Here is a 57,671-nt window from a genome sequence, read left to right as displayed (position 1 = left end):
CGTTGCGCAATATGACCAGCGATAAATTTCGCTAAATCCTAAACATTTATCGTCTTTCAGGGCAGGAATCCGGCGGTAAATTTGGCTTAAATCAACATTATCGGCCTAATTCGGATGCATATGCACTCGGGATTTGGTGATGGATGTTAGGAAGCCGTAAACTTCGCATTGCAACTGCGATTTTCGTGCTGGTGGCCGTTTTCCAACTTCTATGGCCAAGCGCCACAGGGTTCGTATCGACGTTCGCGGTCGTCAATGCACCGGTGGTCACCGTGCGCGCACCAATCAATGGCCGCATCGTCATGGCCACCAACGGTATTTCGTCGCCGGTGACTCGTCAGAAGGTTCTTTTGGATATCGAAAAGACATTCGATGCCGCCCCGGACATTGCCCGGCTGGATGGTCAAATCCTATCAACACAAGTCAAAATCGCCGCGCTTCAGGCCGAGGAGGCGGCGTTGGAAACGACCATCTCAACCCTGCGCGCCCGCGCCGATATCGAACGTGGCATAGAAGTTCGGTTCTTGAATGCCAAACTGGATGAAGCGCGGGCATTACGTCGAATGCGCGTGAACCAGCGGCAGCGCTCCGAAAGCGAAAAAGCGCGGCTGGAAACCTTGGCAGAACGCGGCGCAGTGACCCGCGAAAAACTGGTAACCGCAACCTTCGCGCTTGAAAGTTTAGCAGCACAAGTTGCAGTGCAGGACGCAACAATTTCCGCCCTCGAGATCGAGCTTGAGGCTATCTCAAACAGCTTTCCTTCACCCGCTGGCACCGGTCGCCGTGCCGAGGGGTTTGACCGCATCGATGATATGTTGCGCACTTTAGCCGATGTCCGCACCCGCCGCCGTTCGGCGCAGGGCGATCTATCGGGTTGGCAAACCCATCGGGAAATTCTTGTTTCGGATCAACAGAATACCGACAGGTTTCGCCCGGTTTCCCGCACCAACGGCGTGGTTTGGACTGCCTCCGCCGCCGCTGGCAGTAGCATAACACTTGGCTCTGACATCATGCAGGTGCTGGATTGCGAACGCCGCTTTCTCGAGGTGGTGTTTTCCGAGCGCGCCTTTGAAAGCATCCCGGCAGGCACATTGGCCGAGGTTCAATTGCGCGGCAGCACCGACGTTTTTCATGCCCGCGTCATTTCTCGTCATGCCGAAGCACTGGGATCGGCACAATCCGCTGTCGACGCCGCTGTGCTGGAACCTCATGAAAACGGTGGCGTGAAGGTCTTCGTTGCACTGGACCCCACCGACACGACCGATCCTGCGGTCAGCGCCGCTTTTTGCGATGTCGGCCGCACGGCAGAAGTGCAAATTAGCGATCCCCGTGTATCTGACTTTTTGGCACCCCTGGAAAACTGGATCAGTCGCCTGCGCAAAGCCAGCGGTATTGATGTTGCTTTTGCAAAGCTGTCGGGCGGCCCGGGCTAACCCATGGACCAGTCACTTGTTCCGGCGCTTTTGCTGTTCTTTCTGGCGCTGGTCATGCCCAAGTGGTCGCCAAATGCGCCGTTGCGCACGGCCATAATGGTGCTTGGATTTACCACCCTTTTGGTCATCTACCTACATTGGCGCATTCTCGAAACCGTGCTTCCGGCAAATGACATTTCACTTCGCAGCGCCTTTGTCTGGATCGTCTTCCTTGCCGAACTGTGGCTCTGGTATGAAACCCTGCAACTGGATCTCATCCTTCTGAAACGCACAAATCGATCCGCCGAAGCTGATGTCCACGAAGCGCGCTTGCGCCGCACACCACCCCAGGTATTGCCAACCGTCGATGTCTTCATTGCCACCTACAACGAACCCGAAGACGTGCTGGAAAAAACCATTGCCGGCGCATTGGCGCTCGATTGGCCAAAGGACAAACTTTTCATCCACGTCCTCGACGATGGTCGCCGCGATTGGCTTGCCAAATACTGCACCAATCGCGGGGTAAATCATCTACTACGCAGCGATAATTCCCATGCCAAAGCCGGAAATATCAATGCCGCCGTAAAGAAGACGCATGCCGACTTCATTCTCATCCTGGATGCCGATTTTGTGCCCCAAAACCAGATGCTTATGCGGGCGATGGGGTTTTTCAGCAACCCCAAGATCGGCATCGTCCAGATGCCGCACCACTTCTTCAACAGCACACCGCTTCAAACCAATATGGATATGCGCTCAACGCTACCAGACGAGCAGCGGTTTTTCTTTGATGTGATCCAACCCGGTCGCGACGGGTGGGATTGCGCGTTTTGCTGCGGGTCCAACGGCATCATTCGTCGCACTGCACTTGAAGAAATAGGCGGTGCGATGCCTACTGACTCCATCACCGAAGACATGTTGCTGACGCTCGCATTCCTGCGCCTTGGATACATTACCCGCTATTTGGGTGAGCGTTTGGCAATCGGTCTGGCCCCCGAAACGCTGGACGCCTACTTCGTCCAGCGCGCCCGTTGGGCCCAGGGCGGCGTCCAGCTGCTCTATGTCAAAAACGGCCCCTTCGGTCCGGGGATGACACCGCTCCAACGGCTGTTTTTCAATCCCAGTCACTGGCTCAGCCAATCCCTCTGCCAACCCATTGCCATGGCGACACCGGCGATCTTCCTGCTCACCGGATATCCGCCTTTGATAGACGCTTCGTTGTCGGAAATATTGTCGCTGCAAATTCCAGCCGTCATGGCGGCACTAATCTTCATGAATTTCCTGGCCCCCGAGAATTTTCGCCCATCGCTTCGACCGTCGAAGCGGTCTTGCAATCGTTCCGCCTGATGCCTGTCGTTTTGCTGACGCTCGTGAAACCCAAGGGCCACAGCTTCAAAGTCACTCCAAAAGGCAGCGACGCTGGCCTGACCCACGAAGATCGCTTCACCATCCTTGTAGCTCTCGGCCTGATTTTCGCGACCGGGATCGGTATTTTCCTCAACACAAACTTCGCCACACGCATCGTCACCGAAGCCAGCCTGCTACCAGTTGTAGCTTTCTGGTCGATCTTCAACATGTTGATATTACTGATCGTTGTCACAATTTCCGTGCCCAGGCCGGTGTCGCGCGCAGAAGAACGCTTCGCCATTTGCGAACCCTGTCGCATTGTAACCTAAACCGGGGAAATAACTGGCGAAACGGTCAATATCTCGCTCTCTGGTGTATTGGTCGAGATTGATCAGATGCACAGCGACACCAACTTGGACCAGTTGAATTGGGTCGGCGTCGAATTGCCGTTTGTGGGCATCATCCCCGCCTATCGCCGACGCACTTTCTCAGTTGGCGGTCGCCTGCGCACCGGTTTTTCCCTGCATATCCAGTCCGGTCCAACGCGGGATCGCCTTATTCAACGACTGTTTTCAACCGGCCAGCAAAACGAACTGCCACCGGCGGATGAAACCAACACATTCATAACTATGCTAACCCGCGTCTTTGGACGCTCTGCGAAAGTGTTCAAAGCACCCAAAGTCGCCCCTCCGCCACCCCCACCGGACTGGCTCATCAAACGCATCGGCACATTCACCGCGCCTGATGCGCCAGACGGCCCGCCGAATGAGGGTTTGCGCCGCCATACCCTCGCGATATGATCTTTTAAACCCAGCGACGAGAAACGGCTGAACCATACGGAAATGCCCCACAAGCACCCTTCCCTCCTGATCGTCGCCCAATCCGGCCGCTTAACGTATGAAGCCGTGCTCCTGGCGGCTTCGCTGCGGCACTCGGCACCGAACTTCCAAGGGAAATTGATTGTTGCTGAACCAGAGGCTGGCAATCGCTGGCCGGAAAACCCCGGCATCGCCGATCCTGACGCGCGAGGATTCCTGACCAATCTGGGTGCCGAGATCCGACAGTTTGAATCTCGCCATTTCGGGGCGCAGTATCCCATCGGCAATAAAATCGAAGCCCTGCAAACATTAGATAAAGACGAACCGTTCCTGTTTCTGGACAGCGACACCCTGATCACCGGACCCCTGGATCAGATCCAATTTGATTTTGATCGTCCTGCCGCGTCGATGGCGCGCTCCAATACATGGCCCGAACCTCAACTTTATGGTCCGGGCTACTCCGAGATCTGGCAATGCCTTTATGATAGGTTCAACGTCGCTTTCGAGCCGACTTTGGACCTGACCCAACCCGACGAACATTGGGAGCGTTATTTATATTTCAACGCCGGTTGGTTTTACTACAAAGACCCTCTCGTGTTTCACGACTTAATGATTGAAGTAATGACCAGTATCCGTGACGAACCTCCGATCGAACTTGCCTGCCAGTCTCTATTCCCCTGGCTCGATCATATCGCCCTTCCCATTGTCATTTCCAAGCTCAATGGCGGGCGACCGGGGCCCGAACTTGATGGTCTCGACGGTGCATTGACGTGGCATTGGCGTGCGCTACCATTACTTTATGCTAAAGCTACACCACTGCAACTGCGCGAGTTCCAGGCAATTACCGCCCCAAATCGCGTTAAGAAAGTTTTAAAGCAATACGAACCGTTTCGCCGTATGATATACCAAAATCGCGGTGACCGAGTAAGCGCCCTTTTTGATCGGGGCGGGTTACCCAAGAAAGAGCGTGCTATTAGAGCGCGCATAAAGCGCAAGAACCTTTGGATGCGATAGCGCGCAATACTCTGCAATGCTTCAATTCCCGTCACTGCAATCGACTGCGGCCGCAAATTGCCGATGAAAGGAAGTAACTACATGGGCAAATACGGGAACGCTGATGACGTAATCGACTTGATTGCGGCAAGCCTTGTGCCAGGCCGCCCGGACGTCACGCGACATTTGTTCAACGCAGTGGGCGCAAGGGCCCCCGATGTTGTCTGGTCGCCAAACGATGCTGAACTTCGCAATCCACTTCTTCGCCAATTTGCCGAGATCTGCAGTAAGTATCACGATGAAAACGGAAATATATCTGCCAATGCAATCCGGCTGGAAGATTTCGGCGGCCTGACCGATTGGATCATGCTCATCGATGTCTTGGATCAGGGTCAGGATTTCCGATACACTTTCTATGGGCCCGAAATTGCTGACTACTACGGCCAGGACATGACCGGGCAGCGAACTTCCGAATTCGGCGGACACATCTCGACATTCTTCGGTGGCCTATACAAGGCCATCATGCGACGGGGCGAAACGGCCTATTCAGAACATGAACCGCCACAGAATGTGTTTGTCCGGGTTTGGCAACGTTTGATCATCCCGCTCGTTGACGAAAATGACAGCGTAATTCGCTTCATCGCCCTGAATGTTCCGGAAAATGAACTGCGTACAGGCCTGGAATTTATGGTCGATCCGGTCATGGTTCTGACAGACTCACGCAAAATCGTTTACACCAATCGCGCCGCCATGGTGCTCTTTTCAATGACACGACCGCCCCGTGGTGCGCAGTTCGAAGAAGTCACGGACATTGGCTTTGAAACTGAACTTTCTCTAACCGAAATGCTAAGCCAACATCGCGTCGATGACACGGTGCAATTGGTAGTTCGTGGTGCCATGGTCGAGCGACTGGTTATGACAGTCAGCGCGGCGCAGCACCGAAACGCTGCATTCTACGTGGTTGTGCTGCGAATAATTGGCAGCTAACGCGGCAATCTCTGTATTTGCAGTAGCTTGACAGGCCGACTAATGTCCCCCTGACAATTAAGGGAGGGACAAGAATGTCCGACAAGCCACAAGGTTTTGATACGCTACAAATTCACGCCGGCGCGAACCCGGATCCAGCGACCGGTGCACGTCAAATACCGATCTATCAAACAACCGCTTACGTTTTCAAAGACGCTGACCACGCTGCGCGACTCTTCAATCTTCAGGAAGTCGGTTACATCTACTCCCGCCTGACCAACCCGACCGTTGGGACGCTGGCTGAGCGGATCACACATCTCGAAGGTGGCGCGGGTGGTATCTGCTGTTCCTCGGGTCACGCTGCGCAACTGATGGCGCTGTTCCCGCTCATGATGCCCGGATGCAACATCATCGCGTCTACACGCCTTTATGGCGGCACCTACACGCAGTTCACACAGACCATCAAACGCTTCGGCTGGTCCTGCAAATTTGTTGACTTCGACGATCTTGATGCTGTCCGCGCCGCTGTTGATGACGACACACGCGCCATCTTCTGCGAATCTATCGCCAATCCGGGCGGCTATATCACTGACCTGGACGCCATCGGCGCCATTGCAAATGATGTTGGCCTGCCACTGATCGTAGATAATACCTCTGCTTCGCCTTATCTCTGCAACCCGATCAAACATGGCGCAACACTGGTCGTCCATTCCACCACCAAATACCTGACCGGCAACGGCACTGTCACGGGTGGTGCCGTCATTGATAGTGGTCAATTTGATTGGTCGGCATCCGGCAAATTCCCCTCTCTGTCTGAACCGGAGCCCGCCTATCATGGCCTGAACTTCCACGGTGCACTGGGCGCAATGGCCTTTACGTTCCATTCCATCGCCGTCGGACTCCGCGATCTCGGTATGACGATGAACCCGCAAGGCGCGCACTACACGCTGATGGGCATCGAAACCTTAAGCCTTCGCATGCAGAAACACGTTGAAAACGCTGAAAAAGTCGCAACATGGCTGGAGAACGATCCTCGGGTGGGAAAAGTCACCTATGCCGGTCTGGAAAGCTCGCCGTACTACGGCCGCAAGGATAGTATCTGCCCGAAAGGTGCAGGCGCTTTATTCACCTTTGCGATTAAGGGTGGCTACGACGCCTGCGTGAAGCTCGTCGACTCGGTCGAGCTGTTCAGCCACGTCGCCAACCTCGGCGATGCACGGTCGCTGATTATCCACTCGGCCTCGACGACGCACCGCCAGCTTAGCGATGAACAACGCGCGGCGGCGGGAGCAGACCCGAACGTCGTTCGTCTGTCCATCGGCATCGAAGACCCGGCAGATATCATCGCTGATCTGGATCAGGCGCTGGCAAAAGCCACCGCATAATCTCTTGCGGCGGGGCCAGATCGGTCCCGCCGCCCCTCGTCGTAAGCGAAAGTATGTTCAATGGTTGATATCGCCACACGCGTCTGGAACCATAAGTGGAAAATCGATCCGATCGTGCGGTCGCTGATCGACGATGACTTCTACAAATTGCTGATGTGCCAGTCGGTTTTCCGCAATCATCCCGATACCCGCGTCACCTTCAGCCTGATCAATCGCGCCAAACATATCCGCCTGGCCGACATGGTCGACGAAGGTGAATTGCGCGAACATCTTGATCACATCCGTTCGCTTACACTCAGCCGCGGCGAAAGCACTTGGCTGCGCGGCAACACCTTCTACGGCAAACGCCAGATGTTCCGCCCCGATTTCATGGAGTGGTTCGAAAATCTGCGTCTACCTCCCTATCACCTTGAAATCATTGACGGACAGTTCGAACTGACCTTCGAAGGCACCTGGGCCGAAGTTATGCTTTGGGAAATTCCCGCACTTGCGACATTGATGGAATTGCGTGGCCGCGCCGTCCTGAAAGAGCTGGATAAGTTCGAACTGCAGGTCCTTTATGCCCGCGCCATGACCCGCGTTTGGGAAAAGGTCGAAAGCCTGCGCGATGTGCCCGACCTTCTACTGGCCGATTTCGGCACCCGCCGCCGCCATTCCTTCCTTTGGCAAGACTGGTGCGTGCAGGCGTTGTCTGAAGGTCTGGGCCAGTCCTTTGTCGGCACATCCAATTGTCTGATTGCGAAAAGCCGCGATCTCGAGGCAATCGGCACAAATGCCCATGAACTCCCCATGGTCTATTCGGCACTCGCCGAAACCGAAGAAGCCCTGGCCGACGCGCCCTATCGCGTCTTAGCTGATTGGCAAGAGGAACACGACGGCAACCTGCGCATTATTCTGCCCGATACCTACGGCACCGAACAGTTCCTGGCCAACGCCCCCGATTGGCTGGCCGGTTGGACAGGTATCCGCATCGATTCAGGCGATCCCGCAACTGGCGCAGAGATTGCAATCCGCTGGTGGAAGGAACGCGGCGAAGACCCATCGGAAAAGCTGATCATCTTTTCCGATGGCCTCGACGTCGACAAAATCGTCGATCTTAATCGCCAGTTCGCCGGGCGCACGCGCGTCAGTTTTGGTTGGGGCACGATGCTGACAAATGATTTCCGCAACCTTGTCCCTGGCGATGGCCTTGCTCCGTTTTCGCTTGTCTGCAAAGCCGTCAAAGCCAACGGCAACCCGACCGTCAAACTCAGCGACAACCCCAACAAAGCCATGGGCCCCGCAGACCAAATCGCGCGCTACAAGCGCGTTTTCGGGGTAGGCGAACAGGCCAAACAAGACGTCGTCGTTTAATTCCCGCCCACCTAAGCGGCCACCGAAACCGTCGCCGTGATCGGCAAATGGTCTGACGCGATCCGCGTGGTTTTCGTTTCGATAACCGACGCGCTGTCCAACGCGGCCCCATGTCCAACTGCAACCCGATCCAGCGCCGCAACCGGGCGGGCGCTGTGGAAGGTTCGCCCCGGTGCTTCAACGCGAAAATCCCCCAAGCCCGAAAAATCCGCCTTCGCCGACCATTCGTTAAAGTCTCCGATTACCACGGTCGGGCGCGGCTCCTTGTTCTTTAGGAGCGAACCAATCTCTAAAAGCTGCTGCTGCCGCGACTTGCGAAGCAACCCAAGATGCACAGCCACAATCCGCAGTGACATGCCTCTGCCGGATACATCCGCCAGCAAAGCCCCACGCGGTTCAAGCCCGGAAAGTTGCAGCCTATGCACGTCTTCGCACCGCATTTCCGGCCCCAACAGAACAGCATTTCCATGCCACCCCAAACTCACATTATTGCTGACGGCATCGATCGGTTCATACGGCGTTTCCGCCTTCACCAGCCAATGTGGCAACGCCGCAGGACGCCGCCCAAGACGGCGATCTGCTTCCTGTAACACGACAATGTCTGCCTCAAGATCAGACAAAACGCGCGCAATGCGCCTTGGGTCGCGGCGGCGATCCAGTCCAACACATTTGCGAATGTTCCAGCTTGCCAACTGAACTTGCATCATGAGCCTTCTCTCAATAATCCTCTGTTAAACTCCAACTCAAAACACCACATTGGCTTCATGAAGTTCGACAACGTGCCATATCTGACCTGGGCTGTTTGGATCATTCTGACGGCTGCCACGATCTTTGCTATCACAACCAAACACTGGTCGAATGTCTTCGTCATCGTCACCGCACTGTTCCTGACACTCCTGCCATCACTTTTTTCGCAACGTTTCAAAATCACCCTGCCGCTTAGCTTTCTGGCGGCAATCTCGGCGTTTGTCTTTGCCACCTTATTCCTTGGCGAGGTCTTCGATTTCTACAACCGATATTGGTGGTGGGATGTGCTATTGCACGGGGCGTCTGCCGTAGGCTTTGGAATCATTGGATTTCTTTTCGTTTTCTACCTGTTCCAAGGTGACAAATACGCCGCCCCACCCTGGGCACTGGCCGTCATTGCCTTCTGCTTTGCCCTCGCTATCGGTGCCATTTGGGAGATTTTCGAATTTCTCGCCGATCAGATTTTTGGCATGAACATGCAAAAAAGCGGCCTCGTGGACACCATGTGGGATCTCATGGTCGATACAGTCGGCGCCAGCATCGGCGCACTTTCCGGTTTCCTGTGGATGAAAGGCCAGCATTCCGGCTTGTCCGGTATGATCGATGAATTCATCAACCTGAACCGCTCGGGCTATCAGAAACTGCGAGATCGCGCGCGGGCGCGCAACAAATCCGACGAAACGCCGCCGGACACCTGATCGGAAATCTGGGATTATGTGACGGGACCACCACGACCGTGGAGGTGCTTAAAATTCCCGAGGACCTGATTTAACAGGTGGGCGCCAGGTAAACGGACCAGGATCCGGACAGAGCCAGCTCCCTCGGAATTGAGTAAGGCCACCGGAATTTGACCCCGGCACAAGAAGGGCAGTGCCCGTCACCGTTCACAAATAGGGTGCACCCAAGACCACGGCAAGGGGCGAAACGCGCCCAACGGCAAGATGTTGCGTCGTCAACATGTTGCATCGACTTGCAAAATGTTTCCGTTTTGTTCACAATTCGACATATGCCCGACGATCACCCCATCAAAACTCTACAACCCGGCCAACTCCTGGCCCGTGGAGTATGCCGCCACCTCGTCGGTCATGATTTTGTGACTGTTGAAGAACTTATTCCAACGTCAGGTCTCCGGGTTGATGTCATGGCCATGGGTCCAAAGGGCGAGGTTTGGATCATCGAATGCAAATCCAGTCGCGCGGATTTCCAGACCGACAATAAGTGGCAAGGTTATCTGGAATGGTGCGATCGTTTCTTTTGGGCCGTCGACGAACACTTCCCAACCGATTTATTGCCCGAAGACACCGGTCTGATCATCGCCGATGCCTACGATGCTGAAATTCTGCGCATGGGACCGGAAGATAAACTTGCCGGGGCCCGCCGCAAGGTCATGTTGCAAAAGTTTGCACGCCACGCCGCACGGCGTTGGCACGCCGCTCGCGATCCCGGTATCAGCTCTTCCTGGGGCCCTTAGCGCCTTTGCTGGCAACAGCCCGCGCCCGCGCAGCGGCGGCGCGAATTTCTTCCGCTATCTCTTCGGCCTCTTCTGGCTCGAAATCCATGGGAATTTCCAGCCCGGCCCCTTCGACATAGATCCGAACCATCCCAACCGACGTTGGTCCAATCTGAATATTGGCTTCAATATCGCTTTCTTTGTCGATGCCCATGGCGCTTTCCTGACGTTCTGACCTGCGCGACCTAACGCGCAACCGCAAACAGGGCAAGACGCCGTCACTTGACTCAGTCAAGTAAATACCCGGATACTGATCCCATGTCTGATCAAACAGAAACACTCGACGCCATCCGCTCTTTCAACCGCAGCTTCACGCAGCGCCTGAGTCTCCTTTCGCGCAACTACTTGGACAGTGACCTCTCAGTGACCGAAGCCCGGGTGTTGTTTGAGATCTGCACCGGCCCACCAGCCACCGCGCGCGAATTCGCCATCCGTCTGGATATAGACGAGGGATACCTCAGCCGCCTCCTGAACGGCTTCGACAACCACGGCTGGATCACCCGCCGACGCTCACAGTCAGATGCCCGCAAGCAAGACATCTCCGCCACCGAAGCCGGTCAGAACGCGCTTGCCCCTTTGCACGACAAGTCGCGCGCAGATATCACGCGACGCCTTGCCGGTCGCGATCTGAAGGGCATCGCCCGAAGTATGAATGCGCTCAATGTCCAAATCAGCGGGATCGACCTCGCGGCCGTCCAGCTTCGCGGTCTCGGACCAGGAGACGCCGGCTGGCTCATACAACACCACGCAGAGCACTACGCAGCCAGCGATGGTTTCGATGCGTCCTTCGAAGCCCTTGTGGCCGAAGTCCTCGCCGAATTCCTGCGCTCACCCAATCAAATGGACCGCGCCTGGATCGCCCATTCTGACTCCCTGCGGCTGGGTTCGATATTCTGTGTCCAGACCGACACCCCCAAAGTCGCGCAACTACGTCTTTTCTATCTCACTCCACCTGCCCGGGGCCTTGGTCTTGGCCAACGTTTGCTCAACGCCTGCATCAACCACGCGCGCAATCACGGCAACCATACCCTGAAGCTCTGGACCCACGAAACCCATCGCGCCGCAACGCAATTATACAAACGCAGCGGCTTCAGGATGATCGCCTCAGAACCGGTCCACCATTTCGGTCAGGACTGCATCCAACAGAATTGGGAACTGCCGCTAAATTAGCATCTCAACACTTGCAATCGCCCGGATCGGACGCTAAATCGCCCCTAGCGTGCCGCCTTAGCTCAGTTGGTTAGAGCACTGGTTTGTGGAACCAGGGGTCCCCCGTTCAAGCCGGGGAGGCGGTACCATCACCCCCAAATTTTCGTCAGAAATTCCATAATACCGCCATGTTCATGGTTCAGTTTGCCCCGAGTATTTTGGCAAACAATTTTTTTGGAATTTATGATGAAACACTCCATCACAGCACTCATTACACCGGCAATTCTCGCTGGATGCATCGGCATTGAAGATCAGGACTGGACGCATTCGGGTATACAAACCGCAACAGCATCCGGCATCCCAGTCACCTTATCCAACGAACGCAATGCAACTGTCACTGGCGCGGTCGGCACGGTGCATTTCGTTACCGGCACCGACACATCGTTGGGCGCCGTTGCCTACGCAGGCCTCGACCCCTTCGTCGACGTGGGCGCAAACCTCACCACCAACGCGTCATTCTTCGGCGATTGGGAAGTTCTGGCAATTGAGGGCATCACGGTAACGTCCACTGGCTATACCTCCGGCTATATCTCCGGCCTCCAAACCAGCGAAACAGGTGTTATTACACTCGATGCAGACTTCGCCGCCGGCACCCTTACAGGCACCTCGGGTAACCTTGACGTTGCCGGCACGTTCACCGGCAGCGACATCGACGGCTCTGTCAGCTACAAAGGGCTTTCAGGCGACCTTGATGGGATGATTGGCGCAAATGGCGCAGCAGGAGCATTTCACGGCAATTCCAGCACGATGGTCTATTCTGGCGGCTTTGCCGTGGACTAAACCCACAAGATACCGGACAACGGCGGGATGAGCGATGCATTTTCCCCTCTCGCCGTTATCAGCGATATCCATTCCAACATCGCCGCACTCAATGCCGTTTTGTCAGACATCGAACAGCGCGGCATTACACGGATTGCCAACCTCGGCGACAGCCTCAGCGGCCCATTCGATGGTGCCGCAACCGCCCAGCGCCTCATGCCGCTAAACCTGCCCACGGTCGGCGGCAACCACGACCGCCAGCTCATCGACAGGCCAAAATCGGAAATGGGCCTCTGGGAATGCTGGGTGATCGACACGCTGACCAACGACATGCTGAATTGGATCCGCGCCACGCCCGCAACCCTCGAACTCGGCGACATCTTCCTGTGCCACGCAACACCCGACAGTGACGAAGAAAACTGGCTCGACTATCGCGGCCCCCAACACCGCCTCGTCGCGCGCGATCTACCCGATGTCGTTCTGCGTGCGGGAAACGTCTCCGCTCCCGTCATCTGCTGCGGCCACACCCATGCGCCGCGCCTCGTGCACCTGCCGACCGGCCAACTTGTTGTAAATCCCGGCAGCGTCGGCTGCCCGGCCTATCTCGACTCGCGGATGGATCCAAATTTCATCCACCAAACCGGCTCGCCCGACGCGCGTTATGCCATTGTCACCAAATCCAATACCGGCTGGTCAGCCGACCTGATCGCAGTCCCCTATGATGCCAGCGAAATGGCCGCCCTCGCCCGCCAAAAAGACGCCGAAAGCTGGGCTCAGGCGGTAGAAACCGGCTGGATCGCCTGAGCTTCTTCTGTCTTTAAATACTTCGGGGTGAGGGGGCAAAGCCCCCGAGGGGCAGCGCCCCTAAACCCCTCTACTCGGCTTCGATCTGAATACGCTGCCGCAGGTTTCCGGTCACCCGGCTGTAGATTAAAATCTCATCTTCCGCCGTTACAATCGCAAACCATCCCTCGCCGCGTGTAAACGCAACCGCCTCTGCGCCCTCAGGCAAAACCACCTCATCAGGCAACGCCACTGAATTCATTTCCGAGAACCGCATGACAAAAAGCGCGACAATGGTTAGAAACCCGCCGATCATAGTCAACGTCAGTATCGTCACCAACCACTTGAGATATCTGAGGTGCTTCACCTCACCGCCCGAAGAGCCCGTATCATCCATGCCAGTCACAACCCATCACATCGTCATCGGCGCCTCGCCGCCGTCGCGCCTTGATAAGGCGCTGGCGCGCGATGTGCCAGAGCAGGCGCATCTTTCCCGGTCGCGCATTGCGAAATTGCTGACCGAAGGCGCGGTCTCAAAAGATGGCCAGATCATCACCGACGCAAAGGCCAAGGTGATCGAAGGCGAAACCTTCGAAATTGCAGTGCAGGAAGCGACCGACGTCGAAACCCTGCCCGAAGACATCCCTCTGACCGTGATCCATGAAGACGACGACCTGATCGTTGTCGATAAACCTGCCGGCATGGTGGTTCACCCTGCCCCCGGCTCTTATTCCGGCACCCTGGTCAACGCCCTTCTCCATCACTTCGGCGGCAATCTTTCTGGCGTTGGCGGTGAAAAACGCCCGGGCATCGTGCACCGCATCGACAAGGACACGTCCGGCCTTCTCGTTGTCGCCAAATCCGATGCGGCCCATCATGGATTGGCAGACCAATTCGCCGCCCACACCGTTCAGCGCCAATACCGGGCCATTTGTTTTGGCCTACCCAGCATGGGCGATCCACGTCTGCGTGGTGTGCCGGGCGTCAGTTTCGAGCCCGGAAACACAATCAAGATCACGACTCACCTCGCGCGCCACAAAACTGACCGTCAAAAACAGTCAGTTTTATTTCAGGGCGGCCGCCATGCAGTGACCCGCTTTAAGGTGAATGAAACATTCGGCACCTCCGCGGCCGAGGTTTTATGTCAGTTGGAAACTGGCCGCACGCATCAGATACGCGTTCACATGGCTCATATCGGACACGCGTTGATCGGTGATCAAACCTACGGCGGACGACGAAAAATGTCCTCGGACACTCCGGGTGCCGAAACGGCAAAAACCTTTCCTCGTCAGGCGCTTCACGCCGAAACTTTAGGTTTCCTGCACCCCGTAAACGGTCAGCAAACTAGCTTCAGTTCACCCCTGCCACAGGATATTTCGGCCCTCCGAAAAGCGCTGAACCCCTTGTGAATTTCTGCACATCTTCTGCGACTTGGCACGGTATCTCTGCACACATATGTGAAGTAAACCGGCAAATGCTGGAAATTGCGCCCAAGCGTGGTCATCTATTTTTCATTGAAAGATGACAGAATTCGCGCATAGGGCCTTGAAGTGAACTGAACGGTTCACCATCTATGTTAAGCGTCGCAACATAGCGATGGACAGGGAAAGGATATTGAGATGGCTAACTACGCAAATCTCCCCGCACCGACGCCGGAAGGCGGGCTGAACCGGTATCTCCAGGACATTCGGAAGTTTCCGATGTTGGAGCCCGAAGAAGAGTACATGCTGGCAAAACGCTGGGTCGAAGATCAGGACACCGCGTCGGCCCATAAGATGGTGACTTCGCACCTGCGATTGGCCGCCAAGATTGCTATGGGCTATCGCGGCTATGGCCTCCCACAGGCCGAAGTTATTTCCGAAGCCAACGTCGGTCTTATGCAGGCCGTCAAACGGTTCGACCCTGAAAAGGGCTTCCGTCTGGCCACTTACGCCATGTGGTGGATCCGTGCCTCGATCCAGGAATACATCCTGCGGTCCTGGTCGCTGGTGAAGCTCGGCACAACGTCGGCGCAAAAGAAACTGTTTTTCAACCTGCGCAAGGCCAAGGCCCGCATCGGCGCGCTTGAAGACGGTGATTTACGCCCCGAACATGTGGCACGCATCGCGCACGATCTATCGGTGACCGAAACCGAAGTTATCTCAATGAACCGCCGGATGTCCGGTGGCGATGCCTCGCTGAACGCCACAATCTCAGCGGATGGTGAAGGTGCTGCGCAATGGCAGGATTGGTTGGAAGACGAAGACGCCGACCAGGCCAGCGATTATGAAGCCAAAGACGAACTTGATGTGCGTCGCGAGCTTCTGACCGAAGCCATGAGCGTGCTGAACGAACGCGAGCAGGACATCCTGAACCAGCGCCGTCTGCAAGACGCGCCGGTAACACTGGAAACGCTGTCCGGCCAATACGACGTCAGCCGTGAACGCATTCGCCAGATCGAAGTGCGCGCATTCGAGAAACTGCAAAAGAAAATGCAGGAGCTCGCAAAAGAAAAAGGAATGCTGGAACCAGCCTGATTTCTGTAACGTCCCTTCTCAGAGATCAGTCCCCCCCGAAAGGTCCCGCGCATCCCCGCTGCGGGGCCTTTTTTGCGCCCCTTGACCTAAAATCAGAGTGCCAAAGCAAATGACAAGATGACCGGAACCGTCACGATGCCGGCAACCGTCGATATCAAGATGGCCGCTGAAACCCGCTCGGGCGTCACATCGTAATGTTGCGCCAGCAAATAGATGTTCCCGGCCACTGGTAACGCCGCCGCCGCAACCATCACCGTTGCCGTGAACGGATCAACCGAGAACACAACGAACGCGCCGACAAAAACAAAGAGTGGATGGATCACCAACTTGCCAACCGACAACCAGACGGCCGTCGCCGGGTCTTCAACCCGCTTGTAAGCCAGCGAACACCCAATCGCGAACAGCGCCCCCGGCGTGGCCGCCGCCCCCAGAATGTCAAAGAACCGCCCCACCGGCTCGGGCACAATCAGCCCGGTCGCGGACCACAGCAAACCGCAGACGATGGCAACAATCATCGGATTGCTGAAAAGACCCCGTAAAACCGTATTCCAGCTGGCCCATGTCACGCGCCCCTGTTGCCCAAGGCTGACAAGCACAACCACCAGCGTTCCGAACACAACCATATCCACGAAAACCAGCAGCAAGATCACCGCCACAGCCTCTGGCCCAAACAGCGACCCCAACATCGGAATACCGATGAACCCCAGGTTACCATGGACAGCGGTATGCCCCTCGAAACCCGCCTCTGCCAGTTTATGACCACGCATCAAAGCAATCGCGACCATGATCGCCCAATGCGCGAAAGACGCCAGAAAATAGGCCGACATAGTCGGACCATCAAACAGCTCTGATATTGAAATCTGTGATGTAAACCGGAACAACAGCGCCGTCAGGGCAAAGTAGAAAACAAATTTGGTCAGATAGGCCGTCGCCTCGGCAGAGAAAAAACCGATGCGCCCAGCCGTAAAGCCCAGCCCGATCAACATGAAGAATGGCAGCGTCTGAAGGAACACTTCCAGCATGATCAGCCCCCCTCATCAAAGCCAGACTAGCAACACCCAGTTCAACAAAGGGTAATCCCTGCCCGGTGAATAGAAAAGCGAATGTGTGGGGCCACGCGGCAGAAATTCGCAGTTCAGCCGTGAACGCGTCCAACCCCCAACGCCTGCATATGTCGCCGCCTCTCGCGATAACGCACAAATACCCCAACCAGTGGTGTGATGGTGGCAGCAATCACCGCCAGACACAGGGCCGCTAGATAAACGATGCCCACCATATGGCTCAGGGCCTCCCAACTCATCGACTTCAGTTGGCTAAAGGCACCTAGACACAACGCACTGATCCAGCACGCCGCCGACATCGTCCCCAAGGCCGACAGCTGAAATCGCAGCGGCAAAGGCAAATCTCCGAACCGCCAACTTTGATAGGCAACAATCGTCGGCAATCCGATCCGCCCAATGGCCACCGCGTTTAATGTCAGCAAGACCACCACACCGATCTTAGTTATCAGCTTCGGTGAAAAATTATCGGGGTCAAACCCCGTGCGCAGCCACAACAAAACCAGGCCACTGCCCCACAGCAGGGCCAGCCCGGTGAAAACAACTTTATGAAACAGCCGCAGCATCTCAATCTCGCGATGGTCCAGCGCACGCACCACCGCACGCACCGCCGAAATGTCTGCAATGATCGCGCCGCCAAATCCCATCGCCAGCCCCAGCAAGTGCACGGCGCGCGCAGCGTCATTGACAAACGTCATATCCATCAGCGGCTAGACTCCCTTTCCTGACCATGCCCCACAGTTCAAAATCAAAATGAACTATGGCCGCTTTGTGTTTGAAAATCGGCAGAAATATGTCGGTGATCCTTCTGTTCAATCGGGCGACGCAATACTGCCGCACGGCGATCCATTGTTGCCGACAGATATCCAAAAACATCCGCGCATAGCGCCCCTCGGCAATCTATCGCCCAGCCCCTCAAAGGCGCCGCAGAGCTTTCGACGCGAAAACACTATGTTTCGCTGGCTTCGCACGCTCTGATTCGTTAGTCTGCTCACAGATCCGGACAACCGGGCGAAAACAGGCAAAAGAGCAGTTTCCATGACCGAGATGGTCTATGGCTCCGCCCCCGCGCAGGATGGCGAGCCGATCTTTCCCCGCTGGTGGCGCACCATCGACAAATGGTCCTTGTCGGCCGTTTTGATTCTGTTCGGGATCGGGCTTTTGCTGGGGCTGGCGGCATCTCCTCCCTTGGCCGAGCGTAACGGCTTTTCAGCCTTTCACTACGTCGAACGCCAACTTGCCTTTGGCACACTGGCGATCATAACGATGTTTGCTCTAACGCTCATGGCACCCCGCACTGTCCGGCGTTTGGCTGTGATCGGGTTCACGGTCTCTTTTGTTGCGCTTCTCCTCCTGCCCATATTCGGTAAGGACTATGGCAAGGGCGCGGTGCGCTGGTTCTCGTTGGGCTTTGGTTCGATCCAACCATCCGAGTTTCTGAAACCCGGTTTCATCGTAGTCGCAGGCTGGATGATCGCCGCTTCAAATGAAATCGCCGGCCCACCCAGCAAAAGCTATTCTTTCGCTTTGGCCCTGATCATCGTGTTGCTCCTCGCTCTGCAGCCAGACTTCGGCCAGGCTTCGTTGGTCATGTTCGCGTGGGGCGTGATGTATTTTATCGGCGGCGCACCGTTCCTGGTCTTGGCTGGCATCGCCGGGCTTGTCGTCGTTGGCGGCGCATTCGCGTACGAAAACTCAGAACACTTCGCCCGCCGCATCGACGGTTTCTTATCCACCGAAGTCGATCCAACAACGCAACTTGGCTACGCCGCCAATGCCATCCGCGAAGGCGGCTTCTTCGGCGTTGGGGTTGGCGAAGGCACGGTGAAATGGTCCCTGCCTGATGCGCATACCGACTTTATCATCGCCGTTGCTGCCGAAGAATACGGTCTCGTCCTGGTCCTTGTGATCATCCTTTTGTACGCAACTATCGTTCTGCGCTCGCTCTTTCGGCTGATGCGCGAACGCGATCCGTTCATTCGCCTTGCTGGCACCGGGCTGGCCTGCACTTTCGCCGTTCAGGCCATGATCAACATGAGCGTTGCCGTGCGCCTTCTTCCCGCCAAAGGCATGACTCTGCCCTTTGTCAGCTATGGTGGCTCATCCCTGATTGCCGGGGGCATTCTGATGGGCATGCTCCTGGCCTTCACCCGAAAACGCCCACAGGGCGAGATCAGCGATTACCTGATCCGCAGCCGGAAATGAGCCGCCCACCGCATCTCGTCATCGCCGCAGGCGGCACTGGCGGACATATGTTCCCGGCCCAGGCCCTGGCCGAGGCCATGCTGGCCAAAGGCTGGCGCGTCACATTGTCAACCGATGCCCGCGGGGCCCGCTATGCCGGCGGCTTCCCCGTCGAAGTAACCATTCGCGAAGTTGCCAGCGCGACATTTGCCCGTGGCGGTGCCCTGGCCAAACTCGTCGTCCCATTCCGCATTGTCGGTGGCTGCGCCGGAGCTCTGTTTCGCTATCTATCCGATCGCCCAACCGTGGTGGCAGGTTTTGGGGGGTATCCCTCCATCCCAGCGCTTGCCGCCGCGTGGGTGCTGCGCATACCGCGCATGATCCACGAACAAAACGGCGTGCTCGGTCGGGTCAATCAGGTCTTTGCCCACCGCGTCGATACCGTCGCCTGTGGCACATGGCCGACCCTTCTGCCTGCTAACATCACCGGCATCCACACCGGAAACCCGGTGCGCAAAGTCATCCTGGACCACGCAAAATCCGACTACGGCGACCCCGCAACCGGCCCAATATCAATTCTGGTAATGGGCGGCAGCCAGGGCGCCCGCATCCTCAGCGACATTGTGCCCGACGCCATTTCGCGCCTTCCGGCGACCGTGCGCGAACGCCTCAGCGTATCTCATCAGGCCCGCCCCGAAGACCAGTCTCGCGTTACCCCGACATACGCCAAGGCCGGGATTGCTGCCGAAGTGCAGCCCTTTTTCACCGACATCCCCCAACGCATCGCCAATGCTCATCTGGTGATCTCGCGCGCCGGGGCCTCCTCCGTGGCAGACATCAGCGTCATCGGTCGCCCAGCGATCCTGATCCCCTTCGCGGCCGCAACTGCCGACCATCAAACCGCCAACGCCCGCGGCCTCGTCGACGCCCACGCCGCCATCATGATCCCCGAAATTGCCCTTGATCCCGCCTCGCTTTCAGAACACATCAACACCATCCTCACCACACCCGGAGATGCCGCCAAAATGAGCGCCAACGCCCTCACCCAAGGCATCCCCGACGCCACAGACCGCCTTGCCAAACTGGTCGAACAACTCGCGGAGAAATCCAGATGAACGCCGCAGCCGCCACCAAACTGCCCACCGAAATGGGGCCAATCCACTTCGTCGGCATCGGCGGCATCGGCATGTCCGGCATCGCCGAAGTCCTGGTCGAAGCAGGCTACATCGTGCAGGGCAGCGACCTCAAACGTTCGAAACTCACCAACCGGCTGGAAAGGCTCGGCGCAACCATCTTCGAAGGTCAACGCCCCGAAAATCTGGAAAACGCCGAAGTCGTCGTTATCTCTTCGGCGATCAAATCAGGCAATCCCGAACTGGACGAGACCCGTCGCCTTGGCCTGCCGGTCGTGCGCCGCGCCGAAATGCTCGCCGAGCTTATGCGCCTGCGCTCCAACATCGCTGTCGCCGGAACCCACGGCAAAACCACCACAACAACGTTGGTCGCCGCCCTTCTGGATGCGGGCGACCTTGACCCCACCGTGATCAACGGCGGCATCATCCACGCCTACGACAGCAACGCCCGCGTTGGTCAGGGCGAATGGATGGTGGTCGAGGCGGACGAAAGCGACGGCACATTCAACCGCCTGCCTGCCACCATCGCCATCGTCACCAACATCGACCCCGAGCATATGGAACATTGGAGCACCATCGAAAACCTGCGCAAAGGTTTCGATGATTTCGTCTCGAACATCCCGTTCTATGGCCTCGCCGTGTTGTGCACCGACCACCCCGAGGTGCAGGCCCTTGTCGGACGCATTACCGACCGCCGGGTCGTCACCTTTGGCTTCAACGCCCAGGCCGACGTCCGCGCCGTTAACCTGCGCTACGAAGGCGGCATCGCCCATTTCGACATCGCGCTCAGCGCCGATGAGATTGTCATCGAAGATTGCTCTCTGCCCATGCCCGGCGACCACAACGTCTCTAACGCTCTGGCCGCCGTCGCTGTGGCCCGCCACCTCGGCATGAAGGCCGCCCAGATCAAGGACGCGCTCGAAACCTTCAAAGGCGTCAACCGCCGCTTCACCAAAGTCGGCGAGGTCGACGGCGTGGCTATTATCGACGACTACGGCCACCACCCGGTCGAAATTGCGGCCGTTCTAAAAGCCGCACGCCAAGCCGTTGGCGATAACCCGGATGCACGCGTCATCGCCGTGCACCAACCGCACCGCTACTCGCGCCTGTCATCCCTGTTCGAAGACTTCTGCACCTGCTTTAACGACGCCGATGTCGTCGGCATCGCCGAGATTTACGGCGCTGGCGAAGACCCCATTCCCGGCGCCACCCGCGAAGACCTTGTTGCAGGTCTTATCCGCCACGGTCACCGCCACGCCCGCGCCGTCGTCAGCGAAAACGATCTTGAACGCCTTGTCCGCGAACAGGCCCGCTCCGGCGATATCGTTGTTTGCCTTGGCGCAGGCACCATCAGCGCCTGGGCTAATGCCCTGCCGGAACGCCTGAAATAACGGGACGGTTGGGGGTGGGATTCGCTGATATCCCAGCGTTTGAATAAAAATTCTGCATTAAATCTACTTAAACACCATCAACACTCCTAATGCTAAACGTAGCAAAGTTGACGCGGACGTAAACATGTAAGATGTTAATTTGACGTGATAATTTCTAAACTCTCTGGAATGTATGAAATCTGGAAACGATCTGTATCCGGTTTTTTGACCCCAGATTCGCGCATTTAACTCGAAATTAAGGCGAAAGTTTGCTACACATTAAGAGCGCCAGCAGTTTGGTGCGTGTAACGAGTGACTGAATTTTGTGTAACCGATCCGGTTAGCGAGGCATCCACCGCCTCTCTTTCCACCCCGCCAAAGGATCGGTCAGCGGACAACTTGAATGTTCGCATCGCGCAAAGTTCTAAAAGTAGTGAGTAGTGCCCCAGATGACCCCTCTTGCCAAAGCAAAAGCTGTCGCCGAAGCCCAGGATATCCTTGGTGTTCCGGCCTATGCCTCTGAACCCCAAATTCGCGAAGCCTGGAAAAAGCTTGCCTTCGAAATGCACCCCGACCGGGGTGTTGGCAGCAATGACCAACTGGCAAATATCAACGCGGCCTACAGCCTGTTGAAAGACCGCTGTGAAAGCGGTCAGACAAATGCGGACTACTGGGAAAAGGCCAAGGCTCAGACACGGCCGGCATCGCAGATGGTCAAGCCACGTCCGGGCCTGAAAACCAAAACAGACGATCTTGGCGACACAGCAAAGGCAGAATGTCAGGCGCTTCTGGATGAAAACGAAGCACCGGAAACCGGCACAGCCGATCACTTGCCAGTATCCATTCGCCGCCGTGGTCGTGATTTCGTCTATATCGTTGAAACCGGTCTGAACCGCGGTATGAACCGCATTGCCGTTCCAACTGGCGATCTGGTGAACAGCCGCCGCGTGACCCCGCGTCTCGTCAACTTCATGGCGTCGGCAAATGGCGCAGGCTCGTTCAACGTGCCTGACGATCTTCGCGCAAAACTCTTCCCCGGTGCCCGTTCCGTCCGCATCGATTTTGCCAAGACCGAGCACTGATCGTCCACGCGACCTGGGGCATCGCTGCACATTCTCGCGTTCCAAGGCATTCGGTGACCTGACGGGTCCATTATCGGCCCAAAAATATCCTCGCCGAAGGCAAGCGGGCACCAGCCCGCTCCCCGGATTTCGCGTCGAAATCCGATTCCAACAAGTAAATGAAACCAAAACCCACCGTTCGATGGCACCGACGCAATACCGACGTATTACCGACGCGATACAGACAGCCCTAATTCGCTCCGTTCACGCGTTAGATTCGGGCAGTTGCAGCCCTAGCTCTCCGCCTTATTGGCAGCCGCAAACACCATATCAATCATCGCCTGCGTGCCCCGACTGAACTCCAGCGGACAGGGATAGTCGATCTCTCCCCGCATCGCCCGGCCAAAGTTCTCAACCTGCAAGACATAGTGATTGGCCCCCGGCCACCGCTCAACGGTCACAGCAGGCGCACCACCAGGTTTGTGCGTATTGCGATGTATCTCTAATCTCGCCTCGCCAAAGACGCTGGCATTATACGGGGCCGTCAGCCGAATGATCCCGTCCGCCCCATGAAACGTCATTTCCTGGCGGGGATGCATCCGCATCGATGTCGTCGCCTGAAACCTAAATGACGGGAAATTCGCCGTCGCATGGGTGGTCACATCCACACCATTCTCCCAGACGATTTCTGCTGTCGCACTGACAGGTTCTTCGCCGGTGACAAACCGCGCCGACCCCATGGTGTAAACGCCAATATCCGGCAGGGACCCACCCCCCGTCTCTGGCCGATTGCGAATATTATCAGTGTCCAAGGCATTGTTATAGCTGAAAAACCCATCCACATGGGTCAGGTCCCCAATCGCACCGCCCTGCACCAGTTCACGTGCGCGCTGCCACTGCGGATGATGCACAATCATATAGGCTTCCGCCGCCAGCAAACCCGACGCATCCCGCGCCGCAATCAACTGATCGAACTCCCCGGCACTCATCGCAATCGGCTTTTCACACAAGACCGCCTTGCCCGCTGCCAGCACTTTCAGCGTCCACTCAACATGCAGATGGTTCGGCAGTGGAACATAGATCGCATCAATATCCGGATCGGCCAGCATGGCGTCATAATCCTCAAAAACCCGCAACCCCGGCGCAAACGCCCGAAAGGGTTCAGCCTTGGCAGGGTCCGAAGTGGCAATTGCCGCCAGCTCAGCACCATTCGCCATATTGATCGCCGGAGCCATCTGTTCCTTGGCAAAATTACTCGCCCCCAAAACGCCCCAGAGCACCATATCCGTCATTCTCCCACCCCTTCATTCTCCAGGTTCTGAACCAGCCGGACAAAATCCTCACCACGGCGCTCAAAGCTGTCGTATTGATCAAAACTCGCCGCCGCCGGAGCCAACAATACAGTCTCCCCCGCCTCAGCCTCACGCGCCGCCAAACCAACAGCCCGCTCCATGGTCTCGCAAACCACCAGCGGCACATCACCCAGCTCCAGCGCCACATCGGCCGCATGTCGCCCGATCACATAGGACTTCACAACCGATCCCATCATCGGGCGCAATGACCCAAGGCCGCCATCCTTCACCTGACCACCGACAATCCAGCGAATTTTCTTGAATGCAGCCAGCGCCTTGGCCGCGCTATCCACATTCGTCGCCTTGGAGTCATTCACATATTGAACCCCCCCAACCTCGGCGACCACCTGCGACCGGTGCGGCAACCCGCCAAACGTCTGGAACGCATCCTCCAGCATTCGCGGCGCGATCCCCACTGCCCGGCAAGCCGCATAGGCCGCGCAAGCATTCTGATGATTATGCGCCCCAGGCAGCCCACGCACGCCCCGCAAATCAATCGAGGCCACCTGCCGCGCCTTGCGATACTCTGCCAAAAAGCCTTTCCGCGCAAAAACCGACCAACCCACGCCGTCCAGCTTTTCGGCCGCTGAAACCCGGATCACCCGATCATCCCCCGGCCCTTCCGACAATTGATTGACCAGATATCGCCCCTCGGCTTCGTCCACGCCGATCACCGCCCTATCCGGCCCGCCTTCCGCAAACAATCGCCGCTTGGCTGCAAAGTATCCCCCCATCCCGCCATGCCGGTCCAGATGATCCGGCGTCAGATTGGTAAACACCGCCACGTCCGGGGTCATCGCCCGCGCCAATTCGGTCTGATAAGAAGACAGCTCCAACACCACGATCCCGCCATCCCCCGGCGGATCAATGTCCAAAACCCCGCGCCCGATGTTGCCAGCCAACTGGCTCTCGCGTCCCGCCGCCTCCAGACAATGCTGAATCAATGCCGCCGTGGTCGACTTTCCGTTCGACCCGGTCACTGCAATCACCCGTGGCGCAACCGCGAAATGCTCCCAAGTCCCATTGGCGAACGATCTGAAAAACAACCCGATATCATTGTCCACCGGCACACCCGCCGCCATGGCGCGTGCCACCCATTTGTTGGGTTCAGGATAAAGATGCGGAATACCCGGCGACACGATCAAAGCCGCCACATCCTCCCAAGACCCGGCCTTGGTCACGTCATGCACAACCAAGCCTTCGTCCTCGGCCCGAACCCGCGCCGCCTCGCTATCGTCCCAACACAGCGCCTCTGCACCGCCCGCCTTCAAAGACCGCGCCGCGGACATGCCCGACCGGCCCAGCCCCAATACGACAACGCGCCGCCCTTCATATCCATGCACCGGGATCATCGCGTCACGCCTCGCCCTCGTCGTCCACTTCCAATTGTCCGGATATCCGCCGCCACAGAATGCCCCAATACATCCCCACCGCCAGAACAAAGGAAAGTGCCAGCAAAGCAATCCATGTCAGCGCACTGCGATTATCCAACGACAACAGCCCGAAATCGAACAACACCCAGATCAAGGCTCCGATCACCGCCAAAACCAAAACGGCTCCAAACTGGCCAATTCCCCGCAGCATCGCGGTCAGAAAAAGCACATAGCCCACTGCCAGAACCAACCCGAACAACACCGCCAATGGCATTTGCTCCTGCCAGCTCGCCAAAGCCCAGCGCACATAATTCACATCTGTGGGGTTAAACGTTGCCACCAAAAGGACAAAGGCCGCAGCCCAGCGCAAAAGAAATCCCATCTCGTCCCTTTCAGTGAGCCCTTGAAATCCGTCGGGCCGACATTGCCCCAAGCCCCTCCAACAGACAAGCCAAGCGCCACCTCGGGACATTCTTTCTGGTGGAAATACTCTGCAGGGGTCCGGGGATGCAAAATCCCCGGCAAAACATCACGCCTGCGATCGCCAGATCGCAGCCCTTTACCGAACTTTCAGCGTCGCCAGCCCAATCAATGCCAGGATCAACGAGATGATCCAAAACCGGATCACAATCTGCGGCTCGGCCCAGCCCTGCTTTTCAAAGTGATGGTGAATTGGTGCCATCAGAAACACACGCTTTCCGGTCATTTTGAAATAGGCAACCTGAATGATCACACTCAACGCCTCAACAACGAACAAACCGCCAACAATTCCCAGAACAATCTCGTGCTTTGTGGCCACTGCAATCGCGCCCAATGCCCCGCCAAGGGCCAGCGAACCCGTGTCGCCCATGAATACTGCCGCCGGGGGTGCGTTGTACCATAGAAATCCAAGACCCCCGCCGATCAACCCGGCAGTAAATATCAGCAGTTCGCCTGTGCCTTCAACGTAGTGCACGTCCAGATATTGGGTAAAATCTGTCCGCCCAACCGCATAGGCAATGACGCCCAGTGTTCCCGCCGCAATCATCACCGGCATAATCGCCAACCCGTCCAACCCGTCCGTCAGGTTCACCGCATTCGCCGCCCCAACGATCACAATCATCGCAAATGGAATGAACAAAACGCCCATATATAGCAGCAAATCTTTCAACACGGGAAAGGCCACTGAATACTGCAAATCCCCCTGATGATACATCGACGCCCAATAGGCCGCGACACCCGCAATAATGAAACCAAGACCCAAACGCACCCGTCCGGACACACCGCCCGACGACTGCTTGGAAACTTTGGCATAGTCATCCGCAAATCCGATGGCGGCAAAGCCCATGGTGACGGCCAGAACCATCCACACAAAAGGATTGTCCAGCCGCGCCCACATCAGGGTTGCCGTCAGAACCGCACCCACAATCAGCAACCCGCCCATCGTCGGCGTTCCCGCCTTGGAAAAATGACCCTCAGGACCATCTTCCCGAATGGGCTGTCCCTTACCTTGTTTGCGTCGCAAGGCATTGATCAGTGGGCGGCCAAAAATGAACCCGAAAATTAAAGCGGTAAAGAATGCGCCACCGGCCCGAAAAGTGATATATCTGAACAGGTTGAAGGCGTCCCCGCCGTCGGAAAATAGGGTTAACCAATATAGCATCTATGCCTGTCCCTTCGCCATTACGCGCGCGGGCTGTTGCCCAAGTTTCTTCAGTGCATCAACCACCAGACTGACTCGGCTCCCCTTCGAGCCCTTAACCAGCACCACGTCGCCTGCATCCACCAATTGGTGCGTCTGAGAAGCCAAAGCCTCAGCGGAGTCCACCCACCTTCCGCGCTTTTCTTCACCAATTGCCTCATAAAGGGCGCGCATTCTCGGGCCTACACAATGGACCCGATCAATCGATGCCATCGCCGGATGCTCGGCCAGACCTGCGTGCAAGGCCTCTTCGCTGTCTCCAAGCTCTAACATGTCACCCAGGATTGCGATCCGCCGTCCTTTGCCGATGCGCCCCACGCCGTCTTCCACCGGGATCACTGACAACACCCAGAACGCCGCCGCCATTGAGGCCGGATTGGCATTGAAGGCATCGTCGATAAGCTCGATGGAGTGATCCAGCACAGGATCCAATGCAATGCGCTCGCGCTGTCCGCGCCCAACCGGTGCGCTCCATTGCCCGATATCGCAGGCCAGCACCGCCGGGTCAGCGCCTGCCAGACAGGCAGCACCATATACCGCCAAGGCGTTCATTGCGAAATGCCGTCCCGGTGCTCCGACTTTAAATAGAAACGGCTCGCCTCGAAATTGTCCCTGCACAACGCTGGCATGTTCGGACAATCGAATATCATCCGCCTGCAAAAGCGCCCCCGGCAACGCGCCAAATCCGATTGCCGTCTCTACGCAAGCCTCTGCTTTCGCACGCAAAATTCCGGCAGTCTCAACGTCAGCATTAAACACCGCTGCGCCGCCCGGTTCCAGTCCTTCAAAGATCGCCGCTTTCTCATGCGCGATCCCTTCAATCCCGTCAAACGCCTCCAGATGCGCTGCCGCCACTGTTGTCACTATCGCCACATGCGGGCGTGTCATCTTTGCCAAAGGAGCAATCTCGCCCGGATGGTTCATCCCGATCTCAATCACCGCAAAATCCGTCTCCACCGGCATCCGCGCCAATGTCAAAGGCACGCCCCAATGATTGTTGTAACTCGCCTCAGCCGCATGGGTCTGTCCCTGCCCAGCCAACACCTGCCGCAACATCTCCTTGGTCGAGGTTTTCCCTGCCGACCCCGTCACGGCAATCACCTTCGCACCGGTCCGCGCTCGTGCCGCGACTCCCAGCCGCTCCAAGCCCGCCAACACATCATCAACCACCAACAACGCCGCATCAGGCCCAACGCCATCCGGCACCCGCGACACCAACGCCGCCACCGCACCCTTCGCCAACGCATCCGCCACGAAATCATGCCCGTCGCGCACATCTGTCAGCGCCACGAACAAATCCCCCGGCTCAATCGTGCGTGTATCAATCGAAACGCCCGTGGCTTCCCAGGCACCACCCTGCAAGACACCGCCTGTCGCCACCGTAGCGTCGCCAGATGTCCAAAGCACACTCAAAGCCCCTTACCGTCCAACGCCGCCACAGCGATGCTGGCCTGTTCTACATCATCAAAAGGCAACACATCATCGCCAACGACCTGACCCGTCTCGTGGCCCTTGCCCGCAATCAACAACGTATCGCCTGCACCCAAGGCATCGACACCGCGCAATATCGCCTCGGCCCGATCACCAACTTCGGTCACTTCTGCCGGACACCCCTCGGTTCCCGCCTTCACAGCCGCCCGAATTACACTTGGCTCCTCACTGCGCGGATTGTCATCCGTCACGATCACAACATCCGCATTTCGCGCCGCCGCCTCGCCCATCAAAGGTCGCTTCCCGGTATCACGATCACCTCCGGCACCGAAAACCACGATCAGCCGACCTAACACATGTGGCCGGATCGCACGAAGCGCCGTCGCCAAAGCTTCAGGCGTATGCGCATAATCAACAAACACCGTCGCCCCATTATCGCGCCGCGCCGCAAACTGCATTCGCCCGCGCACCGTCTCCAAAGCGTGCAAACTGTCAAAAGTCTCGTCGGGATCAGCGCCCGTCGCAATACAAAGCCCAGCCGCCATCAGCGCATTCTCGGCCTGAAACCCACCGATCAATCCCAAACGCACTTGCCGAACCTTGCCGCCCCATTCAAACCGGCATTCCTGCCCTGTCGCATCAAACCGCTGGCCCAATATCTGAATGGCCGCGCCTTCGCTGCGCCCGACGGTCAGCAAATCCTGCCCCCGTGCATCAACCACATCCGCCATGCGCGGACCCCAAGCGTCATCTATATTGATCACCGCCGTACCATCGTCCGGCAACACGCGGTCAAACAGACCCGCCTTGGCCTCAAAATACTCTTCAAACGTATCGTGATAATCCAGATGGTCCTGGCTCAGGTTGGTGAACGCTGCCGCCGACAGCCGCACACCGTCCAACCGCTTTTGCGCCAATCCGTGAGATGAAGCCTCCATCGCAGCATGGGTTATCCCCGCATCCGCGATCCGCGCCAGCATCTTGTGCAGGGTAATCGGTTCCGGTGTCGTATGCTGCAACGGCGCGGTGAAAGCCCCTTCAACCCCTGTCGTGCCCAGATTGACTGCCTCGGCCCCCATCTCGGCCCAGATCTGACGGGCAAATGTCGCCACACTGGTTTTACCATTGGTGCCGGTTGCGGCCACGATGACCTCGGGCTGTGCCTCGAACCAAAGCGATGCAGTAAACGCCAGCGCCTCGCGCGGGTCTTCGGCCACAACCAATGGAACACCACTGTCGCGCAAGATATCCGAGGCCAGCGATACCCCCTCGCGATCTGTCAGAACCGCACCCGCGCGCATCCGTATGGCATAATGAATAAATTCAGCCCCATGCACCGTGGTACCAGGCAAAGCGGCAAACAAATTGCCCTCTTTGACGTCGCGACTATCCACTGCCAGACCGGTTATCCGCACACCATTAGCATTGCGCGCAGTCAGCCCAAGCTCGGCAAGCGTTTTTGTCCTGGCCCGGGTCTGCATCGCTATAGTCGCCTCGCGTGGTTAGTTTCTCGCCAGTGTTACACCTGTCCGTGGCAAAGCGCCAACCTCCGGTGCCAGCCCCAACAATGGCGCAACGCGGCGAATGACCTCAGCCGCCACAGGCACCGCAGTCCAGCCCGCAGTCCTGCGTGGTTCCTTGCCGCTGGTCTCAACCGGCTCATCCAACGACACCACCAAAACATACTGCGGATCGTCCACGGGAAACACGCTGGCAAACGTCGCAATCACCTTGTCCTCGTAGTATCCGCCTCCGCGTGCCTTCGGCTTATCAGCCGTGCCAGTCTTGCCTCCCACACGATACCCCGGAACTTCTCCAAAACTGGCCGTCCCACGGGTCACAACCTGCCGCAACATCTCACGCGCCTGCCGTGAAGTATCGGCGCTGACAACGCGCGGTCCAACCACTGCAACGTCTTGCTTTAATAGAGTCGGTTGCACCTGAATGCCGCCGTTCAGCAACGAGGCATAGGCCGTCGCCAGATGCAGCGGGCTTGCGGAAATCCCGTGGCCGTAGGAAATCGTCATGGTCGAAATCTCCGACCAGTTCTTAGGCAACAACGGCTTCGCGCCGCGCGCTTCCACCAATTCCACCGGTGTTGCCTTCAGCAACCCAAGGTCGCCTAGAAAGTCGTGCTGGCGTTCGATCCCGATCTTCTGGGCAATCCGTGCCGTGCCGATATTCGACGACTTCACTATGACATCTTCAACCGACAACGCCTTTCCGTAATTGCGGAAATCCCGGATCTTGTGCTTGCCCCAGCGAAGCGGCCCCTTGATATCCACCATGGTCGACCGGCTGACGATCTTCTCATCAATCCCCTGCGCCACAGCAAAGATCTTGAACGTCGACCCTAATTCGTAAACACCCTGCACGGCACGATTAAACAGCGGAGAATCCCCCGGATCGCCTTCAGTCAAAGGTCGTGGTCTGTCATTCGGATCAAAGTCCGGCAGACTTGCCATCGAGACGATCTCGCCCGTATGCACATTCATCAGAACTGCCGCCGCACCCTTGGCGTTCATCAGCTTCATGCCGCCTTCCAGCACCCGTTCAACTGCCGCCTGAACCGTCAGATCCAGCGATAAGGACACCGCAACATCACCACGTCCCGGATCGCGCAAAGTATCATCCAGCGCTTTCTCAATCCCGGCGACACCGATAATCTCGGCAGAACTCACGCCCTCGCGCCCGAAACCAGCACCACCCAGAATATGCGCCGCAACACGCCCATTCGGGTAAAGCCGCATCTCGCGCGGTCCAAACTGCAAACCGGGGTCACCGATATCGAAAACCGCCTGCTGTTGTTCAGGTGAAATCCGCCGCTTGATCCAGACAAACTTTCGCGCTCCGGTAAATTGCTTGCGCAGTTTCTCACCATCGAGGTCAGGAAAAATCTTCGCCAGTTCACGCGCCGACCGTTCAGCATCAATCATGATCGGCGGTTGCGCATATAGCGCATGGGTCGACAAGTTCGTGGCCAGAATACGCCCATTCCGATCCGTGATGTCCGCACGCCCCGCCACAATCTGGGCGCCCGTCGCCGCCGCACGCGGCTCAGCCGGGTCCGACCCCGCCAACACCGACATCTTCAGCCCGACCATCATAAACGCACAAAGGAAGAACACCCCAATGATCAGCAACCGCCCTTCGGCCCGCTCGCGCGCACCATCCCGGTCCGCCTCGTGGCGCTCCTTCAGGTTCTGTCGCTCAATCGAATCCGGGTTCTCACCCTCGCGCCGCGCAGCCAATATCCGTGCCAATGGTCGTAGAGGAGTGCGCGTCATTGCCCCTCTCCCAACCTGCTCATCACATCAATCGGCACCGTGATCGGTGCCAGCGGCTCAATTGGGTAAGTGATCTGATCGATATATCCAAAGTGGTCCGGGCGAAGCGGCAACAGCCCCAGCCGGTCAAAATTCATATCCGCCAAATCCGCCAACCGCTCAGGCCGGTTCAGATAGGCCCACTCGGCCCGCAAAACCCCAGCCCGCTCGCGCAAATCCGCAATCTCCGACTGCAAAGTCTTCACTTCGCGCAAGCTGGCTTGTGTTTCATAGTTCTGACGATACGCCCAAACCGCCAATCCCATGACCATCAAAGCCGTCATCACATAAAAGACCGAGCGCATCTATTTGCCCCCCATAGACAATTTCGGCATACCTAACTTCGAACGATCCACTGGCCCCGCAGCGACTTCCGTGCGCCGTCCAACCCGCAAATTCGCCGAGCGTGCCCGCGGGTTTCGCGCAATTTCATCCGCATTCGGCGGGATCGCCTTGTTGCGCGCCTGAAACCGCGACTCCTCCGCAACCACTTCAGGCTGATAGCGATTGCCACCGCCCGCCTTGCCTGACCGCGCCTGAAAGAACCGCTTCACAACCCGGTCCTCCAGCGAATGAAAACTCACCACCGCCAACCAACCGCCGGGCTTCAACGCCCGTTCCGCTGCTTCCAAGCCCGCCACCAACTGCCCGAACTCGTCATTCACCGCGATACGCAGCGCCTGAAACGTCCGCGTCGCCGGATGACTTTGCCCGGGCTTCGGCCTTGGCAAACACCGCTCAACAATCGCAACCAGCGCCGCTGTCGTCTCAATCGGGGCCTCAGCGCGCGCACCAACAATCGCCCGCGCAATCCGGCGCGACGCTCGTTCCTCGCCATAGTGGTACAGAATATCCGCCAGCATCGTTTCATCGGCATCTGCCACCAAATCAGCAGCAGAAACGCCCGACTGGCTCATCCGCATATCCAGCGGCCCGTCCGACATGAAGGAAAACCCACGCTCGGCCTGATCCAACTGCATTGAAGACACACCCAGGTCCAGAACCACCCCGTCCAGCGGTTCATCTATATATTCGTCCAGCTCAGAAAACGTGCCCTCAACCAGGTCCAACCGCCCGGCATAGTCACCGGCCCAATCAGCCGCCATCTCGAAAACCATCGGATCACGATCGATTCCATAAACCCGATCCGCTCCCGCCGCCAAAAGCCCACGCGCATAACCACCTGCGCCAAACGTCCCGTCCAGCCAGTGACCCGTCACAGGACCACAGGTTTCCAAAATCGACTCGAGCAAAACTGGAATATGGGGGTCATCACTCATCGCGCGGGCAGCAGCGGCCATGGGTCAGTTCCCCTCCCCGCCCCGATCCAGAAGCGTCAGAACGTCAAAGTCGTCCGGCTTCTCATCCAGCCAGGCCTCAACCCTGGCTTCTTCAATGGCTTCATAGGTCTCAGGCTTCCAAACCTGGAACGTATCGCCCGAGGCAATGAAATACGCCTCGCCGCCCAATTCGGTTTTCTGACGCAGCTTTGCGGGCAAAACGATCCGCCCGGTCTCATCCACTGTCGTCAGAAGGGATTGACCGTTAAACAGCTTCTCCAGCATCCGTCGCTCAATCGAACCACGCGGCATCCGATCGATCTTCGCATCCACCTCGTTGGCGGCGTCAATTGTATAACACTCAAGATACTTGCGACGATGATCGCCATAAACAATGACCAACTCGGGCGCTTTGCCCTCGCTCCAGGATGGGTCTCCGGCTTCGAGTACACGGCGAAAATGGGCTGGGATCGAAACCCTGCCCTTCGTGTCCACCTTATGGTGGCCTTCGCCTCTGAATCTCCGAACCACTGTCCCGTCGGTCCTTCTGTTAACTCACCCCCCAAAAAAGAAAACGACGGTCGGACTGCTGCCAGAGTCCGATCCGCCGCCCTCGTCCCGTTTCCGGGTTTAGTCCAGCTGCGCGCGCCACCTGGGGGGATGTCTGCTCGCCCGCGCGCCGGATCTCGTAATCGAATGAAAGCGGGTGCCTGTATGAAACCTGCTATTTTATTTTGGTTCGGGGTCTTTTGGCGCCCCTTATCAACGTCCCGTCTCATTCGGTAAGGATGAATTTACATGGGAAATCGTGGGAAGCAATAGAAATCTGAGGGAATATGCGAGATTTCGCCCATGAACAAACAGGACAGAAACGTCATCAGCACGACATATAGCATCAATATTTAGATTTTTCGGCTAAAAAATACTATATGTAGTATATGGATGTCAGGTGCGATTATTTCCCATATCTTCCCGGCTATTTGCCGGATAGCGCGTGAAATCCCACGAATCGAGCCGAATCCCACAGAATTCCCCACCTGTGGCAGGAAAAACCCATATTGTCCCATGCGAATCCAGATGCACCCCAGCGAAGGGCCCCTGCTTTCTTTCTGGTGGAAATACTCTGGGGTGAGAGGACCTTCAAAAAGGTCCGAACGGGGCGAAGCTCCACAAAGGATGGAATGCGGGCAGCGCCCGCACCGCTTAGCAGCACCCTAACGCAGCGCGCGGTAAACAACGTTCGCAGGCACCGACGTAATACCGATGCGATACCGACGTAATACCGAAAACCCGGATAGGCCCTCGGCGTTAACCCATTCCGCCGCCGATTAACCGTTTGGCAAGGTGTGTGTAGGCTTCGGCCACCGGCCCTCCATCCATCACAACAGGTCGCCCGGCATCGCCCGCAACCCGCACATCAAGGGAAAGGGGTATCTCGCCCAAAAACGGCACATTCAGCTTTTCGGCCTCGGCCCGCACGCCGCCGTGGCCGAACAGATGTTCTTCATGCCCACAGTTCGGGCAAACATAGGTCGACATGTTCTCGATCAGCCCCAGCACCGGCGTATTCAGCGTATTGAACATATCAATCGCCTTACGCGCATCCAAAAGTGCGACGTCCTGCGGCGTCGACACGATCAATGCGCCCGTCACTTCCGTGCGCTGACACAATGTAAGCTGTACGTCGCCCGTCCCCGGCGGCAAGTCGATGATCAACACATCCAACTCGCCCCATTGCACCTGCCCCAACATCTGCTGAAGCGCGCCCATCAGCATCGGGCCCCGCCAGACAACTGCTTTGTCGGGCTCCATCATGAACCCAATCGACATCAGCGTAACACCATGGGACTGCAATGGAATAATCGTTTTACCGTCCGGTGACGACGGGCGCTTCTGTATCCCCATCATACGTGGCTGCGACGGCCCGTAGATATCTGCGTCCAGCAAACCAACTCGCCGACCCTCAGCCGCAAGCGCAACGGCCAGGTTAGACGCAACGGTCGACTTCCCTACGCCGCCCTTGCCGGACCCCACCGCAATGATGCGATCAACACCTGATACTTTGGTCGGTCCGCCCTGCTGCGGTGTCGGATGTCCGCCCACTTTCAGCGATGGTGGCGCTTTCGGTGGCGCAGCGGCGCCTCCATGGGCGGTCAACACGACTGAAACCTCTGAAACACCATCCAACCGCCGCACAGACGCCTCTGCCGCAGCCCGGATCGGCTCCATCATCTGAGCAATCTCGGGGCTTGGCGCTTCGATCACAAAGCGCACCGCACCGCCTTCAACGTTAAGCGCGCGCACCATGTCGCGCGACACCAAATCACCGCCGTCAGGCAGTGAGATCAATTTCAATGTGTCAAGTATCTGCTCGCGCGTCAGGGCCATGTCTTTGTCTCTTTTTAACGTTCTGTTGCTCTACTTACCCTGAAGCCCCCGCCAGACAACCCCGCATTAACCTTTTGCTGAAGCTCTAAGCGCTTTGCTCAAAATGTTACCGCAAACTTATGCATTTGCTGCATAGCAGCATTGCCAAAGAATCTATTGTGCAATCGCAGCATAAGCCTATCTTTAACTCAACGAACAACAGCGGGACGACACGACGCCGTCTCGACCATCCAAGGACCAAGCACATGAGTGCATTAGATATTTTTGCCCGCAACACCAAACGTGGTGGATTTTTTGCCAACATCTCTTTGGCCATGCAGCAATACCGGACATACCGTCAGACGCTCGACGAACTGGAAGCTCTGTCGGATCGCGAACTTCTGGACCTGAACCTTTCGCGTCACCAGATTCGCTCAATCGCATACCGCGCTGCCTACGAAGGCTAAGCGGAACGAAATCGGACGGCCACTCCTCCTCCCTTGTGGTCTTCTGACAAATAGCGGCGGCACCTACCTCCTCCCAGGTGTCGCCGCTATTTGTCAGAAGACCAGCGGCTTAGAGCGAAAATTTTAAACTCTAAAACGGAGCCTCTACTTCGCCCATACCGACATAGACTGTCTTACGCTCGGTATAATGCTCGATCGCCGATTTCGAGTTTTCCCGCCCGACTCCCGAGAACTTTGTGCCTCCAAACGGCATCTCAACCGGTGCCGCGTTGTAGTGGTTGATATAACAAGTCCCGGCCTCAAAGCCCTTAACTACCCGATGCGCCCGCGTCAGATCCGCGGTGAAGACACCGGCCGCCAAACCGAACTCTGTGGCATTGGCACGCGCAAGAACCTCTTCTTCCGTGTCAAAGTCCAAAACGGACATTACCGGGCCGAAAATCTCTTCCCGTGCGATTGTCATATCGTCCGTTACACCAGTGAAAACAGTAGGTTCCACGAACCATCCGGTCCGGTTTGATCGTCGACCGCCGTGGGCCAGAACCGCCCCCTCTGCGACGCCCTTTTCAATGTATCCAAGGACAATCTGCATCTGAGCTTCGCTCACAAGAGGCCCGAAATTCACGGCCTCATCCATTGGGTCGCCCATCACAACACCCTTGGAAAGCCGATCCACCAAACGCGCAACAAAATCTTCTCTTACCGAGCGTTCAACAAAAACCCGCGTTCCGTTCGAGCAAACCTGCCCAGACGAATAGAAGTTACCCAAAATAGCTCCCGACACAGCCGCATCAAGGTCGGCATCGTCAAAAACAACCATCGGAGATTTACCACCCAGCTCCATAGTAACATGGCGCATTCCTTGGGCCGCCGTCGCATAGACTTTTTTGCCGGTGGGCACTGAACCCGTTAGCGAAACTTTGTCGACACGCTCATCTGTGATTAGTTTGGCACCAACGGCTCCGCGCCCCTGAACCACGTTAAATACCCCATCCGGAAGCCCGGACTCAGACAGTATCTCGGCGACGCGCAGCGCAGAAAGCGGTGTAGTTTCAGAGGGTTTGAACACCATTGTATTGCCGCATGTCAAAGCCGGCGCAGCTTTCCAACAAGCAATCTGGGTAGGATAATTCCATGCTCCAATGCCGACACAAACACCCAATGCCTCGCGAATTGTATAGGCCCAATCACCACCTGGCAGTGGAATTTGCTCGCCGGTAATTGTGCCTGCAAGACCGCCAAAATACTCCAATGCATCGGCACCGCTGGTGGCATCCGCCACTAGGGTTTCCTGCAATGGCTTTCCTGTATCCAGCGTTTCAAGCTCAGACAGACTTTGGTTTTCGTCGCGCATCATATCGGCAGCGCGGCGCAGAATACGTCCACGCTCTGTACCGCTCAGAGCCGCCCACTCAGGCTGGGCCCGCCGTGCAGCAGCAAGTGCCTGCTCAACGACGGCATCCGTGCCTTCGTGCAGCTTTGCGACGACTTCGCCCGTCGCCGCATAGATGCATTCAATCTCGGCTCCACCGTCATCTTCAACGTATTTTCCATCAACGAAATGGCTGGCTTTGGGTTGGGCCCGCATTGGCAACTCTCCGGTTAAATTTCCGAACAATCCCGATCACGTTTTTCTTCAGCGATCAAGTCGCAGAATTGGCAGTTTGGGCCGATGTTATCGCAATCATTTGATAAATGTCGTCAGCAGTTGCTCCGCGCGACAAATCGTTCGCGGGACGCTTCAATCCTTGCAGTATAGGGCCAAGCGCGACCGCACCTCCCAATCTCTGTGCAATCTTGTATCCGATATTTCCGGCGCTAAGGCTTGGGAACACCAATACATTTGCCGCCCCTGCAATTGAAGACTCCGGTGCCTTCTTGCTGGCAACATCCGGAACGAGCGCAGCGTCGAACTGTAGTTCGCCGTCAACAACCAGGTCCGGGGCCCGCTCAGCCAAGATATCCATGGCATCCTGAATGCGCTCCAACGACTCATGGGCACGCACTGGAACCGAGCCCTTTGTCGAAAAAGACAACATCGCGACCTTTGGCTCCAGTCCGGTCAATGCCGTCAAAGATTCCGACGACGCGATCGCAATGCTTGCCAATTCCTCTGCCGTTGGTTGCAAAATCAATCCGCAGTCAGAAAACACAACTGGGCGATCAAACGGCGATTTCAGCAGCATCAGGAAATAGCTCGAAACCACGTCCACGCCCTTGGCCCGACCGATGATTTGCAACGCCGTACGCACGACGTCCGCCGTCGTCGCAACTGCACCACCAAGCGTTCCGTCGGCATCACCCTGCCGAACCATCATGGCCGCAAATCCCAGAGGATTCTGCACGTTCGCTAACGCGGCATCTTCCGACATGCCTTTGTGTTGTCGAAGCTGGAAATAGGCTTCGGCATATCCATCGGTCTTGTCGGAAGTCATTGGATCAGCGACGTAAATTCCATCGACACCACCCAGATCGCCGATGATGTCTGGCCGCCCAACCAAGGTGATCCGGGCAATTCCTTCGGCTCTGGCCCGCAGGCCAGCCTCGACTACGCGTGGGTCTTCGCCTTCGGACAAAACGACATGCGCATTGGCACCCCGTGCTTTATTCAGAATATCTTCAATCATCTGCAAAGTGTTGTTCGCCCAAAAGAAAAAGGCCAGCGAAAAGCACGCTGACCTTTAAAATCTTGCTAGACAAATCAGCCGCGCATGTCAGCACCATCAACGCCAGCAACGGCCACTGGGGCTTTCATTGCATCCCGACGGAATGGCTCGCCCAGTTCCTGATTGATCATAGCTTCAATCAGTGTCGTCTTGCCGTGGTTCATCTGATCGTCAATCGCCTTACGCAGCGCTTCGGTCAGTTCTTCCATGGTCCGGGCGACAACACCCTGCAAACCACAAGCCGTTGCAATCCCAGCATAAGACACGCCCTCGTCCAGCTCGGTGCCAACAAAGTTGTCCTGATACCAAAGCGTCGTATTCCGCTTCTCGGCACCCCACTGATAGTTACGGAAAACGATCTGCGTGATTGGCGGCCATTCTCCCCGACCAATCGCTGTCAGCTCGTTCACCGCAATCCCGAAGGCACCATCGCCCGAGAACCCGACAACCGGCACATTGGGCTGCCCAATCTTTGCGCCAACAATCGACGGAAGCCCGTATCCACAGGGCCCAAACAGGCCCGGAGCAAGATACTTCCGCCCCTCTTCAAACGTCGGATAAGCGTTACCGATGGCACAGTTGTTGCCGATATCCGATGAGATAATCGCATCTTTCGGCAGACCTGCCTGAATAGCGCGCCATGCCATCCGCGGGCTCATCCAATCCGGCTTTGCGTCACGCGCACGTTGATTCCAGCTCGTGCCCGGATCATCGTCTTCGTGATCCATCGACGACAATTGCTGCGCCCAGGAAGTCTTCGACTTTGATATGAGCTCTTTGCGCTCAGTCCGACCCTCGTCACCCGCATCGTCAGACAGTTTCGACAATATGCCGTCCGCAACTTTTTTCGCGTCACCAACAATGCCCACGGATACAGTTTTTGTTAGACCAATACGGTCAGGGTTAAGGTCGACTTGAATGATCTTGGCGTCGCGCGGCCAGTAATCGATGCCATAGCCAGGCAAAGTCGAGAACGGGTTTAGGCGCGTGCCCAGTGCAAGAATGACATCTGCTTTGGAAATCAGCTCCATACCAGCCTTCGAACCGTTATAGCCCAAAGGTCCGGCAAACAGCGGATGTGAACCCGGGAATGCGTCGTTGTGCTGATAGCCAACACAAACCGGTGCATCCAAACGCTCTGCCAAGGCGGCAGAAGACGGAATCGCACCAGCAAGGACAACGCCAGCGCCATTCAGGATGACGGGGAATTTGGCGCTCGACAGTAGGTCGGCGGCAGCAGCAATGGCATCATCACCACCCGATGGACGTTCAAATTCAACAATTGCCGGCAGATCGACGTCGATAACCTGCGTCCAGTAATCACGCGGGATGTTAATTTGCGCAGGCGCACTTGCGCGTTTGGCCTGAAGAATAACGCGGTTCAGAACTTCGGGAATACGGCTCGGGTCACGAACTTCTTCCTGATAGGCCACCATGTCCTCGAACAATTTCATCTGCTCGACTTCCTGGAAGCCGCCCTGACCCATGGTCTTGTTCGCAGCCTGCGGTGTGACCAAAAGCAATGGCGTGTGGTTCCAATACGCGGTCTTAACCGGTGTCACAAAATTGGTGATACCAGGACCATTCTGCGCGATCATCATCGACATCTCGCCGCTGACACGGGTGTAGCCGTCTGCCATGAAGCCAGCCGAGCCTTCGTGCGCACAATCCCAGAAGTTAATTCCTGCCGTTGGGAACAAATCCGAAATTGGCATCATTGCAGAACCGATGATGCCGAACGCATCTTTAATTCCGTGGCGCTGAAGCACTTTTACAAAGGCTTCCTCAGTGGTCATTTTCATGGGTACATCCCTCCGTTGGGTTCCGGGTCTATCTAGGTTCCCGCCGCGCGGTTCACTAGGTCCAGTTGGATTTCCACTTTATAACCAGTAGGCAAATCCTGGGTCGTTTGGTGAAGTCAGCTTGAAATCCAGATCAATACACGACTACATTACATCACTCGCCACGAATTGCCTTTGCGACAAGAGCGATTCCCTCGGGTATTCTCTCCGATGGAATTGACGAATACGCCAATCTATAAAAGTTGCGCGGGGGATTTTCGCCAGGAAAGAATGATGTTCCACTTTCGATTAACACGCCTTGTTCTGCCAGCGTGTGGGCCAGTTCGCGGGAATCGACTTCTTCCGGTGCTCGCATCCAGAAACTTGATCCGCCCTCGCCGCCGCCCGCGATTTCAAGCTCGTTTTCACGGATTGCCATCTCCATAACCGCACGCCGGTCTTTAAAGGCTTTGGCCGTGCGCCGGATCAACGCATCATAATGCCCAAACGACAGAAAATAGGCAGCCGTCCTTTGAACATGTCCCGGCGGATGGCGAAGTATTGTCGCCCGCAAGGCGCGCGCCTCTCGAATGAAGGGAGCAGAACCCACAAGATATCCGAGCCGCAAACCCGGAAACAAGGATTTGGAGAATGAGCCGATGTGAATGACCCTTCCCTCTCGATCCAACGACTTCAGCGCGGGCGATGGAGGCTCAAGAAACGACATCTCAAATTCGTAATCGTCTTCAACGACCAGAAAATTATCGCGGCTGGCCCGTTCTAAAAGCGCTTGGCGGCGGGCAACCGGCATGGTGACAGAGGTGGGGCAATGGTGGCTGGGCGTCGCAAAGACAACGTCCGCCTCTGTTGGCACGTGATCTACCAAAAGCCCCTCATCATCGACAGGCAACGACACAACATTGCATCGTGTTTGTTGAAGGATGTCACGCAAGCCCGGGTAGCAAGGGGCTTCAACAACCGCCATGCGCCGCTGAGTTAGTAAGATCTGTGCCGCAAGCCAAAGTGCATTCTGAGCCCCCAACGTGACCAATATCTGATCCGGAGTCGCGAGTATTCCGCGCCGGGGTAATGAGTGACGAGCAATAAATTCGACCAGCTTCGGGTCGTCCCGCTCGAAGTAGTCTCCTGTCATCGCGGCAAAGTCACGTTGCCCCAAAGCCTGCAAAGCGCAGAGTCTCCAGTTTCGATGATCGAAAAGAGACGCGTCCGCTTGCCCATAAATGAACGGGTAACGAAATCGCCGCCAATCGCCAGGTTTTTCTAACTTTGGCCCCTGACTCCAACGGGTGCCAATCATACGAGGCCAATCGACCGCGTCATCACGACTTGCCGGCTCGGTCGGCATACGAGGCCGCGGCGCTGTGTCAGAAATGAAGTAACCGGATCGCCCTTTAGAAGCCAGATAGTCGTCGGCAAGCAATTCCGAATACGCAAGTGTGACTGTAATGCGACTGACACCAAGATGCTTGGCTAGACGGCGAGACGACGGCAATCGTTCGCCAGGGCGAAATCGCCCTGACAAGACACCTTCGGCCACCATGGTTTGAATCTGCTTTTGCAGAGTTCCCTCGTGGCCGGGATCAAGATAAAAAGTTTCTTCAGAGATCGCCATGACGCTTCTGGCCTTATAGTAGCATCACTATATAGCCAGATTCGAGCAGGATAGACCAGCCCTGATGCCAAGCGCACCAAAATGCAGGAGCCGCGCATTTTGCGCGCGGCCCCGAAATCGGCGATCAGAGTCGTTGGACGATCTCCGATCAGTTGAAGATGTTGGTCAACGCCCGATCGACCGCGCCGGTGATCTCGTCGATGTCATCTGCCGTCGAAATCAGTGCTGGGCTAAAGCACAATGTGTTGTTGAAACCTGGCAGTGACCGATTGGTCGCTCCAATCACTACACCTTGCCCCATACAATCAGCGACAACCGCTGCGACCTTCTTTTCGTCAGCAGGTTCCTTCGTCGCTCGATCTGCAACCAGTTCAGCACCGCAGAACAATCCTTTGCCCCGCACTTCGCCGATCACCCGATGCTTTTCCTGCAACGCCAGCAAATTGTCGATCAACCGGGCACCCATTGCCGTCGTGTTATCCAACAGCTCTTCTTCCTCGATGATCGCCATATTCTCCAGCGCCGCCGCCGGACCCGCCGTGCAGCCGCCAAAAGTCGAGATATCGCGAAAGAAGTTCATTGGATCACTCGCGTCCGATTTGAACATTTCGAAGATCTCTTCCGTCGTCACCATACAAGCAATCGCGGCATAGCCAGAGGCGACGCCCTTCGCCATGGTCACGAAGTCCGGCTTCACGCCGTAATGCTGATAGCCAAACCATGTGCCTGTTCGGCCTACCCCGCATACCACTTCATCGATGTGCAGCAGAATGTCGTATTTCTTGCAGATCTCCTGAACGCGCGGCCAATAACCCTCCGGAGGCACAATAACGCCGCCGCCAGCGGTCACCGGCTCCAGGCAAAGAGCCCCAACCGTATCCGGCCCCTCGCGCAAAATGACTTCTTCGATGGCGTCGGCGGCCCGCTCGCCATAGTTCTCGGTGTCCCATTGGGCGCGGTATTCCAGACAATGCGGCACTTCGACAAAGCCAGGCGTATATGGACCATACTGCGCATTCCGCTCGGGCTGGCCACCCGCCGACATGGTCGTGATTGTCGAACCGTGATAGTCGCGCTCACGGAACAATATCTTGTGCTTTTTGCCGCCATAGCGCTTGTGCGCAATCTGGCGCACCATCTTGAAGGCTTTCTCGTTCGCCTCAGAGCCAGAGTTCGTATAGTAAACCCGGCTCATCCCCGGCATCTTCGAGATCAGCTTTTCGGCAAACTTCGAGCCTGGGATAGAGCCCGCAGAATTTGCAAAATACGGCATCTGGATCAACTGATCCCGCACGGCGTTAGCAATCCGCTCGCGGCCATAACCTACATTCACAGTCCAGACCCCTCCAGACACCGCGTCCAGATGTTCTTTGCCCGTCGCATCCCAAACCCGCATCCCACGGCCTTCGACCATGATCCGCGGATCATTCGTCTCGAACGGCTTGTGCTGAATCAGATGATGCCAAAGATGTTCGCGGTCCGCTTGTATTACAGCGGAAAGATCGTTCTGAGCGTGGGTAACAGACATGGGCTTAGCCTCCTCTAACCACTGTAATCTGACCGAGGCACGATACGGCGAATAGGGCCAGAATGTCTTGCAATTTAGAGCCAGAACTGGCGCACACTGGGCGCCGAACAAGTTTGTTGCGCAGCGACAGTCTGCCGTGAAATTTCCAGAAACACAATTTCCGCTCGAAGCTCCAACCGGCAACTCATAGAGTTAATCGCATGACACAGGACAGACCAGTGTTGGGCATACTTTTAATGCTGGGGTTTTGCGTCCTTGCACCGATGGGCGATTCGATCGCCAAACTCCTTGGGCAAAGGTTGGACGTCGGCATTCTGGTTACAGTTCGTTTTGCTGTTCAACTAATTATTCTGACACCAATTGTACTCTACACCAGCCAATCTTTCGTTTTGCACGGTCGTCTGTTGCGGCTGACGACAATTCGCACCTTCTTGCACATCGTGGGTATTGGCTTGATGTTTCTTTCACTGAAGTTTCTGCCCTTGGCAGATGCGGTGGCCATTGCCTTTGTAATGCCTTTTATCATGCTACTGCTGGGACATTTCGTATTAGGCGAGGAAGTTGGGCACCGTCGCATCATTGCTTGTTGCGTCGGGTTCATCGGGACACTTTTTGTCATCCAACCCAGCTTTGCCGAAGTGGGTTGGCCTGCACTTCTACCACTTGGGGTTGCGGTCGATTTCGCACTGTTTATTCTTGTCACTCGACAGATCGCAAAAGAAATTGATCCGATTACTCTTCAGGCAACTTCAGGAGCCTTAGCGACGGTCATTCTTGTCCCCTTAATCATAGTCGCAAGTTCACTTCAGATTTCAGGCCTGCAATTTCAAATGCCGCAAAATTCAGATTGGCTGCTTTTGATGGCGTTAGGTACCTTAGGAACCGGCGCACACTTAGTTATGACCTGGTCTCTCAGATTTGCACCGGCCTCAACGTTGGCACCTATTCAATACTTAGAGATTCCGGTCGCAGCGTTTTTTGGATGGCTGGTGTTCCGCGATTTCCCCAATGGCCTCGCACTGATGGGAATAGCCATAACGATCGGAGCGGGCGTCTACATCCTGTTGCGTGAAAACGCGGTCAGTCGCAAAGGCTCGCAACAACCGCAGCAAGCGCCGCCCGCGGCAGAATAGCAAGCATTCCAGGACTATCGAACTCCAAAACGACAGGTCCGGTTACACGGTTCGATGTGCCGACCCGACCATCGGGCGCGAACGCCAAACCAGCGACAGGCCACTCCAAACCTTCCGAAGTCCCCGAGACGTGGCCCATCGGAAAAAGCGACATCCGCATCCCGATGGGCAATTCCAACGAGATCTTGTGGGGAACCGAGACTATGACATCTGTGTTATCGAAAATGATAGCAATCGGCCCGACACCACGCACCAAAACGGAAAGCGCCGCCAGGGTGTGGTCAATCTGCCCAGACGTGAACCCCGTGGCCAAAACAAACGGTGCCTGGATGCGCTCCAGACACTTCTCGAAATCTGTGCTTTCCTGTTCGGCGACATGGATGAATTTGGCATCTGGCAACTGACTGCGCACTCGGGCCGAAACCGAATCGAAATCACCGATAACTGCCAGCGGCTCGAAACCAGCTAAGATCGCATGATCAGCGCCACCATCTGCCGCAACCAGAAAAGGAGCAATTTTCAACGATTCTTCAATACTTTCGGCGCTAGGGTCACCCCCGCCAACCAGCGTAACGCCACCTTGATACTGCACCGTCTCGTCAATCATGCCTGTTTATCCTAAACTTTCCCGGCCCGACCGCCACAATTCTGACCCGAAAATATCCCGTCAATTTCTCACCAACGTTCCTATTTCTGTCTTTTGCCTTGGTAAACAAAGAGTTGCTGAAACAGGGGAGAAAGCGACCCAATCATGACTGGTTCGAACAAAATTCTTACGGTGTCCTATGGCACTTTCAGCTGCACGCTGGAAGGATTTGACGATCCGTTTGGCACCATGCGCGGGATCGCCGAGTATTTCCGCGACCTGGCAGCCGACGACCGTTACTTTGGCGCCGAGCCACCGACACCCGATGTGGAGATGTTGCAGAACATCGCTCAAAAGGCAGTCCAGCGCCGCGTTGAGGCTCGGATTGGAGATGCTGGCGTGTCGCTTCAACAAGTTGAAGACGCAGCCGAGGCAGAGCCCGCTCAAGACGAAATCAAAGAATCGCCGTCCGCTTCCATGGCCACTGCCGAGGAACCAGCCGTCGTTCCATCGCCAAAGCCCCGCAATACGTCACGCAATCCGGTCAAATTGGATTCTGGGCCACTGACATTCGACGACGATTTTCTGATGGCGGACGAGCCCGAAGATGTGCTGACCATCGATGCAGCTGCTGAACCTGTTGCCAGCGACGCCCCGGTTGAAAGCGTTGCCGAAAAATTGCGCCGCATACGAGCGGTCGTCTCGCGCAGCATTGAACCAGAGGAACAAGACCCGTCTTTTAGTGACGCGCCAGCATCGGGCAACGCCGCCGATGCAGATATGGGCGCGCCAAATCCACGTAGCCGGGCGCTCAGCGAAACCATAGCTGCAATCACGGCAGATCTTGCCGACGATGAAGATGCCCAGAATCAATCAGGTCCGATCTCCGAAGCAGACTCGTCTGCCGAAATTGACGACAGCGACGACAGCGAAGATCTTGAGGACCCTGACTCGAGCACAGCGCCTAACGACAATGCTACACTTGACAATGTCCTCAACATTGTCGCCGGAGAATCTGGCGAGAACACCGATGATCACCAGGAAGATGTGGCTGCGTTTTTTGAGAGCAGCGACCCGGAACAAGATGACTTTGGCGCCGAAGATCAGCCTGAAGAAGACTTACCAACCGAATTACACAGTGACGTGGATACATCACGCCTGGACGCTGCGAATGAAGAGCCGGAAGACCTGGCAGATCCCGAAGAAGGCCTGCCAACACGTGCGCGCCGCGTCACAAGTCAACTTCAACCTATTGCAGAAGAAGGAGAGGATGTTGGTCGTCTACTTCAGGAAACCGACAATCAACTCAAAAATGACGAAGGTATTCGACGTCGCCGCCTGATTTCACAAATGCGCGCCGCTGTAGCTGCCAAGAAAGCCGAGCGTATCTTTGCTGATGAACTGTCGCCGGAAGACCAGGACAAGCAGGATCAGCAATCTTATCGCGCTGACCTGAACAAAGCTATTTCGCGGCAACCCGTTCAATCTCAGTCCGCACCAAAAACCAAGCGCCCTCCACCCTTGGTCTTAATCTCATCGCAGCGTGTCGACTCCAAACCTGCGAACGACGATGAAATACATCCAAAACGTGTCGAAAAACCCGAAGTTGATGCAGCCAAGGCAGCCAACTTTAAGGATTTTGCGTCGAAGATGGGTGCTGTCGAACTGCCTGACTTATTAGAAGCCGCTGCTGCATACACGGCCTTTGTCGAGGGTCAGCCGCATTTCTCGCGCCCGGAAATTATGAAACGTGTTGCTCGCGTCGATCCGGCGCTTCAGGTCAGCCGAGAAGCGGGTTTGCGCTCGTTCGGTCAACTTTTACGCCAGGGCAAAATTCAAAAACTTCAGCGCGGGCAATTCACCATCGACGAGAATACGCGCTTCAATCCTGCACAGCGCATCGCCGGCGAGTGATCGCGCACGACCTAAGTCAGCTCTGAAAACTCTTGCGACATTTCCTGAACGGATGTCGCGATAAGATTGCGAATCCACATCGAGATAGGCGATCTGTCCGCGCCTGCCGTCCAGTACATTTTGATTTCTGTCTTTGCCAAAACCGGACAAGGACGCACCGCAATCGACTGTGGAAACTGACGCGCAATCCAAGATGGAACGGTCGAAATCATGTCACTGCCCTGCAAAAGGTGCGGAATGTCCGCAGGATCGCCAGTAGTGAACGCAACCTTCACATCCAAGCCCTGCTCTTTCAATTTCTTAAGATAAAGCGGTTGCCATGAGGGCCCATAGTTAACGACTAAGTGCCGCGCATTTGCGTATTCTTTCAGGCCAAATTCTTGTGTTGCAAGATCATTCTGACCGTTGATGGCGCAAGCATACTGGTCCGTCAGTAGGTTCTGGCGATACACTCCGCTGTCGTCGATCTCGATCGGCGTCAGGGCAATATCGATCCGTCCTTTCAACAATTCATCTCGCGCCGAAGCAAAACCAGACACCAATTTAATATGCAAATCAGGCGCAGCACCCGCAATTTTTCTCGCAACCCTAGGCATTATTGCTGCTCGGCTCAGAAACGTTGCCATAATGGTAAAACTGCCTGTCATGGCGGACGGATCAAAACTCTGCGGTTCCGCAACTCTTTCTGCTTCAGTCCAGATGTGATCGATATCTGCCATCATCGCACTGCACCGCGACGTCGGCACAATAGCCGAGCCCTGACGGACGAATAGCCTGTCGTCGAAGGCACGTCTTAGCCGCTCAATCGTGTAACTGATCGTCGACTGATTGACGCCTAGTTCTTGAGCTGCCGCCGAAAACGAGTTCAAACGGTAAACCGTGCGAAGTGTTCTTAGTGCCGCAAAATCAAGATTGAGAAAATCAGCGCCCAACATTCTCAAACCTCGCAATCTTCGTTATCGATTAATTCGATAAAATATATCTACTCTATCGTATTTATCAATAAGACTATGCGTCATACAATTTAGCGAAAGAAAACTTCAACAGGGACGACACCCATGGACACAGCAACCGAACCAGCCAGATCAAACTTGCTGAAGCTCCTGGATTGGGCAAAGTGGAGGTACCTGCTCGATAACCATTGCAGTCATAGCAATAATTCAACACGCGACCGCAATAATCAATTTCTATCAGACAAATCCAAACTGGAAGCTGCCGCCAAGACCGGTTTCTTTATCGACACTCAGGGCACCAAAATTCCGATCCCCGGACCGGTCAGATCTGCCCTAAAGTGCCAAGTGCATGGTCTTTGACTCCGGTCAGACTCCGGTTGCGACTATTGCATCAGCCAAGACAGGCACGGTTGCCTCGTTTAGCCCGGCGATGTTCATACGGCTGTCGCCAATCATATAAATCCCGAATTTCTCACGCATTTCAACAACCTGCTCTGCCGAAGCTCCAAGACGCGAGAACATCCCACGGTGGTCGGCAATAAAATCGAAACGGTCTGAGTTTGTGCGCTGACGCAGCGTTTCTGCCAAATGCGTGCGCAGTTTCAACATGCCTTCGCGCACGTCTTCCAACTCGGCCTGCCAATCGGCACGCAGTGCGGGATCATCCAGAATGGTCTGCACAACACGAGCACCGTGGTCCGGAGGAAAGGAATAGTTCTGCCGATTGAGGAACGCCAAAGTGGCTTGCGAGGACATCTTCGAAGACGCATCCGGCGCAATTGCCATCAACAGCCCGGTACGTTCGCGGTAAACACCAAAATTCTTGGAACAACTGGCCGCGATTATGACCTCCGGCAATCTCGACACGACCAGACGCATACCATAGGCGTCCCGTTCCAAGCCGTCGCCAAATCCCTGATAGGCAATATCGATGAACGGAACAGCACCGGTTTGTTCAAGCAACGCGACAACCGCCTGCCACTGAACAGGGGTCAGGTTTGCGCCGGTCGGGTTGTGACAACACCCATGCAGCAGCACCAAATCACCGGATTTCACCGACTTCAGGTCTTCCATCATGCCGTCGAAATCAACGCCACGGCTGTCGTTATCAAAATACCGATACTCACGCATCGGAACGCCCAGATATTTGACAATGGATGGATGGTTTGGCCAGGTGGGGTTGGACAGCCAGATCGAGGATGCCTTGTCGGCGTATTGCATCAACTCAAGCCCCTGTCGCACCGCACCCGTGCCGCCCGGCGTAGCCACAGCAGCAATACGGTCGCGATCAACGCTGTCGCCAAGGATTAGGTCTTGCATCGCCGACGCAAACGCCGGGTCGCCGGCAAGTCCGGTGTAGGCTTTAGTTTCCTGCGTTTCGACCAATCGACGCTCAGCAGCCTTTACGGCCCGCATGACAGGCGTCACGCCTTCGGCGTTCTTGTAAACGCCAACTCCCAGATCGACCTTGTTTTCACGCGGGTCCTCGCGAAACATTTGCATCAAAGCAAGGATTTTGTCAGCGGGTTGCGGCTTAAGGTTGGTCAGCATCGAAGTGTCCTTAGGATGGAATGCGCGACAGATCGCGGTCGCGTGTCAGCATACGGCTTTTTTCTTCACGACGCACGGGCGTAAAACCCACCTTTTGATACATCGCCAATGCACGCGGATGATCCAGTGTGCACGTATTCAAAGTCATCTTCTGAGTGCCCTCGCGATCCCAGGCGGTCAGCACGGCGGTTCGCAACAGCCAACTTCCCAGCCCACGGCCAATTGCCTCGGGAACCATGCCAAAATAGGCCAGATCGCTCACTCCGTCGCTTTTGTCTTCCAGCATGAAGAACCCGTGCGGCCAACCATTGCCGGTCAATGTCCACAAATTCATCGCACCTTGGTGAAGCCATTCCTGTAGCTGTTTATGCTCCCAGTTGTGAATGTCTTCCCACGCCAAATCACGCCCCACTGCATCATAAAGAGAAAGAAAATACCAAACCGGCGGATCATCAGCTTTCAACAGGGACACCTGAGCGCCTGCGGGCAAATGCGGCCAATCCCAATCAGGGCGTTCGTCCATCTCAAGATAAGTGATTGTATAGGAAATTTCGGTGCCCGCCGTCTGTAGTGTCATCCGGTTTCTACCTTCAGATCGTCATACATACCCCATTCCGACCAAGACCCATCATAAAGCGAGTGCTGCCGATGCCCCATTCGCTCCAGAGCCAAACTCAAAATTGCCGCCGTCACACCTGACCCGCAGGACGTAATTGCGGGCTTGCTCAGATCAACGCCAGCCGCCTGGAATACAACGCGGGTTTCTTCGGGCGTCTTCAATGTGCCGTCGGGTTTTAGCAAATCCTTGAAAAATACATTCTTCGAACCCGGTATCCGGCCCGACCGCAAACCCGGACGAGGCTCGGGGGCTTCACCGCGGAACCGTCCTGGGGCACGGGCATCAATGATCTCGTGGTCACCCAATTTCGATGCCGAAGCCACCTGCGTAACATCGCGCACCAAATGGTTCTGCTTGGCGACAGTGATGTGACGATCCCGCATGACGGGTGGCATGTCTTGGGTTTCTCGACCCTCAGCCACCCATTTGGGGAAACCACCATCCAATACCGCGATATCGGTCTTTCCAAACAACCGAAACAACCACCAAACGCGCGCGGCAGAAAACAAACCATCGCCGTCATAGACAACGACCTGATGTCCATCACCAACGCCCATCGCCCGCATCCGGCTGATGAATTTCTCCGGCGGAGGCACCATATGAGGCATCTCGGACCGCAGATCGCAAATTTCATCGATATCGAAAAACCGCGCTCCCGGAATGTGCGCAGCCTCATAGTCAACCTTGGGATCCCGCTCGTCGCCAGGCAGGTACCAGGAGGCGTCAAAAATACGCAAATCCGGATCTTTCAGATGGCTTGCCAGCCAATCTGTCGAGACAAGGGTTTTCGGATCATCGGTCATAGGGACCCCCAGCGTTGCTCGAAATATCTGCTACGCTCACAACCCAGCGATAGCAAGTTGTCAGGGGGTTATTTCTTTATGCGACGCTCGGCGACTAGCCGTTTTCCCGCAGCACCGCTCCTGCCAGATAAAGCGATCCACAGATCAAAACCCGGGCCGACGGGTCGGCCTTTATGATCTCATCCAACGCTTCTTCAACTGAACCGGCAATTTTTGCGTCTATACCCACGCTTGCCGCCGCCTCTGCTGTTTCCTCAGGCGGCAACGTCGCGCTTTCACCGGGAATGGCCACCGCATGAAGTGATTGCGCCTGAGACGCCAATGGCTCCAGATATCCCGACACATCTTTCGTTGAAAGCATCCCGCAGATCATATGCGTCGTTCGCTTAGGCATTCCGGCCAGTGTTTCCGCCAAAGCGTGGCCTGCTGCCGGATTGTGTCCACCGTCCAGCCAAAGCTCAGCTTCGGGTGCGCTCTCTATCAATGGGCCGTGGCGCAATCGCTGCATGCGCGCAGGCCAGAACGCCTTTGTCACCGCCCCTTCGCAGGCGTCTTCGCCGAACCCCAAATGCCTCAATGCTGCAACTGCCATGCCGGCATTCGCTAATTGATGCGGTCCACGTAAGTTCGGCAAGGGCAGGTCGACGAGACCGCCTTCGTCTTGAAAAACCATCCGACCGCGCTCTTCCCAAACGTGCCACTGTTGGCCATGAGCGATCAGTGGCGCGTCAAATTTCCGGGCTTCGGCCTCGATTACATCCATGGCCTCTTCATGCTGCGGTCCGACAACAACGGGCACACCGCGCTTGATGATACCGGCCTTTTGGTAAGTGATCTCTGGGATCGTTTCGCCAAGAAACTGCTGATGGTCCAAATCGACTTTGGTTATGATCGTCAGCTCGGGCTTATCAAGAACATTCGTGGCATCGTGTCGTCCCCCAAGACCGACCTCAAGCAATGTCCAGTCTGCCTCTTCTCTTGCAAACGCCAGAAACGCAGCAACGGTGGTGATCTCGAAATAAGTAATCGAACCACCACCATTGGAGTGATAAACTTCGTCCAGATGATCCGACAGCCGCCCTTCGCTTATGATCTCTCCGGCCACGCGAATGCGCTCATGAAACCGTGCCAGATGCGGCGAAGTGTAAGCGTGCACTTTATTGCCGGACGCTTCCAAGCCTGCACGGATCATGGCTTGGGTTGATCCCTTCCCGTTCGTCCCAGCAACATGGATAACGGGCGGAACGTTTAAATGCGGATCGCCAACAGCCGAAAGACACCGCCACATGCGATCCAGTGTCAGATCAATGATCTTTGGGTGTAGCGCCATCATTCGTTCAAGGATGGCGTCAGACCGTTGGTGCGTCATTAACCAGAGTTCCTAAAGAAAACCTGCCAGCGTCATCAAAGCGAAATGGCAAAACGTCAAGGCAAATTGGCGAAGCAAACTCGCCGAAAACCGTCAGGCGTCCGACTTTTCCGGGTTTTCTGCCACGGCTTCCGCCGCTTCGTCCGATTTCGCGACCGCTTCGGGTGATGGCAAATCGGCCAAAACAGCCGGCGTTTGCCCCGTCAACATGCGAATGATTGTCACAAGCTCATGCTTGATTTCGTTGCGGGGCGTCACGCGGTCCAGCATTCCGTGATCCAGCAGATACTCAGCCCGCTGGAACCCATCAGGCAGTTTTTCACGGATTGTCTGTTCAATCACCCGGGGACCGGCAAAGCAGATCAGCGCATTCGGCTCAGAGATATGGACATCTCCCAGCATCGCATAAGACGCAGTAACGCCACCGGTGGTGGGATGCGTTAGAACAACGACATAGGGCAGACCTGCGTCGCGCACCATTTCAACGGCAACGGTTGTACGCGGCATTTGCATCAGGCTTAGAATGCCCTCTTGCATCCTTGCGCCGCCGGCCGCGGAAAACAGCACCAATGGACGCTTCAGTTCAACGGCACGCTCCGCCGCGGCAATAATTGCGTTGCCGACATACATGCCCATGGATCCACCCATGAAGCTAAAGTCCTGACCGGCAGCAATAATCGGTGTTCGCCCGATCTCGCCTTCCGCAACCAACATGGCTTCTTTTTCGCCGCGCGTGCGCTGGGCAGTCCTTAGACGGTCCGGATACTTCTTCTGATCACGAAAATGCAACGGGTCGGCAACTGGTTCCGGCACATCGACTTCAACGAAGATTCCATTATCAAACAGCGCATGAAACCGATCCCGCGGTGTGATTGCCATATGATGATCGCAGTTGGTGCAAACGTTCAGATTTTCAGCCAACTCGCGATGAAATAGCATGGTCCCGCACTCGGGACACTTGGTCCACAAGTTCTCGGGAACTTCTCGACGCGAGAAGAGCGAGTTGATTTTTGGTCGAACGTAGTTGGAAATCCAGTTCATGCGCCTGCCCGTCGCCGTAAAACGTTAACCCCAGATAATTGCCGCGCGCGTCGAATGCAATCACAGGTTCACACCTGAATGACCCGCCGGATCATCCACCAGACTAAAATTGTCGCCAATAGTTGAATGAATACCGTGGGAACCAGAAGCGTCATGTCGTCCAATGCAGCCTCGCTACGCCAAAGCCCAAGGCCACTGGGCCCGGCGGCGGGCGCAATGATCAGCAAGCCACTGACGTTATTTATCATGTGAAATCCCCAGGCGGGACCGATACTTCCGGTTCTTGCGGTTAGATCAGAAGCCAGAAAACCAAATATCGTCGCATAGCCGATCACGATCCACCTTTCAGAGGCCGAAGCTCCTGGATTGTAATGCACCAAACCAAACGCCAGTGCGGACAATCCCATCCAAACAATGGGCTTTTGCGATATCGCTGCCAACTGCGATTGAAGATACCCGCGAAAAAGCAACTCTTCTGACCCGGTCTGAATGAGAAGTGCCAACAACGCCGCCGGAAGCCAAACGAACCACCCCGAAAAGGTCATGTTGCGCTCAATATCGGCCATAAAGCTGATCGCGAAACCGACCAAAACCAATGTCACGAGGCCACTGACACCGACCGCAACAAAGAAATGACGAAGGACAACAGCGGGTGCTCCTGCCAAAGAACGAAGATCGCGCCCGTGCCACATCCGGGCCGAAACGTGCGCGCCATACCCCAACCCCGCGACGAGAAGTAGAATGGTGATTGCAGATTGCGGTGTTTCGCCTCCTGCCTGCAACATCCAGAAAAAAGCCTGTTGAAAAGGCAAATCTTTCTGGATCGCGGCCAATGCCACGATGAATGAAACCCAAATCGCCAGAACAATGAATGTCGTTACAATGCCAGCAATCAGTCGCCAGGGTGCAGGTTTGGCCGAGGCATCAATGATCATCGGCTGAAAGCGAAGATAACTCATCCAGACAACCTATGCAGACATCGCCCAAGGTCAATCGCGGTGACGCTCACTCCGGTCGTAAGAATTCTTTAACCATGATGTCCGTAAACATGCGAAAGGAGAACGGACCCATGCACATGTGCGCGACTCTTGCCTTCATTCTATGTTTCGCCGCTGGCCCCTCGTTGGCCGAGCATGGCAACCCGTTCTCCACGAACAAATATATTGGCGGATCGCTAACCGTCGACAAATTGATGCAACAGCCGGATCATGTTCGCCCCAGATGCGCATTGACTGGCGACTGTGGCGAACCCCTACAGCGAAAGCCTACATGCGTCGAAAACGGAAAATGCTATCACGCCCTCGCAGCGCCTGGACAACACAGTTTATTCCCTGATCCACCATCTCAACTTCCGCCAACCAGCCCACCGGGAATACCCTCGGTTCCGCTGCCCGCCACCGCAATTTTGTTGCTTGGTAGCCTGTTTCTGGCTCTGATTTTCTCAAGCCGACCACGTTCCCGCTGACGCTCAGTCCGCACAAAATCCCCTCTGCTGACCTGGTCACCCTTGCCGCCGCGCGCTCGCTCGCCTATCCCTTCGTCCGTTGCGACCGACAAAGGCAGAAACCCATGACCAAAATAGATAAATCAAGGCTCCCAAGCCGCCATGTCACCGAAGGTCCGGCCCGCGCGCCGCACCGCTCGTATTTTTACGCCATGGGCATCAACGAAGAAGAAATTGCGCAGCCTTGGGTTGGCGTTGCAACTTGCTGGAACGAGGCTGCGCCTTGCAACATAGCTCTGAACCGTCAGGCACAAGCCGTAAAAATGGGCGTCAAAGCGGCCAAAGGCACCCCTCGTGAATTCACAACAATCACTGTAACCGACGGCATTGCAATGGGACACGAGGGCATGCGCTCATCGCTTGCCAGCCGCGATGCAATCGCTGATACCGTTGAATTGACTATGCGCGGCCACTGCTACGATGCGCTGGTTGGGCTCGCTGGTTGCGACAAATCTCTCCCCGGCATGATGATGGCAATGTTGCGCCTGAACGTGCCTTCGGTCTTCATTTACGGTGGATCGATATTGCCAGGTCGCCTCGATGGGAAAGACGTCACCGTTCAGGATGTCTTCGAGGCTGTTGGCCAACACCAGGCTGGAAACTATTCAGACGAGCAACTCGCCGTTCTCGAACGCGTCGCCTGCCCCTCGGCTGGTGCCTGCGGCGGCCAGTTTACTGCCAATACGATGGCGTGTGTGTCCGAAGCAATCGGCCTTGCTTTGCCAAATTCATCCGGCGCACCGGCCCCATACGAATCCCGCGATCAATATGGCGAAGCCTCTGGCGCCGCTGTCATGAACCTGATCGAGAAAAACATCCGCGCCCGCGATGTGGTTACTCTGAAATCCCTGGAAAACGCCGCGCGTGTCGTGGCTTGCACAGGTGGTTCAACCAACGCCGGCCTGCACCTTCCCGCCATCGCTCACGAAGCAGGGATCGAATTCAACCTTGACGACGTCTGCGAGATTTTCCGTGATACTCCCTATTTCGTAAACCTGAAACCGGGTGGCGATTATGTTGCAAAAGACCTCTACGAAGCTGGCGGCGTTCCGGTGGTGATGAAAGAGCTGCGCAAAGCTGGCCTGTTCCACGAAGACTGCATTACGGCCACTGGCAATTCTATGGGCGAAGAACTCGACAAAATCGACCGCAACGCGGATGGCCGCGTCATCTACCCAATTGAGACACCAATCACCGAAACTGGCGGAGTCGTTGGTTTGAAAGGCAATTTGGCCACCGAAGGCGCAATCGTAAAAGTGGCGGGTATCGCTGCAGACGACCAGCGTTTCGTTGGACCTGCACGGGTTTTTGAATGCGAAGAAGACGCTTTCGAAGCAGTGAAAGCGCGCGCCTACGAAGAAGGCGAAGTCATCGTTATCCGCAACGAAGGACCGGCAGGCGGCCCAGGCATGCGCGAAATGCTCGCGACCACGGCTGCGCTTTCTGGTCAGGGCATGGGTAAAAAAGTCGCCCTGATCACCGACGGGCGCTTTTCTGGGGCGACCCGCGGCTTTTGTGTCGGCCACGTTGGCCCGGAATCGGCCCATGGCGGCCCGATTGCTTTGCTGAAAAACGGCGATGTGATCACTATCGATGCCGTCAAAGGTGAGCTTTCGGTCGCCCTTAGCGATGATGAATTAGCGTCCCGCAAAGCTGCCTGGCCGGGCGCACGTGAAACTATCTACGCTTCCGGAGCGCTCTGGAAGTATTCGCAACTGGTTGGCTCGGCTCGCGAAGGCGCCTGCACCCACCCCGGCGCCAAGCGCGAACGCCACATTTATGCAGACCTTTAAGGCCTGCCTGATCGCGGCAGGGCTTGTCCTTGCCGCTTGCACACCTGGGTCAAACCCCACATCCAGCGCCCCAACTGCGATAAAAATATCTGGCGGTTTAGTTATTGCTGGCGCCAAAGGTTGGTGCATTGACGGCCAAACTTCCCGCACAACCGGCCCGGCGGCCGTCGTCGTTTTGGGAAGCTGCGCCTCACTCAGCGGCAACGCATTTCTCCCAAGAGCACCGGTTCCGGGCATCGTTACCGTCTCCGTCGACAGTCGAATAACTGGCGGCTTACTACCAGGGACGCTCAAAACACTTCTCTTAACAGATGCTGGTCGCGCCGCGCTGGCTCGGGACGGTCAAAGCCAAAGCGTCAAGATTCTTGAAACACAAACCCTTGACGACGCTCTCTACGTGCATCTGACGGACTCCAGTAAACTGCCGAAAAACACGGCAACGGATTATTGGCGCGCACTCTTTGACATTGGCGGCCGCCTGGTCAGCGTCTCACTGTCTGGCACCGCCCAAAATGCCATCGCCCGCGACAAGGGTCTTTTGGTGCTTCAGGGACAGATTGCGCGGCTGCGCGCAGCGAACCGCGGATGACGCTCGCTGTTCAAGGTCAATTCTGCAATTGCACAGGCCAAACCCATTGCCATACCCGACCCGCCACGGCTAATCTCGCAGTAATCTGCTGACACTGCTGTCGAACCGGAACCCATGCTCACGCAACTGAATGACCGACGAGCCCTCCGCCGCTGGAAACGGTTGGCGCAATCCGTCGACACGATAGATGTCGCCGAATTGAAGTCCTTGCGCACACGCGCACGCTCCCTTGGGCGCCGTGTCAATCGGGTTTTGCAGGTGGCGGATGCTCGGCTTCAGTTGCCAGTTGCAGGGAATGCCGCCATTCGCCGCCCACTCCATTCAGACTGG

At 56.3% G+C, this 57,671-nt stretch carries 55 protein-coding genes and 1 tRNA gene (2 of these 56 running past the window's edge); 27 read left to right on the top strand and 29 right to left on the bottom strand.

Annotated features, from left to right (window positions below; genetic code table 11):
- The 9 genes from GKR98_03020 to pncB all read left to right on the top strand — a co-directional run.
- On the top strand, nucleotides 1–25 hold the 3' portion of the coding sequence (locus tag GKR98_03020; GenBank protein ID QMU57269.1) for an NADP-dependent malic enzyme. The gene continues 2,267 nt to the left of window position 1, outside the view; only the last 25 of its 2,292 coding nucleotides appear in the window; the start codon falls outside the window, past its left edge; its stop codon occupies nucleotides 23–25.
- A gap of 118 nt (nucleotides 26–143) precedes the next feature.
- Nucleotides 144–1,433 carry a hypothetical protein gene (locus GKR98_03015; GenBank protein QMU57268.1) on the top strand — a complete coding sequence of 430 codons (1,290 nt, stop codon included), beginning with the start codon at nucleotides 144–146 and terminating at the stop codon, nucleotides 1,431–1,433.
- 3 nt (nucleotides 1,434–1,436) lie between these two features.
- Nucleotides 1,437–2,756, top strand: coding sequence for a glycosyltransferase (locus tag GKR98_03010; GenBank protein ID QMU57267.1), 1,320 nt, complete (start codon nucleotides 1,437–1,439; stop codon nucleotides 2,754–2,756).
- Nucleotides 2,756–3,085 (top strand): hypothetical protein, encoded by a 330-nt coding sequence (locus GKR98_03005; GenBank protein QMU57266.1) that lies wholly within the window; start codon nucleotides 2,756–2,758, stop codon nucleotides 3,083–3,085. Before GKR98_03010 ends, GKR98_03005 begins: the two co-directional genes overlap by 1 nt.
- Before the next feature lie 48 nt (nucleotides 3,086–3,133).
- The gene (locus GKR98_03000) at nucleotides 3,134–3,556 is read left to right on the top strand and encodes a hypothetical protein (protein QMU57265.1); all 423 of its coding nucleotides are present in this window, start codon (nucleotides 3,134–3,136) and stop codon (nucleotides 3,554–3,556) included.
- A 42-nt stretch (nucleotides 3,557–3,598) separates the two neighbouring features.
- Nucleotides 3,599–4,588 carry a hypothetical protein gene (locus GKR98_02995; GenBank protein QMU57264.1) on the top strand — a complete coding sequence of 330 codons (990 nt, stop codon included), beginning with the start codon at nucleotides 3,599–3,601 and terminating at the stop codon, nucleotides 4,586–4,588.
- Nucleotides 4,589–4,669: 81 nt separating this feature from the next.
- A complete protein-coding gene (locus GKR98_02990) occupies nucleotides 4,670–5,554 on the top strand; it encodes a hypothetical protein (GenBank protein QMU57263.1) in 885 nt (294 codons plus the stop codon).
- A gap of 74 nt (nucleotides 5,555–5,628) precedes the next feature.
- On the top strand, nucleotides 5,629–6,918 hold the full coding sequence (locus GKR98_02985; GenBank protein QMU57262.1) for an aminotransferase class I/II-fold pyridoxal phosphate-dependent enzyme: 1,290 nt from the start codon (nucleotides 5,629–5,631) through the stop codon (nucleotides 6,916–6,918).
- 60 nt (nucleotides 6,919–6,978) lie between these two features.
- A complete protein-coding gene (pncB, locus tag GKR98_02980; GenBank protein ID QMU57261.1) occupies nucleotides 6,979–8,271 on the top strand; it encodes a nicotinate phosphoribosyltransferase in 1,293 nt (430 codons plus the stop codon).
- An 11-nt stretch (nucleotides 8,272–8,282) separates the two neighbouring features.
- Here pncB and GKR98_02975 read toward each other — a convergent pair whose 3' ends face one another.
- Nucleotides 8,283–8,978: a metal-dependent hydrolase gene (locus GKR98_02975; protein QMU57260.1), complete on the bottom strand. Its 696-nt coding sequence runs from the start codon at nucleotides 8,976–8,978 to the stop codon at nucleotides 8,283–8,285.
- 57 nt (nucleotides 8,979–9,035) lie between these two features.
- Between GKR98_02975 and GKR98_02970 the strand changes: the two genes are divergently transcribed.
- Together GKR98_02970 and GKR98_02965 are read left to right on the top strand one after the other, a co-directional pair.
- Nucleotides 9,036–9,716 carry a hypothetical protein gene (locus GKR98_02970; protein ID QMU57259.1) on the top strand — a complete coding sequence of 227 codons (681 nt, stop codon included), beginning with the start codon at nucleotides 9,036–9,038 and terminating at the stop codon, nucleotides 9,714–9,716.
- A 308-nt stretch (nucleotides 9,717–10,024) separates the two neighbouring features.
- Nucleotides 10,025–10,489: an MmcB family DNA repair protein gene (locus GKR98_02965; GenBank protein QMU57258.1), complete on the top strand. Its 465-nt coding sequence runs from the start codon at nucleotides 10,025–10,027 to the stop codon at nucleotides 10,487–10,489.
- Here GKR98_02965 and GKR98_02960 read toward each other — a convergent pair.
- Nucleotides 10,467–10,682 (bottom strand): hypothetical protein, encoded by a 216-nt coding sequence (locus tag GKR98_02960; GenBank protein ID QMU57257.1) that lies wholly within the window; start codon nucleotides 10,680–10,682, stop codon nucleotides 10,467–10,469. The genes GKR98_02965 and GKR98_02960 overlap by 23 nt on opposite strands.
- A 104-nt stretch (nucleotides 10,683–10,786) precedes the next feature.
- Between GKR98_02960 and GKR98_02955 the strand changes: the two genes are divergently transcribed.
- The 4 genes from GKR98_02955 to GKR98_02940 all read left to right on the top strand — a co-directional run bounded on the left by GKR98_02955 (nucleotide 10,787) and on the right by GKR98_02940 (nucleotide 13,300).
- Nucleotides 10,787–11,698, top strand: coding sequence for a GNAT family N-acetyltransferase (locus GKR98_02955; protein QMU57256.1), 912 nt, complete (start codon nucleotides 10,787–10,789; stop codon nucleotides 11,696–11,698).
- Nucleotides 11,699–11,749: 51 nt separating this feature from the next.
- Nucleotides 11,750–11,826 (top strand) — tRNA-His (locus GKR98_02950).
- 97 nt (nucleotides 11,827–11,923) lie between these two features.
- Entirely contained in the window at nucleotides 11,924–12,517 is a 594-nt protein-coding gene (locus GKR98_02945; protein ID QMU57255.1) for a hypothetical protein, read from the top strand.
- 27 nt (nucleotides 12,518–12,544) lie between these two features.
- Entirely contained in the window at nucleotides 12,545–13,300 is a 756-nt protein-coding gene (locus tag GKR98_02940; GenBank protein ID QMU57254.1) for a metallophosphoesterase, read from the top strand.
- Between the two features lie 70 nt (nucleotides 13,301–13,370).
- On the opposite strand, the gene GKR98_02935 is transcribed toward GKR98_02940, so the two are convergent.
- A complete protein-coding gene (locus GKR98_02935) occupies nucleotides 13,371–13,676 on the bottom strand; it encodes a hypothetical protein (protein ID QMU57253.1) in 306 nt (101 codons plus the stop codon).
- Between GKR98_02935 and GKR98_02930 the strand changes: the two genes are divergently transcribed.
- Nucleotides 13,675–14,688 (top strand): RluA family pseudouridine synthase, encoded by a 1,014-nt coding sequence (locus GKR98_02930; protein QMU57252.1) that lies wholly within the window; start codon nucleotides 13,675–13,677, stop codon nucleotides 14,686–14,688. The two genes, GKR98_02935 and GKR98_02930, sit on opposite strands and share 2 nt — an antisense overlap.
- A 210-nt stretch (nucleotides 14,689–14,898) precedes the next feature.
- Nucleotides 14,899–15,795 (top strand): RNA polymerase sigma factor RpoH, encoded by an 897-nt coding sequence (gene rpoH / locus GKR98_02925; GenBank protein QMU57251.1) that lies wholly within the window; start codon nucleotides 14,899–14,901, stop codon nucleotides 15,793–15,795.
- Nucleotides 15,796–15,887: 92 nt separating this feature from the next.
- On the opposite strand, the gene GKR98_02920 is transcribed toward rpoH, so the two are convergent.
- Both GKR98_02920 and GKR98_02915 read right to left on the bottom strand, forming a co-directional pair.
- On the bottom strand, nucleotides 15,888–16,817 hold the full coding sequence (locus GKR98_02920; GenBank protein ID QMU57250.1) for an AEC family transporter: 930 nt from the start codon (nucleotides 16,815–16,817) through the stop codon (nucleotides 15,888–15,890).
- Between the two features lie 113 nt (nucleotides 16,818–16,930).
- Entirely contained in the window at nucleotides 16,931–17,557 is a 627-nt protein-coding gene (locus GKR98_02915) for a hypothetical protein (protein ID QMU57249.1), read from the bottom strand.
- Nucleotides 17,558–17,891: 334 nt separating this feature from the next.
- Here GKR98_02915 and GKR98_02910 point away from each other — a divergent pair, with 334 nt between their 5' ends.
- The 4 genes from GKR98_02910 (at nucleotide 17,892) to GKR98_02895 (ending at nucleotide 22,622) form a co-directional block, all read left to right on the top strand.
- The gene (locus tag GKR98_02910) at nucleotides 17,892–19,058 is read left to right on the top strand and encodes a cell division protein FtsW (GenBank protein ID QMU57248.1); all 1,167 of its coding nucleotides are present in this window, start codon (nucleotides 17,892–17,894) and stop codon (nucleotides 19,056–19,058) included.
- Complete coding sequence (locus tag GKR98_02905) at nucleotides 19,055–20,152, top strand: UDP-N-acetylglucosamine--N-acetylmuramyl-(pentapeptide) pyrophosphoryl-undecaprenol N-acetylglucosamine transferase (GenBank protein ID QMU57247.1); 1,098 nt, start codon at nucleotides 19,055–19,057, stop codon at nucleotides 20,150–20,152. Before GKR98_02910 ends, GKR98_02905 begins: the two co-directional genes overlap by 4 nt.
- The gene (locus GKR98_02900; GenBank protein ID QMU57246.1) at nucleotides 20,149–21,561 is read left to right on the top strand and encodes a UDP-N-acetylmuramate--L-alanine ligase; all 1,413 of its coding nucleotides are present in this window, start codon (nucleotides 20,149–20,151) and stop codon (nucleotides 21,559–21,561) included. The genes GKR98_02905 and GKR98_02900 overlap by 4 nt, the downstream gene beginning before the upstream one ends.
- A gap of 428 nt (nucleotides 21,562–21,989) precedes the next feature.
- Nucleotides 21,990–22,622 (top strand): DnaJ domain-containing protein, encoded by a 633-nt coding sequence (locus tag GKR98_02895; GenBank protein QMU57245.1) that lies wholly within the window; start codon nucleotides 21,990–21,992, stop codon nucleotides 22,620–22,622.
- Between the two features lie 272 nt (nucleotides 22,623–22,894).
- Here GKR98_02895 and GKR98_02890 read toward each other — a convergent pair whose 3' ends face one another.
- The 11 genes from GKR98_02890 to GKR98_02840 form a co-directional block, all read right to left on the bottom strand.
- Nucleotides 22,895–23,893, bottom strand: a complete 999-nt coding sequence (locus tag GKR98_02890; GenBank protein ID QMU57244.1) for a gfo/Idh/MocA family oxidoreductase — start codon at nucleotides 23,891–23,893, stop codon at nucleotides 22,895–22,897.
- A complete protein-coding gene (locus tag GKR98_02885) occupies nucleotides 23,890–25,305 on the bottom strand; it encodes a UDP-N-acetylmuramoyl-L-alanine--D-glutamate ligase (protein ID QMU57243.1) in 1,416 nt (471 codons plus the stop codon). Before GKR98_02885 ends, GKR98_02890 begins: the two co-directional genes overlap by 4 nt.
- A gap of 4 nt (nucleotides 25,306–25,309) precedes the next feature.
- Nucleotides 25,310–25,708, bottom strand: coding sequence for a hypothetical protein (locus GKR98_02880; GenBank protein QMU57242.1), 399 nt, complete (start codon nucleotides 25,706–25,708; stop codon nucleotides 25,310–25,312).
- Nucleotides 25,709–25,885: 177 nt separating this feature from the next.
- Complete coding sequence (locus GKR98_02875) at nucleotides 25,886–26,968, bottom strand: phospho-N-acetylmuramoyl-pentapeptide-transferase (protein ID QMU57241.1); 1,083 nt, start codon at nucleotides 26,966–26,968, stop codon at nucleotides 25,886–25,888.
- The gene (gene murF, locus GKR98_02870; GenBank protein QMU57240.1) at nucleotides 26,969–28,420 is read right to left on the bottom strand and encodes a UDP-N-acetylmuramoyl-tripeptide--D-alanyl-D-alanine ligase; all 1,452 of its coding nucleotides are present in this window, start codon (nucleotides 28,418–28,420) and stop codon (nucleotides 26,969–26,971) included.
- A complete protein-coding gene (locus GKR98_02865) occupies nucleotides 28,417–29,919 on the bottom strand; it encodes a UDP-N-acetylmuramoyl-L-alanyl-D-glutamate--2,6-diaminopimelate ligase (GenBank protein QMU57239.1) in 1,503 nt (500 codons plus the stop codon). The genes murF and GKR98_02865 overlap by 4 nt, the downstream gene beginning before the upstream one ends.
- A gap of 21 nt (nucleotides 29,920–29,940) precedes the next feature.
- Entirely contained in the window at nucleotides 29,941–31,725 is a 1,785-nt protein-coding gene (locus GKR98_02860; GenBank protein QMU57238.1) for a penicillin-binding protein 2, read from the bottom strand.
- Nucleotides 31,722–32,069 (bottom strand): cell division protein FtsL, encoded by a 348-nt coding sequence (locus GKR98_02855; protein QMU57237.1) that lies wholly within the window; start codon nucleotides 32,067–32,069, stop codon nucleotides 31,722–31,724. Before GKR98_02855 ends, GKR98_02860 begins: the two co-directional genes overlap by 4 nt.
- Nucleotides 32,070–33,065 carry a 16S rRNA (cytosine(1402)-N(4))-methyltransferase RsmH gene (gene rsmH / locus GKR98_02850; GenBank protein ID QMU57236.1) on the bottom strand — a complete coding sequence of 332 codons (996 nt, stop codon included), beginning with the start codon at nucleotides 33,063–33,065 and terminating at the stop codon, nucleotides 32,070–32,072.
- Between the two features lie 3 nt (nucleotides 33,066–33,068).
- On the bottom strand, nucleotides 33,069–33,575 hold the full coding sequence (mraZ, locus tag GKR98_02845; GenBank protein QMU57235.1) for a division/cell wall cluster transcriptional repressor MraZ: 507 nt from the start codon (nucleotides 33,573–33,575) through the stop codon (nucleotides 33,069–33,071).
- Between the two features lie 777 nt (nucleotides 33,576–34,352).
- Nucleotides 34,353–35,432: a P-loop NTPase gene (locus GKR98_02840; protein ID QMU57234.1), complete on the bottom strand. Its 1,080-nt coding sequence runs from the start codon at nucleotides 35,430–35,432 to the stop codon at nucleotides 34,353–34,355.
- A 245-nt stretch (nucleotides 35,433–35,677) separates the two neighbouring features.
- Here GKR98_02840 and GKR98_02835 point away from each other — a divergent pair, with 245 nt between their 5' ends.
- The gene (locus tag GKR98_02835) at nucleotides 35,678–35,878 is read left to right on the top strand and encodes a DUF1127 domain-containing protein (GenBank protein ID QMU57233.1); all 201 of its coding nucleotides are present in this window, start codon (nucleotides 35,678–35,680) and stop codon (nucleotides 35,876–35,878) included.
- Between the two features lie 130 nt (nucleotides 35,879–36,008).
- On the opposite strand, the gene betB is transcribed toward GKR98_02835, so the two are convergent.
- The 5 genes from betB to GKR98_02810 form a co-directional block, all read right to left on the bottom strand.
- On the bottom strand, nucleotides 36,009–37,466 hold the full coding sequence (gene betB, locus GKR98_02830) for a betaine-aldehyde dehydrogenase (protein ID QMU57232.1): 1,458 nt from the start codon (nucleotides 37,464–37,466) through the stop codon (nucleotides 36,009–36,011).
- A gap of 55 nt (nucleotides 37,467–37,521) precedes the next feature.
- On the bottom strand, nucleotides 37,522–38,511 hold the full coding sequence (pta, locus tag GKR98_02825; protein ID QMU57231.1) for a phosphate acetyltransferase: 990 nt from the start codon (nucleotides 38,509–38,511) through the stop codon (nucleotides 37,522–37,524).
- A gap of 68 nt (nucleotides 38,512–38,579) precedes the next feature.
- Nucleotides 38,580–40,346, bottom strand: coding sequence for a sulfoacetaldehyde acetyltransferase (gene xsc / locus GKR98_02820; GenBank protein ID QMU57230.1), 1,767 nt, complete (start codon nucleotides 40,344–40,346; stop codon nucleotides 38,580–38,582).
- A gap of 154 nt (nucleotides 40,347–40,500) precedes the next feature.
- Complete coding sequence (locus GKR98_02815) at nucleotides 40,501–41,958, bottom strand: aminotransferase class I/II-fold pyridoxal phosphate-dependent enzyme (GenBank protein ID QMU57229.1); 1,458 nt, start codon at nucleotides 41,956–41,958, stop codon at nucleotides 40,501–40,503.
- 148 nt (nucleotides 41,959–42,106) lie between these two features.
- On the bottom strand, nucleotides 42,107–43,486 hold the full coding sequence (locus tag GKR98_02810; GenBank protein QMU57228.1) for an aminotransferase class III-fold pyridoxal phosphate-dependent enzyme: 1,380 nt from the start codon (nucleotides 43,484–43,486) through the stop codon (nucleotides 42,107–42,109).
- Between the two features lie 200 nt (nucleotides 43,487–43,686).
- Here GKR98_02810 and GKR98_02805 point away from each other — a divergent pair, with 200 nt between their 5' ends.
- Nucleotides 43,687–44,619 carry an EamA family transporter gene (locus GKR98_02805; protein ID QMU57227.1) on the top strand — a complete coding sequence of 311 codons (933 nt, stop codon included), beginning with the start codon at nucleotides 43,687–43,689 and terminating at the stop codon, nucleotides 44,617–44,619.
- Here GKR98_02805 and GKR98_02800 read toward each other — a convergent pair.
- A complete protein-coding gene (locus GKR98_02800) occupies nucleotides 44,567–45,226 on the bottom strand; it encodes a thiamine diphosphokinase (GenBank protein QMU57226.1) in 660 nt (219 codons plus the stop codon). The genes GKR98_02805 and GKR98_02800 overlap by 53 nt on opposite strands.
- 144 nt (nucleotides 45,227–45,370) lie before the next feature.
- On the opposite strand from GKR98_02800, the gene GKR98_02795 reads away from it, so the two are divergent.
- Nucleotides 45,371–47,119 carry a hypothetical protein gene (locus GKR98_02795; protein QMU57225.1) on the top strand — a complete coding sequence of 583 codons (1,749 nt, stop codon included), beginning with the start codon at nucleotides 45,371–45,373 and terminating at the stop codon, nucleotides 47,117–47,119.
- Between the two features lie 11 nt (nucleotides 47,120–47,130).
- Here GKR98_02795 and GKR98_02790 read toward each other — a convergent pair whose 3' ends face one another.
- From GKR98_02790 to GKR98_02760, 7 genes are all read right to left on the bottom strand, one after another.
- Nucleotides 47,131–48,054, bottom strand: a complete 924-nt coding sequence (locus GKR98_02790; protein QMU57224.1) for a LysR family transcriptional regulator — start codon at nucleotides 48,052–48,054, stop codon at nucleotides 47,131–47,133.
- 384 nt (nucleotides 48,055–48,438) lie between these two features.
- Nucleotides 48,439–49,623, bottom strand: a complete 1,185-nt coding sequence (locus GKR98_02785) for an aminotransferase class I/II-fold pyridoxal phosphate-dependent enzyme (GenBank protein ID QMU57223.1) — start codon at nucleotides 49,621–49,623, stop codon at nucleotides 48,439–48,441.
- A 10-nt stretch (nucleotides 49,624–49,633) separates the two neighbouring features.
- Entirely contained in the window at nucleotides 49,634–50,200 is a 567-nt protein-coding gene (locus GKR98_02780) for a GNAT family N-acetyltransferase (GenBank protein ID QMU57222.1), read from the bottom strand.
- Nucleotides 50,197–51,045, bottom strand: coding sequence for a 3-mercaptopyruvate sulfurtransferase (gene sseA, locus GKR98_02775; protein ID QMU57221.1), 849 nt, complete (start codon nucleotides 51,043–51,045; stop codon nucleotides 50,197–50,199). The genes GKR98_02780 and sseA overlap by 4 nt, the downstream gene beginning before the upstream one ends.
- Before the next feature lie 94 nt (nucleotides 51,046–51,139).
- Nucleotides 51,140–52,414 carry a bifunctional folylpolyglutamate synthase/dihydrofolate synthase gene (locus GKR98_02770; GenBank protein QMU57220.1) on the bottom strand — a complete coding sequence of 425 codons (1,275 nt, stop codon included), beginning with the start codon at nucleotides 52,412–52,414 and terminating at the stop codon, nucleotides 51,140–51,142.
- Between the two features lie 93 nt (nucleotides 52,415–52,507).
- The gene (locus GKR98_02765; protein ID QMU57219.1) at nucleotides 52,508–53,455 is read right to left on the bottom strand and encodes an acetyl-CoA carboxylase carboxyltransferase subunit beta; all 948 of its coding nucleotides are present in this window, start codon (nucleotides 53,453–53,455) and stop codon (nucleotides 52,508–52,510) included.
- A 68-nt stretch (nucleotides 53,456–53,523) separates the two neighbouring features.
- Nucleotides 53,524–54,414 carry a CPBP family intramembrane metalloprotease gene (locus tag GKR98_02760; protein ID QMU57218.1) on the bottom strand — a complete coding sequence of 297 codons (891 nt, stop codon included), beginning with the start codon at nucleotides 54,412–54,414 and terminating at the stop codon, nucleotides 53,524–53,526.
- 610 nt (nucleotides 54,415–55,024) lie between these two features.
- Here GKR98_02760 and ilvD point away from each other — a divergent pair.
- The 3 genes from ilvD to GKR98_02745 form a co-directional block, all read left to right on the top strand.
- Entirely contained in the window at nucleotides 55,025–56,752 is a 1,728-nt protein-coding gene (gene ilvD / locus GKR98_02755; protein ID QMU57217.1) for a dihydroxy-acid dehydratase, read from the top strand.
- Entirely contained in the window at nucleotides 56,739–57,341 is a 603-nt protein-coding gene (locus GKR98_02750; protein ID QMU57216.1) for a hypothetical protein, read from the top strand. The genes ilvD and GKR98_02750 overlap by 14 nt, the downstream gene beginning before the upstream one ends.
- Nucleotides 57,342–57,455: 114 nt before the next feature.
- Nucleotides 57,456–57,671, top strand: partial view of a hypothetical protein gene (locus tag GKR98_02745; GenBank protein QMU57215.1) — the 5' portion only. The gene runs 537 nt beyond the window's last position; 216 of the gene's 753 nt are visible here — the first part of the coding sequence; it begins with the start codon at nucleotides 57,456–57,458; the stop codon falls past the right edge of the window.

The sequence above is a fragment of the Boseongicola sp. genome, from assembly GCA_014075275.1.
Lineage (GTDB): Bacteria > Pseudomonadota > Alphaproteobacteria > Rhodobacterales > Rhodobacteraceae.
This window is presented reverse-complemented; position numbering and strand designations above follow the sequence as displayed.

Bases quoted from the DNA above. Each gene is read 5' to 3' on its own strand.
- GKR98_03015 (QMU57268.1), top strand. From the start codon at position 144: ATGTTAGGAAGCCGTAAACTTCGCATTGCAACTGCGATTTTCGTGCTG.
- GKR98_03010 (QMU57267.1), top strand. From the start codon at position 1,437: ATGGACCAGTCACTTGTTCCGGCGCTTTTGCTGTTCTTTCTGGCGCTG.
- GKR98_03005 (QMU57266.1), top strand. From the start codon at position 2,756: ATGCCTGTCGTTTTGCTGACGCTCGTGAAACCCAAGGGCCACAGCTTC.
- GKR98_02995 (QMU57264.1), top strand. From the start codon at position 3,599: ATGCCCCACAAGCACCCTTCCCTCCTGATCGTCGCCCAATCCGGCCGC.
- GKR98_02990 (QMU57263.1), top strand. From the start codon at position 4,670: ATGGGCAAATACGGGAACGCTGATGACGTAATCGACTTGATTGCGGCA.
- GKR98_02985 (QMU57262.1), top strand. From the start codon at position 5,629: ATGTCCGACAAGCCACAAGGTTTTGATACGCTACAAATTCACGCCGGC.
- pncB (QMU57261.1), top strand. From the start codon at position 6,979: ATGGTTGATATCGCCACACGCGTCTGGAACCATAAGTGGAAAATCGAT.
- GKR98_02975 (QMU57260.1), bottom strand. From the start codon at position 8,978: ATGATGCAAGTTCAGTTGGCAAGCTGGAACATTCGCAAATGTGTTGGA.
- GKR98_02970 (QMU57259.1), top strand. From the start codon at position 9,036: ATGAAGTTCGACAACGTGCCATATCTGACCTGGGCTGTTTGGATCATT.
- GKR98_02965 (QMU57258.1), top strand. From the start codon at position 10,025: ATGCCCGACGATCACCCCATCAAAACTCTACAACCCGGCCAACTCCTG.
- GKR98_02960 (QMU57257.1), bottom strand. From the start codon at position 10,682: ATGGGCATCGACAAAGAAAGCGATATTGAAGCCAATATTCAGATTGGA.
- GKR98_02955 (QMU57256.1), top strand. From the start codon at position 10,787: ATGTCTGATCAAACAGAAACACTCGACGCCATCCGCTCTTTCAACCGC.
- GKR98_02945 (QMU57255.1), top strand. From the start codon at position 11,924: ATGAAACACTCCATCACAGCACTCATTACACCGGCAATTCTCGCTGGA.
- GKR98_02940 (QMU57254.1), top strand. From the start codon at position 12,545: ATGAGCGATGCATTTTCCCCTCTCGCCGTTATCAGCGATATCCATTCC.
- GKR98_02930 (QMU57252.1), top strand. From the start codon at position 13,675: ATGCCAGTCACAACCCATCACATCGTCATCGGCGCCTCGCCGCCGTCG.
- GKR98_02935 (QMU57253.1), bottom strand. From the start codon at position 13,676: ATGGATGATACGGGCTCTTCGGGCGGTGAGGTGAAGCACCTCAGATAT.
- rpoH (QMU57251.1), top strand. From the start codon at position 14,899: ATGGCTAACTACGCAAATCTCCCCGCACCGACGCCGGAAGGCGGGCTG.
- GKR98_02920 (QMU57250.1), bottom strand. From the start codon at position 16,817: ATGCTGGAAGTGTTCCTTCAGACGCTGCCATTCTTCATGTTGATCGGG.
- GKR98_02915 (QMU57249.1), bottom strand. From the start codon at position 17,557: ATGGATATGACGTTTGTCAATGACGCTGCGCGCGCCGTGCACTTGCTG.
- GKR98_02910 (QMU57248.1), top strand. From the start codon at position 17,892: ATGACCGAGATGGTCTATGGCTCCGCCCCCGCGCAGGATGGCGAGCCG.
- GKR98_02905 (QMU57247.1), top strand. From the start codon at position 19,055: ATGAGCCGCCCACCGCATCTCGTCATCGCCGCAGGCGGCACTGGCGGA.
- GKR98_02900 (QMU57246.1), top strand. From the start codon at position 20,149: ATGAACGCCGCAGCCGCCACCAAACTGCCCACCGAAATGGGGCCAATC.
- GKR98_02895 (QMU57245.1), top strand. From the start codon at position 21,990: ATGACCCCTCTTGCCAAAGCAAAAGCTGTCGCCGAAGCCCAGGATATC.
- GKR98_02890 (QMU57244.1), bottom strand. From the start codon at position 23,893: ATGACGGATATGGTGCTCTGGGGCGTTTTGGGGGCGAGTAATTTTGCC.
- GKR98_02885 (QMU57243.1), bottom strand. From the start codon at position 25,305: ATGATCCCGGTGCATGGATATGAAGGGCGGCGCGTTGTCGTATTGGGG.
- GKR98_02880 (QMU57242.1), bottom strand. From the start codon at position 25,708: ATGGGATTTCTTTTGCGCTGGGCTGCGGCCTTTGTCCTTTTGGTGGCA.
- GKR98_02875 (QMU57241.1), bottom strand. From the start codon at position 26,968: ATGCTATATTGGTTAACCCTATTTTCCGACGGCGGGGACGCCTTCAAC.
- GKR98_02865 (QMU57239.1), bottom strand. From the start codon at position 29,919: ATGCAGACCCGGGCCAGGACAAAAACGCTTGCCGAGCTTGGGCTGACT.
- GKR98_02860 (QMU57238.1), bottom strand. From the start codon at position 31,725: ATGACGCGCACTCCTCTACGACCATTGGCACGGATATTGGCTGCGCGG.
- GKR98_02855 (QMU57237.1), bottom strand. From the start codon at position 32,069: ATGCGCTCGGTCTTTTATGTGATGACGGCTTTGATGGTCATGGGATTG.
- rsmH (QMU57236.1), bottom strand. From the start codon at position 33,065: ATGGCCGCTGCTGCCCGCGCGATGAGTGATGACCCCCATATTCCAGTT.
- GKR98_02840 (QMU57234.1), bottom strand. From the start codon at position 35,432: ATGGCCCTGACGCGCGAGCAGATACTTGACACATTGAAATTGATCTCA.
- GKR98_02835 (QMU57233.1), top strand. From the start codon at position 35,678: ATGAGTGCATTAGATATTTTTGCCCGCAACACCAAACGTGGTGGATTT.
- betB (QMU57232.1), bottom strand. From the start codon at position 37,466: ATGCGGGCCCAACCCAAAGCCAGCCATTTCGTTGATGGAAAATACGTT.
- xsc (QMU57230.1), bottom strand. From the start codon at position 40,346: ATGAAAATGACCACTGAGGAAGCCTTTGTAAAAGTGCTTCAGCGCCAC.
- GKR98_02815 (QMU57229.1), bottom strand. From the start codon at position 41,958: ATGGCGATCTCTGAAGAAACTTTTTATCTTGATCCCGGCCACGAGGGA.
- GKR98_02810 (QMU57228.1), bottom strand. From the start codon at position 43,486: ATGTCTGTTACCCACGCTCAGAACGATCTTTCCGCTGTAATACAAGCG.
- GKR98_02805 (QMU57227.1), top strand. From the start codon at position 43,687: ATGACACAGGACAGACCAGTGTTGGGCATACTTTTAATGCTGGGGTTT.
- GKR98_02800 (QMU57226.1), bottom strand. From the start codon at position 45,226: ATGATTGACGAGACGGTGCAGTATCAAGGTGGCGTTACGCTGGTTGGC.
- GKR98_02795 (QMU57225.1), top strand. From the start codon at position 45,371: ATGACTGGTTCGAACAAAATTCTTACGGTGTCCTATGGCACTTTCAGC.
- GKR98_02790 (QMU57224.1), bottom strand. From the start codon at position 48,054: ATGTTGGGCGCTGATTTTCTCAATCTTGATTTTGCGGCACTAAGAACA.
- GKR98_02785 (QMU57223.1), bottom strand. From the start codon at position 49,623: ATGCTGACCAACCTTAAGCCGCAACCCGCTGACAAAATCCTTGCTTTG.
- GKR98_02780 (QMU57222.1), bottom strand. From the start codon at position 50,200: ATGACACTACAGACGGCGGGCACCGAAATTTCCTATACAATCACTTAT.
- sseA (QMU57221.1), bottom strand. From the start codon at position 51,045: ATGACCGATGATCCGAAAACCCTTGTCTCGACAGATTGGCTGGCAAGC.
- GKR98_02770 (QMU57220.1), bottom strand. From the start codon at position 52,414: ATGACGCACCAACGGTCTGACGCCATCCTTGAACGAATGATGGCGCTA.
- GKR98_02765 (QMU57219.1), bottom strand. From the start codon at position 53,455: ATGAACTGGATTTCCAACTACGTTCGACCAAAAATCAACTCGCTCTTC.
- GKR98_02760 (QMU57218.1), bottom strand. From the start codon at position 54,414: ATGAGTTATCTTCGCTTTCAGCCGATGATCATTGATGCCTCGGCCAAA.
- ilvD (QMU57217.1), top strand. From the start codon at position 55,025: ATGACCAAAATAGATAAATCAAGGCTCCCAAGCCGCCATGTCACCGAA.
- GKR98_02750 (QMU57216.1), top strand. From the start codon at position 56,739: ATGCAGACCTTTAAGGCCTGCCTGATCGCGGCAGGGCTTGTCCTTGCC.